At 69.3% G+C, this 55,758-nt stretch carries 51 protein-coding genes, 3 pseudogenes and 1 riboswitch (1 of these 55 only partly in view); of the genes and pseudogenes, 22 read left to right on the top strand and 32 right to left on the bottom strand.

Annotated features, from left to right (window positions below; genetic code table 11):
- From ACFWDI_RS08270 to ACFWDI_RS08255, 4 genes are all read left to right on the top strand, one after another.
- On the top strand, nt 1-285 hold the 3' end of the coding sequence (locus ACFWDI_RS08270; protein WP_385302469.1) for a hypothetical protein. 597 nt of this gene lie to the left of the window's left edge; only the last 285 of its 882 coding nucleotides appear in the window; its start codon lies off the left edge, out of view; its stop codon occupies nt 283-285.
- Nucleotides 282-836, top strand: a complete 555-nt coding sequence (locus ACFWDI_RS08265; RefSeq protein WP_385302051.1) for an aminoglycoside phosphotransferase family protein — start codon at nt 282-284, stop codon at nt 834-836. Before ACFWDI_RS08270 ends, ACFWDI_RS08265 begins: the two co-directional genes overlap by 4 nt.
- Nucleotides 837-1,378: 542 nt before the next feature.
- Nucleotides 1,379-2,167, top strand: a complete 789-nt coding sequence (locus tag ACFWDI_RS08260) for an SDR family NAD(P)-dependent oxidoreductase (RefSeq protein WP_385302049.1) — start codon at nt 1,379-1,381, stop codon at nt 2,165-2,167.
- 214 nt (nt 2,168-2,381) lie between these two features.
- Complete coding sequence (locus tag ACFWDI_RS08255; RefSeq protein ID WP_385302047.1) at nt 2,382-3,548, top strand: Gfo/Idh/MocA family protein; 1,167 nt, start codon at nt 2,382-2,384, stop codon at nt 3,546-3,548.
- Nucleotides 3,549-3,648: 100 nt separating this feature from the next.
- On the opposite strand, the pseudogene ACFWDI_RS08250 reads toward ACFWDI_RS08255, so the two are convergent.
- Nucleotides 3,649-3,833: pseudogene (locus ACFWDI_RS08250) on the bottom strand (2OG-Fe(II) oxygenase); the annotation flags it as partial.
- On the opposite strand from ACFWDI_RS08250, the gene ACFWDI_RS08245 reads away from it, so the two are divergent.
- The 4 genes from ACFWDI_RS08245 (at nt 3,789) to ACFWDI_RS08230 (ending at nt 5,902) form a co-directional block, all read left to right on the top strand.
- Nucleotides 3,789-4,052: a zinc-binding dehydrogenase gene (locus ACFWDI_RS08245; RefSeq protein ID WP_385302441.1), complete on the top strand. Its 264-nt coding sequence runs from the start codon at nt 3,789-3,791 to the stop codon at nt 4,050-4,052. The pseudogene ACFWDI_RS08250 and the gene ACFWDI_RS08245 sit on opposite strands and share 45 nt — an antisense overlap.
- 89 nt (nt 4,053-4,141) lie before the next feature.
- Nucleotides 4,142-4,915, top strand: a complete 774-nt coding sequence (locus ACFWDI_RS08240; RefSeq protein ID WP_385302045.1) for an SDR family NAD(P)-dependent oxidoreductase — start codon at nt 4,142-4,144, stop codon at nt 4,913-4,915.
- A 301-nt stretch (nt 4,916-5,216) separates the two neighbouring features.
- Nucleotides 5,217-5,378 carry a hypothetical protein gene (locus ACFWDI_RS08235; RefSeq protein WP_385302044.1) on the top strand — a complete coding sequence of 54 codons (162 nt, stop codon included), beginning with the start codon at nt 5,217-5,219 and terminating at the stop codon, nt 5,376-5,378.
- A gap of 119 nt (nt 5,379-5,497) precedes the next feature.
- Nucleotides 5,498-5,902 (top strand): hypothetical protein, encoded by a 405-nt coding sequence (locus ACFWDI_RS08230; protein ID WP_385302042.1) that lies wholly within the window; start codon nt 5,498-5,500, stop codon nt 5,900-5,902.
- A gap of 142 nt (nt 5,903-6,044) precedes the next feature.
- On the opposite strand, the gene ACFWDI_RS08225 is transcribed toward ACFWDI_RS08230, so the two are convergent.
- From ACFWDI_RS08225 to ACFWDI_RS08205, 5 genes and pseudogenes are all read right to left on the bottom strand, one after another.
- On the bottom strand, nt 6,045-6,503 hold the full coding sequence (locus ACFWDI_RS08225) for an ATP-binding protein (RefSeq protein WP_385302040.1): 459 nt from the start codon (nt 6,501-6,503) through the stop codon (nt 6,045-6,047).
- Nucleotides 6,504-6,515: 12 nt separating this feature from the next.
- Nucleotides 6,516-6,770, bottom strand: a pseudogene (locus ACFWDI_RS08220) (hypothetical protein); the annotation flags it as partial.
- A 264-nt stretch (nt 6,771-7,034) separates the two neighbouring features.
- Entirely contained in the window at nt 7,035-7,490 is a 456-nt protein-coding gene (locus tag ACFWDI_RS08215) for a hypothetical protein (protein WP_385302039.1), read from the bottom strand.
- 14 nt (nt 7,491-7,504) lie between these two features.
- Entirely contained in the window at nt 7,505-7,888 is a 384-nt protein-coding gene (locus ACFWDI_RS08210; RefSeq protein ID WP_385302037.1) for a hypothetical protein, read from the bottom strand.
- A gap of 56 nt (nt 7,889-7,944) precedes the next feature.
- On the bottom strand, nt 7,945-8,190 hold the full coding sequence (locus ACFWDI_RS08205; RefSeq protein WP_385302034.1) for a transposase: 246 nt from the start codon (nt 8,188-8,190) through the stop codon (nt 7,945-7,947).
- 277 nt (nt 8,191-8,467) lie between these two features.
- On the opposite strand from ACFWDI_RS08205, the pseudogene ACFWDI_RS08200 reads away from it, so the two are divergent.
- Together ACFWDI_RS08200 and ACFWDI_RS08195 are read left to right on the top strand one after the other, a co-directional pair.
- Nucleotides 8,468-9,429: pseudogene (locus tag ACFWDI_RS08200) on the top strand (MerR family transcriptional regulator).
- Nucleotides 9,430-9,814: 385 nt separating this feature from the next.
- On the top strand, nt 9,815-10,360 hold the full coding sequence (locus tag ACFWDI_RS08195) for a hypothetical protein (RefSeq protein WP_385302033.1): 546 nt from the start codon (nt 9,815-9,817) through the stop codon (nt 10,358-10,360).
- Nucleotides 10,361-10,515: 155 nt separating this feature from the next.
- Here ACFWDI_RS08195 and ACFWDI_RS08190 read toward each other — a convergent pair whose 3' ends face one another.
- Nucleotides 10,516-12,177, bottom strand: coding sequence for a protein kinase (locus tag ACFWDI_RS08190; RefSeq protein ID WP_385302031.1), 1,662 nt, complete (start codon nt 12,175-12,177; stop codon nt 10,516-10,518).
- 220 nt (nt 12,178-12,397) lie between these two features.
- The gene (locus ACFWDI_RS08185; protein ID WP_385302029.1) at nt 12,398-13,240 is read right to left on the bottom strand and encodes a hypothetical protein; all 843 of its coding nucleotides are present in this window, start codon (nt 13,238-13,240) and stop codon (nt 12,398-12,400) included.
- A 69-nt stretch (nt 13,241-13,309) separates the two neighbouring features.
- On the opposite strand from ACFWDI_RS08185, the gene ACFWDI_RS08180 reads away from it, so the two are divergent.
- From ACFWDI_RS08180 to ACFWDI_RS08140, 9 genes are all read left to right on the top strand, one after another.
- Complete coding sequence (locus tag ACFWDI_RS08180) at nt 13,310-13,441, top strand: hypothetical protein (RefSeq protein WP_385302027.1); 132 nt, start codon at nt 13,310-13,312, stop codon at nt 13,439-13,441.
- 154 nt (nt 13,442-13,595) lie between these two features.
- Nucleotides 13,596-14,291, top strand: a complete 696-nt coding sequence (locus ACFWDI_RS08175) for a L,D-transpeptidase (RefSeq protein ID WP_385302025.1) — start codon at nt 13,596-13,598, stop codon at nt 14,289-14,291.
- A 309-nt stretch (nt 14,292-14,600) separates the two neighbouring features.
- A complete protein-coding gene (locus tag ACFWDI_RS08170) occupies nt 14,601-15,392 on the top strand; it encodes an oxidoreductase (protein ID WP_385302023.1) in 792 nt (263 codons plus the stop codon).
- 742 nt (nt 15,393-16,134) lie between these two features.
- Nucleotides 16,135-17,133: a 3-oxoacyl-ACP synthase III family protein gene (locus ACFWDI_RS08165; RefSeq protein WP_385302021.1), complete on the top strand. Its 999-nt coding sequence runs from the start codon at nt 16,135-16,137 to the stop codon at nt 17,131-17,133.
- A 2-nt stretch (nt 17,134-17,135) separates the two neighbouring features.
- Nucleotides 17,136-18,083 carry a hypothetical protein gene (locus ACFWDI_RS08160; protein WP_385302019.1) on the top strand — a complete coding sequence of 316 codons (948 nt, stop codon included), beginning with the start codon at nt 17,136-17,138 and terminating at the stop codon, nt 18,081-18,083.
- Nucleotides 18,083-20,050 (top strand): fatty acid CoA ligase family protein, encoded by a 1,968-nt coding sequence (locus tag ACFWDI_RS08155; RefSeq protein ID WP_385302017.1) that lies wholly within the window; start codon nt 18,083-18,085, stop codon nt 20,048-20,050. Before ACFWDI_RS08160 ends, ACFWDI_RS08155 begins: the two co-directional genes overlap by 1 nt.
- Nucleotides 20,047-21,081, top strand: coding sequence for an NAD-dependent epimerase/dehydratase family protein (locus ACFWDI_RS08150; protein ID WP_385302014.1), 1,035 nt, complete (start codon nt 20,047-20,049; stop codon nt 21,079-21,081). Before ACFWDI_RS08155 ends, ACFWDI_RS08150 begins: the two co-directional genes overlap by 4 nt.
- A 2-nt stretch (nt 21,082-21,083) precedes the next feature.
- Nucleotides 21,084-24,272 (top strand): non-ribosomal peptide synthetase, encoded by a 3,189-nt coding sequence (locus ACFWDI_RS08145; RefSeq protein ID WP_385302011.1) that lies wholly within the window; start codon nt 21,084-21,086, stop codon nt 24,270-24,272.
- Nucleotides 24,269-24,949, top strand: coding sequence for a formyltransferase family protein (locus ACFWDI_RS08140; protein ID WP_385302008.1), 681 nt, complete (start codon nt 24,269-24,271; stop codon nt 24,947-24,949). Before ACFWDI_RS08145 ends, ACFWDI_RS08140 begins: the two co-directional genes overlap by 4 nt.
- 135 nt (nt 24,950-25,084) lie before the next feature.
- On the opposite strand, the gene ACFWDI_RS08135 is transcribed toward ACFWDI_RS08140, so the two are convergent.
- On the bottom strand, nt 25,085-26,260 hold the full coding sequence (locus ACFWDI_RS08135; RefSeq protein WP_385302006.1) for a serine hydrolase domain-containing protein: 1,176 nt from the start codon (nt 26,258-26,260) through the stop codon (nt 25,085-25,087).
- A 249-nt stretch (nt 26,261-26,509) separates the two neighbouring features.
- Between ACFWDI_RS08135 and ACFWDI_RS08130 the strand changes: the two genes are divergently transcribed.
- Nucleotides 26,510-26,968: a DUF5709 domain-containing protein gene (locus ACFWDI_RS08130; RefSeq protein WP_385302004.1), complete on the top strand. Its 459-nt coding sequence runs from the start codon at nt 26,510-26,512 to the stop codon at nt 26,966-26,968.
- Nucleotides 26,969-27,036: 68 nt separating this feature from the next.
- Here the strand turns inward: ACFWDI_RS08130 and rpmG are convergent, their stop codons facing one another.
- From rpmG to ACFWDI_RS08090, 8 genes are read right to left on the bottom strand one after another with little or no spacing between them, the layout of a single operon-like run.
- Complete coding sequence (gene rpmG / locus ACFWDI_RS08125) at nt 27,037-27,201, bottom strand: 50S ribosomal protein L33 (RefSeq protein ID WP_385302002.1); 165 nt, start codon at nt 27,199-27,201, stop codon at nt 27,037-27,039.
- Between the two features lie 58 nt (nt 27,202-27,259).
- The gene (locus tag ACFWDI_RS08120) at nt 27,260-27,508 is read right to left on the bottom strand and encodes a DUF6177 family protein (protein WP_385302001.1); all 249 of its coding nucleotides are present in this window, start codon (nt 27,506-27,508) and stop codon (nt 27,260-27,262) included.
- On the bottom strand, nt 27,508-28,590 hold the full coding sequence (gene hypE, locus ACFWDI_RS08115) for a hydrogenase expression/formation protein HypE (protein WP_385302439.1): 1,083 nt from the start codon (nt 28,588-28,590) through the stop codon (nt 27,508-27,510). The genes ACFWDI_RS08120 and hypE overlap by 1 nt, the downstream gene beginning before the upstream one ends.
- Nucleotides 28,591-28,621: 31 nt before the next feature.
- Nucleotides 28,622-29,746 carry a hydrogenase formation protein HypD gene (gene hypD, locus ACFWDI_RS08110; RefSeq protein WP_385302000.1) on the bottom strand — a complete coding sequence of 375 codons (1,125 nt, stop codon included), beginning with the start codon at nt 29,744-29,746 and terminating at the stop codon, nt 28,622-28,624.
- Complete coding sequence (locus ACFWDI_RS08105) at nt 29,746-30,066, bottom strand: HypC/HybG/HupF family hydrogenase formation chaperone (RefSeq protein WP_385301999.1); 321 nt, start codon at nt 30,064-30,066, stop codon at nt 29,746-29,748. The genes hypD and ACFWDI_RS08105 overlap by 1 nt, the downstream gene beginning before the upstream one ends.
- Before the next feature lie 53 nt (nt 30,067-30,119).
- Nucleotides 30,120-32,522, bottom strand: a complete 2,403-nt coding sequence (gene hypF, locus ACFWDI_RS08100; protein WP_385301997.1) for a carbamoyltransferase HypF — start codon at nt 32,520-32,522, stop codon at nt 30,120-30,122.
- Nucleotides 32,519-33,283, bottom strand: a complete 765-nt coding sequence (gene hypB, locus ACFWDI_RS08095) for a hydrogenase nickel incorporation protein HypB (protein WP_385301996.1) — start codon at nt 33,281-33,283, stop codon at nt 32,519-32,521. Before hypB ends, hypF begins: the two co-directional genes overlap by 4 nt.
- 3 nt (nt 33,284-33,286) lie before the next feature.
- Nucleotides 33,287-33,682, bottom strand: a complete 396-nt coding sequence (locus ACFWDI_RS08090; protein WP_385301995.1) for a hydrogenase maturation nickel metallochaperone HypA — start codon at nt 33,680-33,682, stop codon at nt 33,287-33,289.
- A gap of 651 nt (nt 33,683-34,333) precedes the next feature.
- Nucleotides 34,334-34,522, top strand: a riboswitch (cyclic di-AMP (ydaO/yuaA leader).
- A gap of 4 nt (nt 34,523-34,526) precedes the next feature.
- Here ACFWDI_RS08090 and ACFWDI_RS08085 point away from each other — a divergent pair.
- Complete coding sequence (locus tag ACFWDI_RS08085) at nt 34,527-35,333, top strand: transglycosylase SLT domain-containing protein (RefSeq protein ID WP_385301994.1); 807 nt, start codon at nt 34,527-34,529, stop codon at nt 35,331-35,333.
- Between the two features lie 148 nt (nt 35,334-35,481).
- Here the strand turns inward: ACFWDI_RS08085 and ACFWDI_RS08080 are convergent, their stop codons facing one another.
- The 8 genes from ACFWDI_RS08080 to ACFWDI_RS08045 all read right to left on the bottom strand — a co-directional run bounded on the left by ACFWDI_RS08080 (nt 35,482) and on the right by ACFWDI_RS08045 (nt 44,231).
- On the bottom strand, nt 35,482-36,030 hold the full coding sequence (locus tag ACFWDI_RS08080; RefSeq protein WP_385301991.1) for a hydrogenase maturation protease: 549 nt from the start codon (nt 36,028-36,030) through the stop codon (nt 35,482-35,484).
- On the bottom strand, nt 36,027-37,466 hold the full coding sequence (locus tag ACFWDI_RS08075) for a hypothetical protein (RefSeq protein WP_385301990.1): 1,440 nt from the start codon (nt 37,464-37,466) through the stop codon (nt 36,027-36,029). The genes ACFWDI_RS08080 and ACFWDI_RS08075 overlap by 4 nt, the downstream gene beginning before the upstream one ends.
- Nucleotides 37,463-38,161 carry a DUF6084 family protein gene (locus ACFWDI_RS08070; protein ID WP_385301988.1) on the bottom strand — a complete coding sequence of 233 codons (699 nt, stop codon included), beginning with the start codon at nt 38,159-38,161 and terminating at the stop codon, nt 37,463-37,465. The genes ACFWDI_RS08075 and ACFWDI_RS08070 overlap by 4 nt, the downstream gene beginning before the upstream one ends.
- On the bottom strand, nt 38,158-38,769 hold the full coding sequence (locus ACFWDI_RS08065; protein ID WP_385302438.1) for a DUF5947 family protein: 612 nt from the start codon (nt 38,767-38,769) through the stop codon (nt 38,158-38,160). The genes ACFWDI_RS08070 and ACFWDI_RS08065 overlap by 4 nt, the downstream gene beginning before the upstream one ends.
- 53 nt (nt 38,770-38,822) lie before the next feature.
- Nucleotides 38,823-39,437, bottom strand: coding sequence for a hypothetical protein (locus tag ACFWDI_RS08060; protein ID WP_385301987.1), 615 nt, complete (start codon nt 39,435-39,437; stop codon nt 38,823-38,825).
- The gene (locus ACFWDI_RS08055; protein WP_385301985.1) at nt 39,434-41,218 is read right to left on the bottom strand and encodes a nickel-dependent hydrogenase large subunit; all 1,785 of its coding nucleotides are present in this window, start codon (nt 41,216-41,218) and stop codon (nt 39,434-39,436) included. Before ACFWDI_RS08055 ends, ACFWDI_RS08060 begins: the two co-directional genes overlap by 4 nt.
- 79 nt (nt 41,219-41,297) lie before the next feature.
- Nucleotides 41,298-42,386: a hydrogenase expression protein HypE gene (locus ACFWDI_RS08050; RefSeq protein ID WP_385301983.1), complete on the bottom strand. Its 1,089-nt coding sequence runs from the start codon at nt 42,384-42,386 to the stop codon at nt 41,298-41,300.
- 60 nt (nt 42,387-42,446) lie between these two features.
- Nucleotides 42,447-44,231 carry an enoyl-CoA hydratase-related protein gene (locus ACFWDI_RS08045; RefSeq protein ID WP_385301981.1) on the bottom strand — a complete coding sequence of 595 codons (1,785 nt, stop codon included), beginning with the start codon at nt 44,229-44,231 and terminating at the stop codon, nt 42,447-42,449.
- A gap of 230 nt (nt 44,232-44,461) precedes the next feature.
- On the opposite strand from ACFWDI_RS08045, the gene ACFWDI_RS08040 reads away from it, so the two are divergent.
- Nucleotides 44,462-44,830, top strand: coding sequence for a low affinity iron permease family protein (locus ACFWDI_RS08040; protein WP_385301979.1), 369 nt, complete (start codon nt 44,462-44,464; stop codon nt 44,828-44,830).
- Nucleotides 44,831-45,083: 253 nt separating this feature from the next.
- Here ACFWDI_RS08040 and ACFWDI_RS08035 read toward each other — a convergent pair whose 3' ends face one another.
- From ACFWDI_RS08035 to ACFWDI_RS08005, 7 genes are all read right to left on the bottom strand, one after another.
- Nucleotides 45,084-45,593, bottom strand: coding sequence for a hypothetical protein (locus ACFWDI_RS08035; protein ID WP_385301977.1), 510 nt, complete (start codon nt 45,591-45,593; stop codon nt 45,084-45,086).
- A gap of 300 nt (nt 45,594-45,893) precedes the next feature.
- Nucleotides 45,894-46,487 (bottom strand): sarcosine oxidase subunit gamma, encoded by a 594-nt coding sequence (locus tag ACFWDI_RS08030; RefSeq protein WP_385301976.1) that lies wholly within the window; start codon nt 46,485-46,487, stop codon nt 45,894-45,896.
- Nucleotides 46,480-49,728, bottom strand: a complete 3,249-nt coding sequence (locus tag ACFWDI_RS08025) for a sarcosine oxidase subunit alpha family protein (RefSeq protein WP_385301973.1) — start codon at nt 49,726-49,728, stop codon at nt 46,480-46,482. Before ACFWDI_RS08025 ends, ACFWDI_RS08030 begins: the two co-directional genes overlap by 8 nt.
- 12 nt (nt 49,729-49,740) lie before the next feature.
- Nucleotides 49,741-50,973, bottom strand: coding sequence for a sarcosine oxidase subunit beta family protein (locus ACFWDI_RS08020; RefSeq protein WP_385301970.1), 1,233 nt, complete (start codon nt 50,971-50,973; stop codon nt 49,741-49,743).
- On the bottom strand, nt 50,970-52,247 hold the full coding sequence (glyA, locus tag ACFWDI_RS08015) for a serine hydroxymethyltransferase (RefSeq protein WP_385301967.1): 1,278 nt from the start codon (nt 52,245-52,247) through the stop codon (nt 50,970-50,972). Before glyA ends, ACFWDI_RS08020 begins: the two co-directional genes overlap by 4 nt.
- Nucleotides 52,244-53,095, bottom strand: coding sequence for a bifunctional methylenetetrahydrofolate dehydrogenase/methenyltetrahydrofolate cyclohydrolase (locus ACFWDI_RS08010; protein ID WP_327327847.1), 852 nt, complete (start codon nt 53,093-53,095; stop codon nt 52,244-52,246). The genes glyA and ACFWDI_RS08010 overlap by 4 nt, the downstream gene beginning before the upstream one ends.
- Nucleotides 53,096-53,122: 27 nt before the next feature.
- Nucleotides 53,123-55,561, bottom strand: a complete 2,439-nt coding sequence (locus ACFWDI_RS08005) for an FAD-dependent oxidoreductase (protein ID WP_385301965.1) — start codon at nt 55,559-55,561, stop codon at nt 53,123-53,125.
- Nucleotides 55,562-55,758: the final 197 nt, after the last annotated feature.

Genomic DNA, 55,758 nt, shown 5'->3' with positions numbered 1-55,758 from the left:
GGGCGGGCAGGGCGCCGCTTCTTCACTGCGGTCCAAGGGCATGACGATGCTTTCAAGCGGTCCCGAGCGATCTCCCGCACCAAGTTGGCGGCATTGATGATGGCCAAGGGAGACCCGCGGCAAGCTGCGAAGGTCGGGCACGACGTTCTGGACGAGGTTGGCCGGCTGACCTCGAAGCGAGCGGTGGACGACTTACGACAGCTCGGCCAGTTCGCGGCAGCGCACCCCAAGGTGAGCGACGCCGTACGCCTGCAGGAACGCATCCGCGCTACCGTCCGGGCATGACGACCTCGGCAGCCGCGCCCGCACGCCTCGCTCTGGAACAGGCATGTTCCGCCGTCGGTTTTGACGCCGGCGATGCTGAGGCCGTATGGCTTGCCGAGAACCAGATATGGCGCCTACGGGGGCAAGGCGTGATCGTGCGGATCGCACGGCCGGGCCAACTCGCATCGGCCAGCCGCGAAGTACGTATCGCGCGCTGGCTCGCTGACAGCGACGTTCCGGCCGTGCGCCTAGTCGACGTGCAGCAGCCCGTCGAGGCCGACGGGCGCCCGGTCACCCTCTGGCAGGAGCTGCCGCCGCACCAGCACGGAACGTCGACGGACGTGGCGGGACTGCTGCTGCGGCTCCACGCCCTGCCCAAGCCTGACATCGACCTCGGGCCCCTCAACCCCTTCGTCCGGATCGCGGAACGGCTGGACGCAGCAACGACGCTCTGCGAAGACCATCGGTGGTGGCTCCGTGGGCTGCACCGAGACCTCGCGGAAGCCTGGTCAGAGCGGCCGGCCGGCCTGCCAGAATGCGCCGTCCATGGAGACGCGTGGGGCGTTCACTAGGCAAGCGGGTTGTCGGAGATAGAGGTGTCGAATCTGCCAATGCACCTCCGGTCTGTAGGGTCCGCAGCTTGATGCGCATTGGTTCCTGCGGAAATGCTCGAATCCGTCGTTCGTGCGCAGCGCGCTGTCGGCGGTTGTTGCGCAATGGGGCCTCAGGGCATTCCTCCCGCGGTGACTCTAAGTGATTACCCGCGACGTGAGGCTCAGCTCCTAGGTCGGAGGTCGGTGGGCAGGAGGCGCGCCGCTGCAGATGATGGGAGATGTGACTTCTCGTCGTTTCGATCTGGACTCCTTCCTGGAGTTGCCGCTCACCGCTCGCACAGCAACCAGCGGGCCAACTGTCCGCCCCGTCTGGTTCTCCGACGGCGGCCGCCAGTGGGTCATCACCGCCTACGGCCTGGCCTTCGGCGGCCTGCTCATCCTCGGCGGCCGCCTGGGCGACCTGCTGGGCCGCAAGCGGGCGGGCGGGACGGGAGTTCCGGCGAAGCCTGTAGCTACGTATGCCCGCGACCACGCATCCCGGCAGCCGTGGCCTCCCTGCCATGCCGGGCAACGAAAGGAGAAGCAAGTCCAACCGTCTGCAGTCCAAGATCATCGTGGTTACCGGAGGCTCCTCCGGTATGGGCGCGGCCTGTGCGAGGCGCGCCGCGTCCGAGGGGGCAACGGTGCTCATCGGGGCGCGTGACGAGGAGCGTGGCGAGGCGACCGCGGCGGAGATCGTCCGGGAGGGTGGCAAGGCCCTGTTCGTTCCGACGGATGTGACGGTCGAGGAGGAGGTTGCCCATCTGGTCGATGTCGCGGTCAAGGAGTTCGGTGGCCTGCATGGCGCCTTCAACAACGCGGGCGGCGGCAACAGCCAGGGAGCGCTCGGGGACATCGACGCGTCCTTCTGGGACAGTGTCATCGCCCTCAACCTGACCAGCGTTTTCTACAGCCTCAAGCACGAGATTCCGGCGATCGTGGCCAGCGGTGGCGGTTCCATCGTCAACAACGCCTCCGTTGTCGGTGTGGTGGGTGACCCGGGGGCTCCGGCCTACGCGGCTGCCAAGCACGGTGTCGTGGGCCTCACCCGTTCGACGGCGCTCGACGCGGCCAGGTCCGGCGTGCGGGTGAACGCCCTGGTGACGGGGCTGGTGAACACGCCGCTGTGGCGCAGCTTTGTCGACGGCAATCCGGAAGCCGCGCAGGCCCTCCTCGACAAGCAGCCGACCGCCCGGGCCGCCGATGAGGCGGAGATCGCTGCGTTCGCCGCCTTCCTGCTCAGTGACGAGAGCCCGTTCATCACCGGCGCGGCTCTCGCCATCGACGGCGCGCTGACCGCCGGCTATTGAGCTGTCATCGGTCGGCCAATCGGTCCGGCGGCCCCGAGCGGGGGCGTCGCACGCATGTCGGCTGTGTACGACGTTCCGGTCAACTGCGGCGTCCCTCGCCGCGCAGGGCTTGCCCGGTCGGCGCACACACCAGGCTGACGACGTTCTGCGTCAGCGCCTCGGAGCGTTGTTGCCGCCGATGCATACGACGTGAGCTGTACCGAGCAGCTTCGGTATGGAGAGAAGAGAGATTGTGGAGGGTGTGATGACGGTGGAGCGGGACAAGACGATCGGCGTGGGCATTGTCGGCGGCAGCACCGGCGGATGGGCCGCACTCGGCCATGTCCCCGCGCTGCGGGCGCTACCCGGGTACGACCTGCGTGCGGTCAGCACGTCGCGACAGGAGTCCGCCGAGGCCGCCGCCAAGGAGTTCGGCGCGGACGCGGCGTACGACAACCATGCGGACCTCATCGCCGACCCCGCCGTCGATCTGGTGGTGGTCGCGGTGAAGCTCGCCCACCACAGGGAGATCATCTCCGCGGCACTGTCCGCGGGGAAGACGGTCTACAGCGAATGGCCCCTGGGCGTCGCCCTCGCGGAGGCCGGGGATCTCACCGCGATGGCCGCACACGCCGGAGTGCGGACGGCCGTCGGGCTGCAGGCGCGCTTCGCCCCCGAGGTCCGCTACGCCCGTGACCTGGTCGCCCAGGGGTACGTGGGCAGGGTGCTCGGCAGCACGCTGGTCGGCTCCGGCGTCGCGTGGGGCCCGACCACGGACCGGGGCAACCTGTACTGGTACGACGACGCCAACGGCGCCACCACCCTGACCGTACCCACCGTGCACGCGCTGGAGGCCGTCCACCATGTGCTCGGCGGGTTCGCCGACCTCGACGCCCGCCTGGTCCGCGGACGCACCGAGGTGACGCTGTCGGACGACGGCAGCACGGCGCCGGTCAGCGCGCCCGACCAGGTGATGATCGCCGGCACCCTGGACTCGGGCGCCGCCGCGTCGATCCACTACCGCGGCGGAGCCTCCCGCGGCGACAACCTGCGCTGGGAGATCAACGGCACCGAGGGCGACCTGGTTGTGACCTCCGCGGTCGGCAGCCTGCAGGTTGCGCCCCTCCTGCTGGAAGGGGGCCGGGGCGACGACCCGCGGGTGGCCGAACTCGCCGTGCCGGACGCGTACTTCGCCGGAGTGGGGCGGGAGCTGACCGGCCCGGCGCACAACGTGGCGCAGCTCTACGCACAGCTCGCCCGGGACCTCGCCGACGGCACGCACGAGGTGCCCGACTTCGCGTACGCGCTCACTCGGCACCGCCTCGTCGACGCCGTCGAGAAGGCGTCGGCGACCGGGGTGCGCCAGAGCCTGGCCGGCCCTGTGGGCCCGGAGGGAGACTGACACGAAGGCTGTCGCGGTCCGCTGCCAGGGCGCGCGAACACGCCACGGGCATACGGGCATACGGGCCGACGGACGACGTGAGGCGTGTCGCCCCGGGCGAGGCCGCGTCGTGGAAGACGAGTCCGAGCGTCCGGCGCCGTCCGGAGCGGACGGTGCTCACGCCGTGCCGCATCGGGCCGTTGGACCAGCCGCGCCGGGAGACGACCGGCCGGTCGCGGGTGGTGAAGACCGTCCGTTCCCCTGGGGCGCCGCGCGGGAGGAGCCATTCCGCCACTGAACCTGTGGGACCAGCCTGACGGGCTTCGCCTGGTCCGGATCCGGGGTGACGCCTCCCACGAGTCGACCGACCAATGGCGGCAGCGTGCATCCCAGGTGATGCAATGGATCAGCGACGGCACACTCGATGTCCTGATCGACCGGAGGTATCCCTTGAACGATGCCGCCCAGGCGCACCGCGACCTCGAATCCCAGGAGACCGTGGGCAAGCTGCTACTCATTTCGTGACATGACGGCCGGTGATCGTCGTCCACGGCCTAGGCCGTCACCGGCATCGCGCTCCTCACCTCCCGCACTGACACAAAGGAAGCTCTCACATGACCACCACCCCTACCCCCCGTCAGCGTCTCGCCGGCCGCCGCGCCCTAGTCACCGGCTCCACCTCGGGCATCGGCCGGGCCGTCGCCGAAGCCCTCGCCCACGAGGGCGCGACCGTCGTCGTCTCTGGCCGCAACGAGGCCGAAGGCGCCGCAGTCGTCGACGCCATCACCGCAGCCGGCGGAGCCGCCCACTTCATCGCCGCCGACCTCGCCGAGGGAACCGCCGCCGTCGAGCAGCTCGCCCAAGCGGCAGCGCAGGCCGCCCAGGGCCCCATCGACCTGCTCGTCAACAATGCCGCGCAGCTGATCCCCGCCCAATCCCTCCTCGACGTCGACGAGACCCTCCTTGACCGCGCGCTCGCCGTCAACGTCAAGGCCCCCGCTCTCCTGACCAAGGCGGTCGTTCCGGGCATGCTCGAAATCGGCGGCGCAATCGTCAACATGGGCTCGATCAACGGTTCGGTCGGCATGGCCGTGGCATCCCTCTACGGAGCCACCAAGGCGGCCATCCACTCGCTCACCGCCTCCTGGGCCGCCGAACTCGCCGGCAAGAACATCCGCGTCAACGCCATCGCCCCCGGCCCCACCATGACCCCCGCCAACGCCGCCGCCCACGACATGCTGCGCCAGCTGACCACCGGGCAGCCCGACGGACGCCCCGGCACCGGCGAAGAAGTCGCCGCCGCCGTGGTCTTCCTCGCCAGCGACGAGGCAGCACACATCCACGGCGTCATCCTCCCCGTCGACGGCGGCTACCTCGCCGCCCGCTGACACACTCACCGCACGCCACGGCGGTGCGGAGAAGCAACCCGCCGCAGGAAGACGAACCACCCCCGCACCGCCCTGGAGTTCCAACCCGGCGGACCGCACCACTCGTGTCGGAAACGGCCGGGCGCTCCGAAACGACCGAGGCCGTCCGCTCCAGCAGGTCCGCTCTTGAGGACCCAAAAGTAAAACCTCTACCGGCCGCAGCCCGGGTATCCGCCCCGGCCGCCGTGGGCGGGTGCCACGATGGAGTCACGCGGCACCCAGCGTGCACGGAACCGCGACCGCTCGACGAGGAGGCGCACCGATGAGCGCACAGCCCATTCACCACTCCCCGGGCCCGGTGCCGGCGATCCCCAAGACGATCGACGCCGTCGCCCTGGCCCTCAGCGGAGCCGAGCGAATGGCGTTCTACGCCGAGCTGGGCGGGTCCGACGCCGCCGAGCTGGAGGCCACCGCCGAGCGATAGTGGACCGACGCGATGCTCGATCAGGTCCCCGGCCGCGCCGAGCGGCTTGCCAACGCCCGCGCCGGCAGGAACCTCGTTCCCCTCAGCGCACTCACCGAACGTGCCCAGGCCGTCGCCGGGTGAACCAGCCCGGGTGGGTGCTGTTCTGCGAGGAAGGGCCAGCCGACATCGACGCCATGCCGCAGCAACTGCGCCGAGCCGTACTGAACTTCCTCAGCGCCCTTGCTATCGAGGTCGGCTCCGCCGTCGACGCGGGCAAAACACCGCCCGGCCACCAGCTCGACGAGCTGGGAACGCGGTACAGCATCGTCGTGCAGGGCGAGCCCGTCATCGCGGAGTACGTCACGACCCGCGCACCCGGGCGCTGTGTACGTGCCCACCCTGGTGTGGATCGCCTGACCGGCGCCCGAACGCTTGAGACGACGACCAGGAGCAGGAGTTCGTCGTCAGTCCGGAGCGGCTGGAGTGGCTGCAAGAGCTCCAGCGGCGGGTGGGCGAGCTCGCGCGGGACATTCCGAAGGTGAGAGAGAAGAAGCGCCGCGACGGTGGGGGTTCGGCGACGCGCCGCGTCGACCGGGCTACCGGCCGCGCCGCTGAGTGCTTGGGTACGGCGCAGCCTGCCCCGTAGCCTCAGGCCGGGAGACGGCGCGGCACGGATGAGCACCGTCACTGCTGTGTCCCCGTGGCGGTTGGGTCGTCAAGGCCACTGCTACTCCCCATTCTTACACTCCATCGATCGCAGAAGCGTCCTGAGCTGGAATGACCGCCAGAGACAGAAACCAAACCGGGGATAACGGTCGGTCCGAACAGAATGACGGACTCGCCGGCGTGGAGCCAGCGCAGAGCGGCCAGGTCCCGGATCTGGGCGGCGGGGAGCTTGGAGGAGGCGGTGAAGTCGAGCTCCTCCAACGTCACCTGTCGCTCGAACTTGGCTCGGTGCAGGCGGCGTTGGAAGGCGACGGTCTCCCAGCGGGTGATCTCGTCCTGACACAGGACCTGGAGGAAGTCCAGGTGCCCGAGCTCTCCGCCGCGGGCCTGGGCCAGGCGCGCGTCGAGGGTCTCCAGCATCTCGGACAGCCGGAGCACCTTCAGTGACTCGCGCAGGGCGGTGTCCATCATGCTCATCGCACGGTCTCCTCAGCGTCGTCGTGGCCTTGATCCTGGTGGAGTTCGCCCGTGGTCTGGGGTGGGGATGTCGGTGGGGAACAGGCCCTCGGGTCCGTGGAGGAAGGCTGCGGCGCCGGCGTCGCCGGTCTCCGGCTCGGGGTCGGTCTCGGTGCCGGCGATCAGGATGCCCTTGATGGTGCGGTAGGAGGGGTCGCCGACAGTCAGGGCCTTCGCGCAGGCGGCCTCCAGAGGGACGTCGCTGTACTTCCTGCGCAGTCCGAGGATGTCCCTCCCCTCGTAGCGTAGAGACCATGACTGGAGGGGAAGTTGGAAGTGTCAATCCCCTGGAATCGTAGAGACCTTCCTTACGCGATCTGGTCCTGCTGAATGCGGTCGGCGCGCGCTGTGCTGATGATCCGTTCGAACACGGCGGGTGGATGACCGGCCGCCGAGGTGTGCCTGCGGCGGGTGTTGTAGAAGTCGGTGATCCAGGTGGCGATCTTGATCCTGGCCTGGTCCCGGGTGGTGAAGTGCTGCCGGTTGGGCGGCCTACCTCCACGCCGGCGCGTAATCGAGGCGGACGGGCCCCGCCCGGCTCGCTGCTTCCAAACCCAGGGCACAACAGCACGTCCAACGCGCTGGTCCGATGCGGCGGTGCTCCAGCCAGACGGCGAAGGCGCGCAGACGCACGAACCACAACCGCACGGTGCCCGGCCCAGCGCGACCGATGGTCTTGTGCCCACTGATGGCGATGGGGTAGGGGGCATCCAGGGCTGCGAGCACGAAGGTCTTGAACTGGCGGACCGATGCCGTCGGGTAGGTGGTCCACCACAGGTTGACCGACTGACTGTGCGCGTCGGGGTGCGCCGGTGTCAGAGGCCAGACTGAGTCGTCGAAGCGGGCCGTGGTCATGGCGGTGGAGCCACGGCGGACCGTCCGGCTGCGCAGGACGACCGTGTCGCCTTGCGGCCATCCGTCGACCTCGATACGGGCGGCTTCTGCCACGGCGGTACGGGACATCATCGAAGATCCAGCCTTCCGTATACGAGGTCGTCGACGAGCTGCCTCTGCGCGCTGGTCAGGTCGTGGAGGGCCTGTTCCTGCTCGACGGTGTTGTAGTGCCCGACGATGTCGCGCAGTTGGTCCAGGGGCTGTTCGAAGCGCACCCGCCACACGTCGGGGTCCATGTGTAGGCGCAGGGCTGCTATCCGGTCGCGCAGTGCGATCTGCACGGGGAGTTGATGGGGTAGCGCCCGCGCGTTCTCGCAGTCCAGGCAGGCCAGGAAGGACGCGTTGCACGGCTCGCCGGGGGCCGTGTGCGGTCCCGCCCGGTAGTCGGTGCAGGCGGTGGCCGCGGTGTCGTGCTGGCCTTCGAGTATCCGCCGGAGGACCTCGGGTGACACGCCTGCCTCGGTGGCTGCGACGAGTCGTTGTCAGTCATCGGACACCTCCATGGATATCAGGAACGATCACGGCGCGAGCCGTGAAAGCCCCTCCCCCGAGGCGTCTTCCAGGCGATCGCATCGATCACCTCACGGTGGTCCCGCCACCGGCCACCCCGCTTCCGCGTCCGGTACGGGAGCAAAGGCTCGATCCGCGCCCACTGCGCGTCAGTCAAAGGCACACCCGGACCAACGGCCGGAGGGTCCGGTCGGAACTGACGCCTTCCTTCAGGCCGTCGGCCCCGTGCGAAGTCGCCGCGCATCCCGCACGAGTGCATACGTAGCACTGAGGAAGATCACAGCTCCAGCCCCGATCCAGAGAGCCGATGCCCCGGAGCGGTACTCGCGAACGGCCAGGATGAGCAGCAAGATGCTGACAAGGACGCCGAAGGCCGAGATCAGAATGCCGATGCGGTGAGTCACACGGACATCATCAACGACAACCTTGCTCAGCGGGAGTGATCCAAACGAATCGACCTGGATCAGCTGCTGGCGTTGGTCGGCCTATGGGGCGTCGCCGTGGACCGTGTCAAATGAGCTGTGGGAGCGGATCGAGCCGCTGCCGAGGACAACGACACGCTCTACTCGATCGGCGATCCGGCCCGGCGGACGGGTCTCACGGTCAAGACCGTTCGGTTCTACGCCGACTGCGGGATCGTGCCGCCGACTGACCGCAGCCGGGCCGGCTACCGCCTCTACGACATCGACGCCGTCGCACGACTGGACCTCGTGCGGACCCTGCGCGACCTGGGACTGGACCTTCCCACGATCCGGAAGGTCGTGGACCGGGAGCTCCCGCTTCCCGAGGTCGCCGCAGCGCACGCCGAAGCACTGGAAGTGCAGATCCGGATCCTGCGCCTGCGGCGCGCGGTGCTGACGGCGGTGGCCAAGCGCGGGTCCACCCCTGAGGAGATGGATCTCATGCACAAGCTGGCCAAGCTCTCCGAGGACGAACGCCGACTTCTGATCGGCGATTTCCTCGATACCGCCTTCGGCGGTCTGGAAGCCCATCCAGAATTCGTGGGGATCATGCGCTCGATGACCCCAGAACTGCCCGACAACCCCGAGGCCGAGCAGGTCGAAGCGTGGGTGGAGTTGGCCGAACTGTCCCAGGACCCTGATTTTCGCGCCGGCGTGCGGCGCATGGCTCAGCATCATGCGGCCGAGCGCGCCCAGGCCGACACCACGGGACTGCACCGCGACCCTGCCGCTGGCATCCGTGACCAGGTCGGCCCAGCCCTGGCGGCCGGCATCGACCCGGCCTCGCCCCAGGCGGATCCGGTCGTCGCAGTGGTCACGGCTCAGTACGCGCCCGTATTCGGCCGCCCCGACGACGTCGAGCTTCGGCGCCGGCTGTTGGCCTGGCTGGAGAGCGTGAACGACCCTCGCAGGGAGCGGTACTTTCAGCTGCTCGCAGTGATCAACGGCTGGCCGGCCCGGAAAGCCTGGCGCCGGTGTTCGACTGGTTCATCCAGGCTTTGCATGTCCGTACACAGCGATAATGGGCCGCTCGCGAGGCGGCATGGACCGGGCATGGTTGTCCTCAGGTAGGAACGCCGCCGTCATCCTGCGGGCGGCACGACACCATCCGCCCTCTCTCTGATCCGTACGCTGCCCGAGTCGCCGCGACCGTGGCCCGTCGACCTACCCTCGCCGGCTCCCGCGCCCCTCCCCTGCCGGTGCGGAATGAGCCATTGCCGGTCCGCCCTCGGTACCTCGACCTGATGGCGCTCACGGACCGCCCGCGGCTCGTTACACAGGGTGTACGCCCATGCCGGAGGCAATGACGGCGGCTCCCGGAGAGCGGAGGGTTCCGGCCGGGAGGGCTGCCGACGGGGCCCAGTGGGTGCAGACGGGGCGCCGCGCGGTCTCCTAGCCTCCCTCGCCATGCGCCTCACACACCTGAGACGGATCGCCCTCGCCGCGGTCCTCGCCATCGCCGTCGCCCTCCTCGGACTGGCCCAGCCGGCCGCTGCCGACACACCCGACCTGACCTTCACCGTCGATCAGCCAGTCGCGGCCCCGGGCTCCACCGTGAACCTGACGATGACGCTCACCAACAACCAGGCCACCGACGTCGCGTTCGTCTATCAGTCGATTCAGCCGACCTGGGCCACATCACAACGCAGCGATCTGAAGTACTCGTTCACTTCGTGCGCCTCCGAGGGCGCCACGTGTACCGGCACCGGCACGACCGGGCTCGGAGTGAACTACGCCCTCCCCCTCGCCCCCGGCGCCAGCCGCACCGTCACTCTCACGTTCCAGATCGCTCCCGACTCCGGCTGCAACGGCAGCATCTCGTTCTACTCGTACCTCTACTACGAGTACAACGGACACCAGAGCGCCAAGGACGGCATCCACAACACCCCTGTCACCCAGGTGGACTGCCCTCCCGCTCCGCAACCGGGCTCCTCGAACGCAGACCGCTCCTGACCCCAAGTGGCCGGCGAGCAGGGCAGGCGACCCCGACAGAAACACACCGGGGTCGCCTGCCCTGCCCCCTCCCCGTGCGGCCGCAGCGCGGGACAACCAGCGCGGCCCCAGCCGATAGCCCTGGGGCGAGCTTGCCGCAGAGGTCCGGTCAGCGCTCAGCAACGGAAAGCGGGGCCGTTCTGTTTGGTGAGGTTGTCGTTGGACATCCACCCCGATGTGTTGGTGCCGGCGATCCGCATGTACGTCCAGGTGTGGCCGTGGGAGTTGACGACGTAGCAGTGGTACCGGACCTTTGCTCCTGATGTGGTCTGTGCCACGTCGGAGCATGTCGCGTACGGCCCGGTCTTGAGGTGGTAACTGCCCGTCATATAGCCGTAGGTACCGGGATGCGGGTCCTGGTGGCCCCATCCGTTGCAACTCGTCGACACGGAACTGGATGTCGCTGTCGGGCTCGCGGGCGACGACGGGACCCCACCGCCGCTGGAGCCTGGTGTCGTCGGGCCGGCGGAGTCGCTCGTGCTCCCGCGGCCGGACGGCTTCGCAGGGTTCGAGGACGCGCGAGAGGTGGACGGGGACGGGGACGACGACGGTCCGGGGGGCAGTGAGTCGACCTTCCCGCCGGCTTCCCCGCCCGCCATGGTGGCCTGGTCCTTCGGAGTGCCGCTCGAGAGGCCTGCGTGGTTCCGCGGCTCGTCGCTGTTCGAACCGCCCGGTCCCACCAGGGCGTACGCCATCCCTCCTCCGGCCAGCACAACGGCGGCGACCGCCGCCGCGACGGTGGTCCGGCCGCGGCCGCGCGAGGGGAGGGGCGCGGTCCGTGGACCGTTGCCACCGGCATGGGACACCAACGGCGCTCCCTGCCCCGCGAGTTGCGGGCCTGCGGGCGGCTGGTATCCGGCGTCCCCGGGCGGCGGGGCCGGTTGGCTCGAGGGCACCTGGTCCGCTCCTGTCACCGACGGCGGCGCCGGCTGACGGAACGGCACATCGCCTGCTGCGGCTGCGGGCGGCGTGCTGCCCATGGTGTTCCCGGCGGCGACCGCCTCAAGCATCCGGCGCGCCTGGTCGGCCGCCGGGCGGGCCGCCGGGTCCTTGGCCATCAGCGCCTGGAGCACCGGCGCCAGCGAACCGGACTGCCGGGGTGCCGGCAGCTGTTCCGTAACGATCGCGTTGAGCGTGGACCAGACGGATGTACGGCGGAACGGCGACCCGCCTTCCACAGCCGCGTAGAGCGTCATGCCCAGTGACCAGATGTCCGAGGCGGGACCGGGCTTCTGACCCATGGCACGCTCGGGCGGCAGGAAGTCGAGCGACCCGACGAGCACCCCGTCCTGGGTCAGCTTGGTCATCGAGGCGTCGTCGGGTGCCTCCATGGTGGCGATGCCGAAGTCGGTGAGCACCACCCGCCCACTGCGGTCGAGGAGCACATTGCCGGGCTTGACGTCCCGGTGCAGCACCCCGACCTTGTGCGCGGCGTCGAGCGCGGCCATCACCTTGGCGCCGATGGCCGCGGCCTCGCGCGGGTCCATCGCCCCGCGCTCCGCCAGGACATCGTCGAGCGAGGGCCCGTCGACCAGCTCCATGACGATGACCGGCAGGCCCTGCTGCTCGGTCACATCGTGCACGGTGATGACACCGCTGTGCCGGATACGGGCGGCGGCCCGCGCCTCCCGTTGCATCCGGGCGCGAAGGTCCGCCAGTTCGGGTCCGGACACGTCGTTGTACGCACGCAGGACCTTGACCGCGACCTCCCGGCCCAACACCTCGTCCAGCGCGCGACAGACGACGCCCATGCCGCCCCGGCCCAACTGCCAGGTCACCCCGGTAACGCCCGCCTATGACCGTGCCGAACAGCTCCCCGCCGTTCGTATCCCCGTCGTCACCCTCGCTCCGTTCCGTTCCGTCACGCGTCGTTGGTCCGTCTTTCACTTCCACGACCTGGCGGCACCACAGTAGGCGGTGGGCCCAAGGGCGAACGTGTGAGGCGGCGTTGTCGACGTGGGGCGGGCTCCGGGCGCAGGGAGCATCAAGTGAGCCGGGTCAGCCGGTGCGCACCACCGTGACGGTGAAGCGTTCGACCTCGGCGATGTGCCCGCCGGCGGAGGCGACAACCGTGAGCAACGGGTCGCGGGCGCCGGAGAAGGTCACCGACTGCTTCCAGGGCTGGCCGTTGCCGCCCGCCGAGGTGCAGCACGAGGTGCCCAACGGCGCCGCGGACGACGGCTGGCGTACCTGCACGCGGATGCTCTCGTCCACGCCGGTGATCCGTCCGCCGATCAGCATCGGGGAACGTACGAGCGCCCCGTAGGCGGGCATGGTCAGGGAGAACGTCGTGTCGTCGGTACCCACGACCTCCCACGGGGCGTCCGGACCGGTGCCGTACCGCACGAGGTGGACAATCGCCGCGGTGCCGCCCTCGGACCCGCGCAGTGCGACGCCGATGCGGGCGTGCGAACCCTTGACGGTATGCGCGGAGATTCGGCCGATGTCCCGGAAGCCGAGGTAGCCCTGGGTGAAGGACAGTGCGGTCCGGTCCGGGTCGAGATGCCAGGGCTGGTGTCCCCCGGAGTGATAGTCACGCTGCCACGCCTGGGCCTCGGCGAGCGTGGCGAACGGCCAGATCGGCTGGAGGCGCCCGGAGCCGAGCGCAGGCGCGCTGCCGCCGGGTGCGGGCGTGGTCGGCGCTTGCGTGTCCGGCGATGTGGTCGCCGACGGGGTCGAGGGAACGGGCGTGGTGGGCGACTGCGACGGCGAGGACGTCCCCGGTGCGGCGGAAGGCGATGCCGACGCGTCCGGGGGTCCGCCAGAACTCCCGCAGGCGGTGAGCATCAGGCCGGTCACGGCTGTTGCGGCGAAGAGTCGGAATGGGAGCCAGATGTTCATAGGTGCCCCAAAAAACGTGTGCCGACCGCCGGTACGGTCTGTGCGCCTATCGTGCCACCAGTCCGGTTCGTGTCACAGACCCCGGCCGGGTCGTGTCCCCGCAGGCCGAGCGCCCGTCGGCTGCTGCTGGGCGATGACTCGCCCGTGATGGTGATCGTCGGCGAGCTGGGCATTGTCGTAGCGGCACTCCCCACCACGTAGCGCCGCCCATCGCGGCCTCGGAGCCCCCGGCCCACCAGGTCGCCCGCCTGGGCAGCTGTTACGGAACCGTCTTCTTTCCCCGTGCAACTACTGGGTCCCCTCTGCCGTCTACCAGGCGGAACTCGCAACACGCCCGCATAAGGAGTCGACAGCCGTGGGGGACATACGCCGACGAGGAGTCGTCGCACTCGGGATCACCGCGCTGGTGACCCCGCTCACTCTGGCCATGGGAAGCACGACCGCTCAGGCGGCCTCGTGCACAACGCAGACCGGGGCGTACCAGAAGCAGGTCGAGACGTTCCTCGGCCGCCCGGTGGACGGAAAGCAGTCGGCCGCCGACTGCAAGGCGATCCAGGCATTCCAGACGAAGCACTCGATCAGCCCGAACGCCGGACTGGCGGGACCCATCACCTGGGGCGTCATGGATCTCATGAACAAGCAGGAAGCCGTCGGGAAGAACCCGAACAAGTCCGGCAAGTGCCCCACAAACAAGGGCCGCGTCGCCTGCGTCGACCTGACACTCCAGCTCAGCTGGATCCAGGACGGCGGGAAGCTGGTGTACGGACCGGTCGCGGTGCGTACCGGCCGCGACGGCTACGAGACGCGGACCGGCCTGAAGAAGATCTACTGGCGCGACATCGACCACGTGTCCACCCTCTACAACGTGCCGATGCCGTACAGCCAGTTCTTCGACGGCGGCCAGGCCTTCCACTCCGTGGGCATCAGCGTCTGGGCACCGCCCGGCTCGCACGGGTGCGTGAACATGACCAAGAGCGACGCCGCCAAGTACTGGAGCCTGCTTCGTAACGGCGACGACGTCTTCATCTACGGCCGCAAGCCCGGAACCTGAGACACCTCACGATCCGGCAGTGCCCGTTCAAGCGCCCGGAGGGGGCCGGAACCAGGTTCCGGCCCCCTCCGGGCGTAATTGTCATGTGACACACAGACGGTGCCCGGCAGTGCCGGTGAAGCCGCAGCAGCCGGCCCCCGCCCAAGGCCGGCGACAACGGGTGCCGACCTGTAGGCGGCGCACGGTCGACTCCTCCCCCGACGAGCTCGTGGCGATGGGCATCTGCGCTGATACAAGGCGTGATACTGACTCCATGCGCCCGATTTGGGTGGATTTCATGCTGGGTTCACGACGCAGGAGTGCATGCCGATGGATCTGAACCTGACCGACAAGGTCGCCGTCGTCACTGGTGCCAGCAAGGGCATCGGCTTGGCCGTCGCCGAGGCGCTCGGCCGTGAAGGCGCGCGGGTTGTCGCCGGCAGCCGTACTGAGACCCCACAGCTTGCTGCGCTGCGCGAGAGGTACGACGTCGCCTTCACCCCCGTCGATCTGGCCACCGCCGACGGTGCGGGCCTGCTGGTCCAGGCTGCAGCGGACCGACACGGCAGGATCGACCTGCTGGTCAACAACCTCGGCGCGACCCGCCCCCGTTCCGGCTTCCTGGACGTCGCTGACGCCGAGTGGGAACGGGTCTTCGATCTGACGTTCTTCAGTGCGGTCCGCGCCAGCCGTGCCTCGCTGCCACATCTACTCGCCGACGGCGGCGGGGCAATCGTCAACATCAGTTCCCTCAACGCCCGGCTGCCCTTCCCCATGGTGGTGGATTACTCAGCGGCCAAAGCCGCGTTGAGCAACCTCACCAAGGCTTTGTCAGAGGAGTTCGCCCCGCGCGGCGTACGCGTCAACGCCATCGCTCCGGGGCCGGTCCGGACCCCGTTCTGGACCGACCCAGGCGGCTTCGCCGACACCTTCGCCGCCGGCGCGGGCAGTACGGCCGAGGAGGCCCTGGAGGAGGTGCCCCGACGGATGGGCATCTCCACCGGACGGATCACCGAGCCCCAGGAGGTGGCCGACCTCGCTGTCTTCCTGGCCTCCCCCCGCGCCGGCAACATCACCGGCGCCGAATTCGTCATCGACGGCGGCCAGATCAAGACCACCTGACCGCTGACGAATCCTGTCCGGCTGATGCTGCCCCATGCCACTCCGGCCCGAGGTGTGCGGTGGTCAGCGGAATGCGGTATCCGTTCCTGTTGCCTCCACCGCGTCCAACTCGACCGGCCGGGACTGGAGATGCGTGTCGCGGTTTTCCGGTCGCAGGCGGGCACCCGTACGTGGACGTGCCAATACGCTCACAGGCCCGTACCCCCGGGTGCCACTGTTCATCTGCGCGGCAGCGGTCGGCACAGAGCATCACATTCGTATGATCGAGATCCGGACAGACATAGCGCGGATTGTGCACAACCATCGCTCTCGAAAACCGGGGTCTCCTCTCCGCATCCGGCAGGCGCGGCGAGGCGAGCCCCGCAGCTCCGGCGTGATTCCGCCGAGGAAGGTCCCATCCTTCCAGCGCGCTCCGGTATTCCGCGCCGAACTCGCCGGCATCCTGCCGCAATATCGGCAGCCGCTTTTCGGCCATCACGCTTGGCAACACCCCTGTAACCACAGAGTGGTGATCATCACAGGCTCGTGGCGTCAGACCCCCCTGAGCAGTGCGCTAACGTCATTGGGCGGCGCACCGAAGTCGGGGATTTCATGAACCATGACCAGGCCGACTCGGCGATGAAGCCGGAATCAATTGAGGCTTTCACCCCGTCAGCGCGCCGCGTGAACAAGGAATCACCAGGAGAGGTTTATGAATAAGAGTCGATTAGAGTCCATCGGGACATATCTCCCCTCGGCTGTTATGAGTACTCCGGAGCTCCTCACCCGCATGGAGAAATCCCCGGAATTCGACCTCTTCAAGATCACTGGAATGGCCGAGCGCCGCGTCGCGGACGACACTGCCGACCTCCCCGAGGACTGCCTCACGATGGCAGTCTCGGCAGCCCGCGACTGCCTGGATCGCTCCCGCTACGCCCCGGCCGAGATCGACGTCGTGATTTCCTGCTCCATCAGCCGCACGACGGACGGACGGCGCCACCAGTTCGAGCCGTCATTCGCCCACCGCATCGCCAAGGAGATCGGCGCCAACTCCGCCATTCACTTCGATGTCTCCAACGCCTGCGCGGGCATGATGACCGGCGTCTACCTGCTGGACCGGATGATCCGCTCCGGTGAAGTGCGCAACGGACTGGTGCTCAGTGGGGAGCACATCACCCCGATCGCCTTCACTGCCGCGCGCGAGATGGAGGACAGCCGGGACCCCCAGTTCGCGTCCCTCTCCGTGGGCGACTCGGCCGTCGCCGTGATGGTCGATCGCGCCACCGACGAAGCGGACGTGATCCACGACATCGAGCTGATGACCTGCTCGGAGTACTCGCATCTGTGCCTGGGCATGCCCAGTGACGACACCGGCGATCTGGCCATGTACACGAACAACAAAGAGATGCACGCCCAGGACAGGCTCTCGCTGTGGCCGACGTTCCACCGCGACAAGCTGGCCGAAGACGGTCGTCAATTCGCCGACGAGGGATACGACTTCGTCGTCCAGCATCAGGTCGGCAGCCGGTTCATCGACTTCATGAACCACGTGGGCGAGAACATCTTCGACACACCGATGCCGCAGACGCTCTCGGTCGTCGAGAAGTTCGCCAACACCGCGACCACCTCCCACTACCTGGTACTCCACCAGGCACTGGCGGAAAGCCGAATACCCAAGGGGTCCAAGATCCTCCTGGTACCCGCCGCCTCGGGTGTGGTGACCGGTTTCCTGTCCGCGACCGTCTCCTCCCTGGAGGTATGACCATGGCCACCGTCATCACCTCCACCGCCCTCAGCCCGGCCGACGACACCGGTAGCGCCATCGGGTACGCGGCATCGGCCGGCAGCGCCTGTCTGGAACAAGCCGGGCTCACCGCCGCGGACGTCGACGTCCTGATCAACGTCGGTGTCTACCGCGACTCCAACATCTCCGAACCGTCCGTCGCCGCGCTCATCCAAAAGCGCATCGGTATCAACCTGGACTACCTGCACGCCCCCGACAGGCGGGCCGCGTTCTCGTTCGACCTCATGAACGGCGCCTGCGGCGTGCTCAACGCCGTCCAGGCGGCCAGTGCCCTGCTGGCAACCGGGAGCGCCCGCCGGGTGTTGGTGGTCTCCGCCGACACGCATCCCTCAATGGACCCGTCGAAGGCGGGTACTGCCGAGTTCCCGTACGCGAGCACCGGCGCGGCGCTGCTACTGGAACGCACCGACGACGCCCGTGGCTTCGGCCGGGTGCACCACCGATCGGCGCCGGGGGCACACGGCGTCAACGGGTATCTGCCGCTGCACGAGGCCGGCTCCGAGGGGCGTAACACCATCGTCGTCGACCGCGACGGCGGCGTCCTGGAGCTGATGCTCGACCTGGCCGTCGACTCCGTACTCGGCTGCCTCGCGGCCGAGGAGGGCACCGACGCCGAGGGAGCGACAGCGGTACTCGACCGCACGCTCCTGATCACATCCCAGCCGTCGCCCGACTTCCCCGCCCAGCTCGCCAAGCGCCTGGGCGTGGCATCCGATGCCGCCGTCACCGTCGAAGGGGTGCAGGGCGACCCGCACACCTCGGCACTCGCCTACGGCTGGCGACAGGCACAGGACGCGGGCAGGCTCGCGGGCTTCGACCGGATCCTCTTCCTCGCCGTTGGCGCCGGGCTGAGTTCGGCAGCCTCCCTCTACCACCTGGCCGGCGGCAGCGACGGAGCGGCGCGCTGATGCCTGGCACCACAACCGGACTGCGCCAGGACGCGTTCCTGACCGAACTGCTTGCCTGGCACGCCGTCCGCACGCCCGACAAGCCGGCCGTCATCCATCCGGACGGCGACCGGATGGAGTCGGCCGGCCGACCTGCCTACGCCTCGGTCGGCTACGCCGAATTCGCCGCCCGCGTCACCGCCTGCGCCGCCGCACTGGAAGAGCACGGCATCCGCCGCGGCACCCGTACAGCCCTGCTGGTGACTCCGGGCGTCGACCTGCTGACGCTGGTCTTCGCTCTGCTGCACGTCGGCGCGGTTCCGGTGGTGGTCGATCCCGGCATGGGGTTGAACCGCATGCTGGACTGCCTTCACCGGGTGGGTGTCCAGGCATTCATCGGCGTACCGGCCGCACACATCCTGCGGCGGCTGCGCCCGCGTGCCTTTGCCGGAGTGCGGAGCCTGATCAAGGTGGGCGGCGGGAGCGGCACCGCGCTGGAGGAGCTGACCGCCCTCGGTGCGGGCCTGCCGCAGCTGCCTCCGCTCAAGTCCGGGCCCGACGACCTCGCACTGATCGGCTACACCACCGGCAGTACCGGCCCGGCCAAGCCGGTCGAGCTGACCGTCGGCATGCTGCGGGGCATGGCGTACGGCGTCGAAAAGGGCCACTTCACCGTCGACATGACAAGCACCCTGGTCACCCTGCCCCTGATGGGCGTGTTCGACCTCGCGGCGGGCCGCACGGCCGTGGTGCCGAAGATGAACATGGGCCGGGTCGGCGCCGCCGACCCGGCGCTGCTGACCGACGCGATCCAACGCTTCTCCGTGAACGCCATGTTCGCCTCCCCCGCGCTGCTGGGTCCGCTCTCGGCCCATCTGGCGGCGACCGGCGCCCACGTGCCGTCGCTGCACATGATCGTCTCCGGTGGCGCACCGGTGAGCCCCGAGCTGATGGGCGCGCTGCGCGCCGTACTGCCCGACGAGGCACGTGTGTTCAGCACCTACGGGGCGACCGAGGCGCTGCCGATAGCACTGGTGGAGAGCAGAGAAGCGCTGGCCGGGCCGGCCGCCGGCCCGGCTGAGGGCCTGGGTGTCTGTGTCGGCCGACCCGCACCCGGCACAACGGTGCGCACCATCGCGGTCAGCGACGGGCCGGTCCCCCGATGGACCCGCAAACTGCCGGTGGCAGCCGGTGAGATGGGCGAAATCGTGGTCAGCGGTGAGGCGGTCAGCCCGCGCTACTTCCAAACGCCCCAGGCCGACGCCGAGCACAAGATCCAGGACGGCGAGCGTCGTTGGCATCGCACCGGTGATGTCGGGTGGATCGACGGTGAGGGAAGGATCTGGTTCTGCGGGCGCAAGAGCCACCGGGTCCGCGCCGCCGACGGCGACCTGCACACGGTGCGCTGCGAGAGCGTCTTCAACACCCACCCGCAGGTGAAGCGCACGGCGCTGGTGGGCTTCGGCCCCTACGGCGAGCAGCGGCCGGTGCTGTGCGTGGAGCTGGCACCGGGCACCGACCGTAGGCAATGGCCCCGGATCGAGGGCGAGTTGCTCGAACTGGGCGCGCGCAGCCCCATGACCAAGGCGATCGCGGACTTCCTGCCGCACCCCGCGTTTCCCGTCGACGTCCGCCACAACGCCAAGATCCGCCGGGAGCTGCTGGCCGGATGGGCCGACGACCAGCTCACCGGAAGTCGTCGCCCAACGGCGGCCGACCGGGCGCTGCGCACCGTCCCGCTGCTCGGGTGGGTGTACCTGGCGGCCTGGCCGCTGCTGCCCCTGGACCATGTGGCGCTGACCGCTCTGTGGTGGGTCGACGCCTTCCTGAGCGTTGTCGTCCACGCGGTCCAGATACCGTCCGCGCTGCACGCGGAGCAGGAACTCGCCACCGGGCGCAAACCATGGGCGACAGCCGCGCTCACGATGCTCTTCGGAGCCACGTGGTGGCGGACACAGCTCCGCAAGGGGAAGGGCGCTTCCGTATGAAGGTGCTGGTGACGGGCGCATCCGGGTTCCTCGGCAGCCATATCGTCGACGCCTGTGTACGGGCCGGCGACCAGGTGCGGGTGCTGGTGCGCGAAGAGAGCGACCTGAGCTATCTGCGCACCGTCGCAGGTATCGAGTTCGCGTACGGCGACCTGCGCGACGCCGCCTCGGTACGCCGGGCGATGGTCGGGATCGATGCGGTGCACCACAGCGCGGCGCGGGTCACCGACAGGGGCACCCGCGGCCAGTTCTGGGACGAGAACGTCTCGGGCACGGAGCGCCTCATGTCGGCCGCCCAGGAAGCCGGGGCACGACGCTTCGTCTTCATCAGCAGCCCCAGCGCGCTGATGAGCATCCAGGGCGGCGACCGGCTCGACATCGACGAGAGCGAGCCCTTCCCCGCACGCCACCTCAACCTCTACTCGGAGACCAAGGCCGCCGCGGAGCGCCTGGTGCTGGCCGCGGACCGCGCGGACTTCACCACCGTCGCGCTGCGCCCGCGCGCCGTGTGGGGCCCGCGCGACCACTCCGGTTTCATGCCGCGGCTGCTCGCGAAGATGATGACGGGCAGCCTGCCCGACCTCTCCGGGGGCAGGCCGGTGTACGCCTCGCTGTGCTACTGCGAGAACGCCGCCGATGCCTGTGTGCGGGCGGCGCGTGCCGACGGCGTTGGCGGCAGGGCGTACTTCATAGCCGACGGACAGCCGGTGGAGATCTGGAGCACGCTCGCCGGCCTCGCCGAACGGTTCGGCGGCAGGCCTCCGACCAAGCGCGTCTCCCACAGCCTCCTGCGCACAATCGCCTTCACGGCGGACATGGTCTGGAAACTGCCGCCGCTGGCCAAGCATTCCTCGCCTCCGCTCTCCCGCTACTCGCTGGCCCTGCTGACCCGTTCGGCGACGTATGACATATCGGCGGCGCGGCGGGATCTGGCGCCGCCGCGGGTGGGCCACGAAGCCGGGATGGCTCAACTGGAGGCTTGGATCAACAGCATCGGCGGCGTCAATGAGTTCATCCGGAAGGTGAAATAGCCATGACTGCGCAGCATGCCGCCACGGGCATTGGTCCTGGGGCCGGTACTGGGAGCAGCACCGCCTTCCGCCGGCCCGTCTCACCGACCGAGTGGTCCTATCTGGCCGCAGCCCGTCTGGGTGAGCTACTGGTGCTCCAGCTGGTGGTCGAGGGCACCGGGCCGATCGACGCCCTGGCCCTGAGCCGCGCCGTGGCGCAGGCCTCGGCGTCGTGCCCGGGCTCGCGCCTGGTACGGCGCGGCAGGATGTGGGTCGACAGCGGACTGCCGGCCCGCATCGTGGTCGCGGATGGACGGGCCTTCGACCGCAGTACGCTCACCGGCCTGCCGGAGCTCACCGGCCGGCTGGCCGAGGCGGAAGGCCGCTCCGGCTGCGAGGTTCTGCTCCTCACCGGCGAACCCAGCACCGTGGTGTTCCGCGCCTCCCACGCCGTGATGGACCTCAAGGGCACGGCGATCTGGGCCGCCGAGGTCTTCCGCGCTCTGCGTGGTGAACCGCTGCACGGCGCCGCCGGTTCCCCGGCCGACTACCAGTTGCTGGACACGCTCGGCCGCCCCGGGCAGCGGCCCCGCCTCGGCCTCGACCAGCGCTCGCCGCTGGCCGGCCGGCCGGGCAGCGGCTCGGTGTGGCGGCGGCGTAAGGTTCCGGGCCGACACGCGGCGCTGGCCGCGAAGGTGGCGGCGGCGGTTGCCGGGGCCGTCGATGGTCCCGCGGCTCGGATCATGGTCCCGGTGGATCTGCGGCGGCACGTCCCGACCGTGTCGTCGACGGCCAACCTGGCGCTGCCCGTGTTCCTCGACGTCCCGGCCGGCCAAAGCACGGATGCGGTGCACCGGCGGTTGCTCAACGCTCTGGCCGACCGCCGGGAACTGGCAGCCGGGGCGGAGACGGCGCTCGCCCGGCTGCCACTTCCCGCAGCCGCAGCAGTGATCGGGGCTTCGCGCGCCGCCACGTACGCCCGGCACCGTTATCTGGCGTCGGCAATCGTGTCCAACGCCGGCCGACTGGCGCTCGATGAATTCAGCACTGGCGAGTTCACGGCGGCGACCGTGTACGCCCTGCCGGTGCATGCCCCTCTGGTTCCTGTCAGCATCGCACTGCTCGAACTGCCCGAGCACACCGAACTGGTGATCTCAGCCCGCGGGGCCGCGGACGTCGGCGAGCGCTGCGAGTCGCTGCTGGACCGGATCGAGACCGCGCTGGGCACGGCCGTGCCGGTCTCGTGCGCGCCGTCGGCGGCACCGCCTCGCGAGCCCTGCGCCGCCGACCGGCTGCTCGCACCCGGACCTGAGGGGCTTCCGCCGCTGGACACCACAGTGGTGCAGCTGTTCCGGGCGCAGGCCGCCCGGCGGCCCGAGGCACCCGCAGTGATCGGCGGCAGCCATTCGTGGTCGTACGGGGATCTGGACCGCCGCTCGGACTCCGTCGCGGCCGAGCTGCTCGCCCGGGGAGTCAAGCGCGGCGAGGTGGTCGGTGTGCTGGCCGACCGCTCGGCGCTCGGCCTGGCCGGGGTCTGGGGTGTCCTCAAGGCGGGCGCCGCGTTCTTGCCCATGGACATCCGCAATCCGGCGCAGCGCGTGAAGGAGCTGCTGCACGACGCTCAGGCCCGCTTCTGTCTGACGGACGCGGCCTCGGCCGACACGGCGGAGGGGGCCGACTGCACAACGATCCTCCTCGAGGATGTCGGCAGCGACCACACCACGCTCGACGGGCAGGCGCACAGCGTCCTGGCCGCTGCCGCTCCGGACCCGGACGATCTGGCGTATGTGATCTACACGTCCGGTTCCACCGGCAAGCCCAAGGGCGTCCAGATCGAGCACCGGAGCCTCGCCAACGTGGTCGGCTGGATAGCCCCGTTCCTTCGGTGCGACGAGCAGACCCGGCTCGCGTACTCCTTCTCGCCCGGCTTCGACCTGTCGATGATGCAGATCTTCCCGCCGCTGCTGCACGGTGGCGCCGTCGTACCGGTGCCCGGCGAACTCGACCCCGTCAAACTGCGTGAGATGTTCTCGGGGCTGCAAGCCAACACCCTGGCGCTGACCCCGACCCACCTCGAGCTCGCCGCCCGGCTCGGCCTCCGACCGGCCGGCATCCGCGCGCTCCATCTCGGCGGCGAGAACCTCACCACGGCCAGCAGCCAGTGGGCACGCATGTCGTTCGGGCCCGACTGTCTGATCGTCAATATCTACGGCCCCACCGAGGCGACGGTGGCCTGTACGGTCGCCGTCGTCGGCGACGACGCCACACGCGCCTCCACGCCGATCGGAGTGCCGGTGCACCGCACCTCTGTGGCCGTGCTGGACGAACAGCGGAACGAAGTCCGGGACGGCGAGTTGGGCGAGCTCTATGTAACGGGTGTTCAACTGGCCCGCGGCTACCTCGGCCGCCCCGACCTGACGGCCGACCGCTTCGTCTACCTCCCGGACGGCCGGCGCGCCTACCGGACCGGCGACCTGGTGCAGCAACTGCCGGACGGGCAGCTCGAGTACGCGGGCCGGATCGACACGCAGGTCAAGATCCGGGGTCACCGGGTCGAGCCGGCCGAGGTCGAGGCGGCGCTCACCGCGCTGCCGGACATCGCACAGGCCGCCGTGGTCGCCCGCCGCAGGCACCACACCGGCCCGCAGGCGCTGTGCGCCTATGTGGTCCCCGCCGAGGGGGCGGCGCCCGTCGACGAGGCAGCCGTACGGGCGGAGTTGGAGCGTACGCTGCCGTCCCACCTGGTGCCCTCGGTGGTGTGTGCGGTGCCCGGGCTGCCGGAGACGGCCAGCGGCAAGACCGACCGCAACGCGCTGCCGAATCCTTTCGACGAAGCAGCCGAAGCAGACGAAGCAGCCCAAGCAGCGGCAGCGCCCGGGAAGCCGGCCGCCTCGGGAGCGCCCGCCGCGAACCCCACGGGCACAAGGCCCCCCGGGACCCTACGTGCTCCGGGACTCGGCACTGCGGCGGTGACCGCCGGGATCTGGTCCCGCATCCTGCACTGCGATGCCACTCGCCTCGATGCCTCCTCCGACTTCCATGCGCTGGGCGGCGACTCTCTCGCCGTCCTGGAGATGCTGGCCGCGCTCGGCGACGAACTGCTGGGACAGTCCATGGAACAGCAGTTCCTGACCCAGCTCGGTTCCCTGAGCGAGAATCTGACGCTCGGCCGGGTCGTCGAGACCGTCGACGCGCTGCGGAGCACGTCGTGATCTTCGTCGGCGAGGGCGCGCTGCTCTGGCGCGCCGTACAGCACACTCTGGACAGCGGCCTGGCCGTGGACCTGGTCTGCGGCCCTGCCGCCGCACGGACGGCTCGGCCCGACGTGCCCTTCCTCGCCGCCACGGACGCCAACACCGTCGCTGCCGAACTGGCCGCCGCCAGCACGGACGGCCTCGTCTGGTCGGTCAACAACCGGATGATCTTCCGCGCTCCGGTCCTCTCCACCGGGCTGCGCATCCTGAACGTCCACCACGGCCCGCTACCTGGCTATCGGGGGCTGCCCGAGGTGGCTCTGGTGTACGCGATGCTGCGCGGCGAGCGGGAGTTCTCCGCCACACTCCACCAGGTGGACGCGGGCATCGACACGGGCCGTACGCTGGCCGCCGAGCCCTATCCGATCGGCCCGAACGATCCGTACCACGTGGTGCTGCGCCGCGGCTTACAAACCTGCCACCACCTCTTCGAGCGCTGCCTGCCGCTCGCCGCAGCCGACCCTGAGTGGATCGGCGAGCCCACCCCACCCATGAGGGCCGACGGCGGCGGCTACTTCGGCCGCGAGGCACTGATCCGTCTGCCCGAGCACCGCAGTAACCCGAATTTCGGGCGCGCCACCGACCTGGGTTTCCTGGCCGGCTACCTCCCGGAGCTCGCCGCAGCGCTGGCATGAAGCCAGGGAGCCATCCGCACCGGCCGCGGGCAGCGGCTGGGTCCGGGCAGGCGGCGAGTCCCCGGCCCAGGACGCGCACCCCCTGCTCGGCTTCCCCGACGGCCGGCTGGAGGGAGCGGGCGCGGTGAGTACTCCTCAGCCGCCGCTCAAGGGAGTGTCGGGGGCGACATGGTTGGCGACCGAGATCAAGAGCTCGGTACTGAAATTCTTGGCGGTGTTGCTGTCGATCCCCTGTGTCGCGACCGTCGCGATCGCGATCTTCTTGGAAGGCAGATAGGCGACCGTTCCTTGATAGCCGGCGAATGAAGGATTCTGCAGGAGCCAGGTGTTCTGCACGGCCAGCCCAAGGGCATAGGAGACCGTCGGCGACAGCTTGGAAACGGGTGTGATCTGTACTTTGTGCGACTCGGGCGTCAGCAGCTTCCCCTCACCCAGTGCCATCACCGACTTCCCCATATCCTCCAACGTTCCCGTCATGACCGCTCCCGGGGCCAGCGTCCATGACGGATTCCAGTAGGTGGAGTCCTCGAATACGCCCCGTTCGTTGTCGAAGGCATGGAGTACCGGGGCGGTGATCTCCGCCGTTGACGGGTTTTCGGTCTGGGTCAATCCGAGGGGCTTCAGGATGTTATTCCGCATCACTTCCGCCAGGGGCTTCTTCTCCACTTTCGAGATGATGTCACCAAGGATCACCCAATTGGCATGCGAGTACACAAAACCCGTTCCCGGGGTTTTCTCGAGCGGCTTGGAGACGGAGATCTTCACCAGTTCTTCCGCCGTCCATTGCCGGAACGGATTCTTGTAGAGCTCGGCCAAGAACTCACGATCCCGGACGTAGTCCGAGTATCCAGAGGTGGTGGAGGCCAGCATCTTCACTGTGATCTCGTCCGCGTGCGGAAGGTCGGGGCGCCACCGGGAAATCCTGTCGTCAAGCTTGACCTTGCCCTCGTCGACGAGCATGAGAATTTCCGTCGTCAAATAGGGAATCGCAACCGAGCCAATTCGGAAGTGCATGTCCGTCGAAACAGGAACGCCCGTCATCGACTCCCCTGAAGCGACATTCGAAATTCTCTTGCCGTCGACCCATACCCCTGCCATGGCTGCACTGAGTTTGTACTTCTTCAGGGATTCTTCGACCTGCTTCTTGGTGAAGTCTGCGGTGTCTGCCGGAATGCACGTGGCGCCTTGAGAGATCTGGTCGGACGGACACGCCTTCGCAGCGCTCGCGGCCTCACTGTCGACACAACCCGCCAGCGAAGCGCCCAAAAGCAATTGCAGACACGTGAGGGCAACTGGTTTGGGTGTGCGCACCGTGGAGCCTCCATGCAAGGTCGAAGGACGCCGACTCCGCAATCCCCACGTGTCGCCGTTGAGGGCCTCGTTTCGCATGCTAACCGTCGGCGTCAGCCGGCGCGCTTCAGAGGATTTCCAGGAGCTCCTCAGAACCGCACCGCACCTCTGAGCCGACATGGGGCTTGCGAAACGGCTCGCCACAGGGCGCCCGGCACCGCAGCCTGGCGGAAACTGAAAGCAGGGAGCAGGGAGCCGTGAGGAGGAGACATGACCGAGAGCACCATGGGCGACGAGGTCTACCAGCCGGACGGGTCCGAGGTGCAGGACGATGCCGGGCTGCTGGACGCCGAGGACACACTCGAGGATCCCGCGCTGCAGATCCTCTCGGACGGGTACTCCCCGCCGGAGCGGCCGTGGGCCGTGGACCGGGTGGGCACCACCGCGGCGGAGCAGCGCCGGGGCGAGAGCCTTGAGGAGCGGCTGGCCGAGGAGGCACCGGACGTCACTGTTCCCACGGGCGATGGGCTGGGGGACGCCTCGGACACCGACGGCGAGCTGATCGACGACGAGGTCGGGGCGGACCGCGCCGGGCGGCTTGTGGCCCCTGACGAGGGGGCCCACTCCGACCTGGAGAAGGAGCTGGTCGCTACCGACGTCGGCATTGACGGCGCCGCCTCTGCGGAGGAGGCGGCGATGCATGTGATCCCGGAATCCGAGCAGCTCTGATCTGCGCAAGGCTCCGCTGGGCGCTCGACCGAGCGCCCACCGCGGGGCGTCCGCCAGAGGCTCCGGCGTCAGCGTTCCTCACGGAACAGAACGTGCCGGCCGACGGTGGCGTCGTACTTGCGCAGGAGCAGGCGGTCGGGGTCGTTGCGCCGGCTCTTGCGGGTGACATAGGTGTGACCGGTCCCGGCAGTCGACCGCAGGGTGATGACCGGTCGGGTATCGCTTCGTGCCATGGGGTGCCTCCCGGCGATTCCACTGAACCCCATCCCATAAATGGGATGGTTTTCGTTTTCATCGATGTACTGATGGCAGTAACGAACCAAGACTCCGCCGCATTCCCGGACGCCGCCCCGCTTCGGTGAGCTCCGACGGAAGGCTCACGGGTTCGCCGGTGCCCCAGCCGGCGGGCGGCCCGCCGGTGAGCTGCAACCAGGCTGCCTCCGGAGAGCGGCCGGGCAGCCGACGAGGCGCCGGCACGACACCGGTGCCTGGCCCGGTGGTGTGAACGTGGATGTGTGATGTGTTCCGCGACGACGGCATCAGCAGATTCGTGGCAACTGCTCTCCGATCGGCAGGTCCACCACCCGCGTGCCGCCAAGTCCGGTACGCGCCACCACCATTCCGGGGTGCGCCTCCACAGCTTCGCCGATCACAGTGGCCTCGGCGCCCAGAGGGTGCGAGCGCATCGCTTCCAGGACCGGCTCCGCGTGCTCGCGCGGAACGAACGCCACGAGCTTGCCCTCGTTGGCGACATACATCGGGTCCAGCCCCAGGATGGCACAGGCGTTGGCCACGGGTGGAGGGACAGGAATGGTGCGCTCCTGGATGACGACTCCGGCGCCGGAGGCTGCCGCAATCTCGTTCAGGGCAGCCGCCAGGCCTCCGCGCGTGGGATCGCGCAGCACATGCAGGTCCGGGGTGACAGCGAGCATCGTCTCCACCAGGCCACCGAGCGCCGCGCAATCGCTTTCGATCTCCACACCGAACTCGAGGCCCTCACGGACGCTCATGATCGCGACGCCATGGACGCCGATCGCGCCGCTGACGATCACAACATCACCGGGGACGACGCGCTGCGGCCGCAGATCGACGCCCGTCGGGATGATGCCGATCCCCGCGGTGTTGATGAAGATCCCGTCACCGTGGCCGGCTTCGACCACCTTGGTGTCGCCCGTCACCACTTCGACCCCCGCGGTGCGCGCGGCCGAACCGAGCGCCTGCGACACGCGCGAGACCACCGAGAGCTCGACCCCCTCCTCCAGGATGAATCCGCAGGAGAGATAGGCGGCTTGGGCGCCGCTCATGGCAAGGTCGTTGACGGTGCCGTTGACAGCCAGGTCACCGATACTGCCGCCGGGGAAGAACAGCGGCCGCACCACGAAGGAATCCGTGGAGAAGGCCAGCCGGACTCCGCCGAGCGAGAGCGCCGCGGAATCGCCCAGCTGGCCGAGCACCTCTCCCCCGAAGGCCGGCGCGAAAATGTGCTGGACGAGCTCGGCGGAGAGCACGCCGCCACCGCCGTGGCCCATCACCACCCGGCTCTGGTCCCGCAGCGGGGCTGGGCAAGTCCACGCCGTGAGGTCCGGCAGCCCCGGCCCGGCGGCCTGCGGTGAGCCGTTCAACGGCGTATCGATCGAGAGCGCTTCTGTGGTCTCAGACAACGGGGCTCGCCTCCAGCGATGCGTTCGTGATGTCCAGCCGCCGGTAGAGGTAGTACGCGGCGCACGCGCCCTCACTGGAGACCATGGTGGCGCCGAGCGGGGTCCGCGGCGTGCACAGCGTGCCGAAGGCCTCGCATTCATGAGGCTTCAGCAGACCCTGCAGGACCTCGCCGCTGCGGCACTCCGCCGGCTCCCTGGTCTGGATGCCGGTGACCGAGAAGCGGTGCTCGGCGTCGTACTCCCGGTACCGCGAGGACAGCCGCCAGCCGCTGCCGGGGATCGTTCCGATGCCGCGCCAGGCGCGATCGGTGACCTCGAAGACATCCGCGAGCATCGCTTGAGCGGCGGCGTTTCCCTCGGGGCGCACGGCACGCGGATAGGCGTTGTCCACGGTGTGCTCACCGCGTTCCAGCTGCTGTACGGTCCTGCGCACCCCCTCCAGGATGTCCAGCGGTTCGAATCCGGTCACGACGATCGGGACACGGAACCGCTCGGCCAGCTCGGGATACTCCCCGACGCCCATCACGCTGCACACATGCCCGGCCGCGAGAAAGGCCTGCACCCGGCAGCTCGGGGACTGCATGATCGCCTCGATCGCGGGAGGCACCCTGACATGGGACACCAGCAAACTGAAGTTCTGGATGCCGAGCCTGCGCGCCTGATACACCGTCATGGCATTGGGCGGCGCAGTCGTCTCGAATCCGATACCGAAGAACACCACTTCCCGGTCCGGGTTCTGCTGAGCGATCTTCAGGGCGTCGAGCGGCGAGTAGACGACCCGTACATCGCCGCCTTCGCTACGGACCTGGAACAGGTCACGGCCGGTGCCGGGCACGCGGAGCATGTCACCGAAGGAGCAGAAGATCACCTCGGGGCGGGAGGCGATCTCCAGCGCCTTGTCGATGACTTCCAGCGGGGTGACGCACACGGGACAGCCGGGTCCGTGGATCAATTCCACCTGGTCAGGGAGCAACTGGTCGATGCCGTGCCGGATGATCGTGTGCGTCTGTCCCCCGCAGACCTCCATCAGTGCCCACGGTCTGGTCACGGTGGAATGGATGTCATCGAGGAGGCGGCGCGCCAGATCCGGGTCCTGGAACTCGTCGATGTACTTCACTACTTGGCCTCCTGAGGTGTGTCGATGCCGGCGGCGGGCAACGGGGATCCGTCGGCTTGCGCCACCGGCTCCCACGGATCGCCGAACTCCTCCTGGAGCAACCCGAGCGTGGCAAAGAGCTCGAGGGTCTTCTTGGCCGACTCCTCGTCCAGGCGCTGCAGGGCGAACCCCACATGCACGATGGCGTACTCGCCGACCTGGAGGTCCGGCAGATACTCCAGGCACACCTCCTTGACGACGCCGCCGAAGTCAACGCGGGCCATACGGGTGCCGTCGCGTTCCTCGATGTCCAGGACTCTCCCGGGTACCGCCAGGCACATGTCCTTCTCCTCGCTGTGGGTGTTTCGTCGCCCGGTCTCCCCGGGGCACGTCGTCAGTCGCCGCCTGCGCGCAGGGCCACGGCGGCATGTGCGGCCACCATCAGTTGACCCAACGCCAGTCCCCCGTCGTTCGGCGGGACTTGGTGGTGGCGCAGAACGGTGAAGCGGTCCTCGAGAAGCGTCCGTGCGCACGCCGAGGAGAGCAGAGTGTTGGCGAAGACACCGCCGGTCAGGGCTACGGTGTCCAGTCCGCGCTCGTCTCGCGCCATGACGCAGATCTTGTGTACGAGATCGGCGACGGCCCGGTGGAAGCGCGCGGCGACAAGGGCCGGAGGTGTGCCCGCCCGTACGTCGTCGACGACTGCTGCCAGAACGGGTGCAGGATCAGCGGCCACCGCAGCCCGGCCATCACCCGGAGGCTGCACGGCGAACGCGTAGCCGACGACGGCCTCGGCCGCCGCCGTGAGCGCGGCCGCCTCCAGCTCAATGGCTGCCTGGGCTTCGTATCCGGACCGATGGCAGACGCCCGCGAGCGAGGAGACGGCATCGAAGAGCCGCCCCATGCTGGACGTAGGCACACAGTTCAGGTTCCGCTCCAACTGGTGTTCCAGCACCCGGAGTTCGTCGGGAGGGCAGGCGGCAATGCAGGGCAGGTCCCGGGACCAGGCGATGCCGGCTGCGCGCAGATGTGCGAGTGCCATTCGGTACGGCCGACGCACCGCGGCGTCGCCGCCCGGCAGGGAGACATGAGCGACGTGTCCGAAGCGGCTGAACCCGTCGTAGTCCGCCAGCAAGAACTCCCCGCCCCACACCGCCCCGTCGTCACCGTAGCCAGTGCCGTCGAACGCGACCCCGATCACGGGGCGGCTCCCGTCCAGTCCGTGCTCCGCCATCGCGGCGGCGACGTGGGCGTGATGGTGCTGGACCCGCACGACCGGCCGGCCGGCCGCGTGCCGGTTGGCCCACTGTCCGGAGCGATAGCCGGGATGCCGGTCGGCCGCCAACAGCTCGGGGTTCACCCCGGTGATCGACTCCAACTGCGTTTCGGCGCGCTCGAACGCCTGCTGTGTGGCGAGGTCGTCCATGTCCCCGATATGGGCCGACAGCCAGGCCCTGTGCCCTTCCGCGAGACAGAACGCGTTCTTGAGGTCGCCCCCGACAGCGAGGGCCGCCGGTACGGGTAGGGGCAGCACGACGGGCAATGGGGCGTAGCCACGAGCGCGGCGGATCATCAGCGGCTCCCCGTCGCACACCCGCACCACGGAGTCGTCGCACGGCACGTGGATCCCGCGGTCGTGCGCGAGCCAGGCGTCTGCCAGGTGCGCCAGGCGGGTCAGTGCGTCGGTGTCTTCGGTGACGATCGGCTCCCCCGCCACGTTCCCGCTGGTCATCACGAGCAGGCGCGGCCCGTCGGCATCGCCGGGCAGGCCGAGAAGCAGATGGTGCAGAGGTGTGTAGGCAAGCATCACGCCAAGATCGGGACTGCCGGGGGCGACCTCCTCCGAGGGATTCGGCAGTCCCGGCGGCACAGCGTCAGGCCGACGGCGCAGCAGGACGATGGGCCTGACGCCGCCCGTCAGCAGGCTTCGCTCCTGGGGGCCCAGGTGCACAAGGTGCTCGATGTCGGCGATGCTCCTGGCCATCAGAGCGAACGGTTTGTTCCCCCGGGCCTTGCGGTGGCGCAACGTGGCCACGGCCCGGGAGTTGGAGGCGTCGCAAGCGAGGTGGTAGCCGCCGAGGCCCTTCACGGCGAGGATCGCGCCTTGGGACAGGAGCCTGCGGGCCTCGGCGATGGGGTCCTCGGCGGATACGGGCCGAGGCGAATCTTCCGTATTCGCTTGCGCCACGAGCAGACGCAGGCGTGGGCCGCAGGCGTGGCAGGCGACCGGCTGCGCATGGAAGCGGCGGTCGGCCGGATCGGCGTACTCCCGGGCGCAGTCGGCGCACATCGGGAAGTCGGCCATGGTCGTGTGGTCCCGGTCGTACGGAAGACCGCGGACGATCGTGAAGCGGGGGCCGCAGTGCGTGCAGGTGATGAAGGGGTGGCGGTGACGCCGGTCGGCCGGATCGGCCAGTTCCGCGAGGCAGGCGGCGCAGGTCGCCATGTCCGGCGACACCAGGGTGCGCGCGGTTCCGCACGTGGTGGATGCGGCGATGGTGAACCCGTCACCCCCGGTGGTGGGGACCTCCTGATGGTCGACGGACTCCACCCGCGCGAGAGGCGGCGCGTCCGCGGAGATGCGGGCACAGAAGAGAGCGACGTCAGCGGGTGGCCCTTCGACTTCCGCGACAACGCCCTCACCGGTGTTGGTCACATGGCCGACCAGGTCGAGCCCGGTGGCGAGTGTGTACAGGAACGGCCGGAACCCGACGCCTTGAACCACGCCCCGGACAGTGACCCGCCTGCGCTGCACCGCCTCCTCCGCGACGGCGGCGGCCGACTGCGGACCGCTCACGAGCCGGACTGCGCCATGGCGCCGGAGGCCGCCGTATGGGTATGCGTACCGTGTTCGTGCTGATGGAGATGCTCCTGACGGGCCATGACGGGCGCGTGGACCGGCCCGCCGTCCGCCGCCGCCGTCGCCCGGTCCAGCAACGCGCCGACGCCGTCGCCCCGACGCGCGGACGTCAGCAGCACTTCCACCCCCGGGTTGACCTGCGCGACGTTCGCCCGAAACGCCGCCTCGTCGAACTCGACCGCCTCTGCGATGTCGGTCTTGGTCACCACCACCAGGTGCGCCAGACCGAAGGCGGTGGGGTACTTCAGCGGCTTGTCCTCCCCCTCCGTCACGGAGGCGAGCACGACCCGCAAGGACTCACCGAGGTCGTACGAGGCCGGACAGACCAGGTTGCCGACGTTCTCCACGAACAGCAGCCGGGTGTCCTCGGACAGCCATCCGTCCAGGTGCCGGCTCAGCATCCCGGCCTCCAGATGGCACAGACCGTCGGTCAGCACCTGCTTGACCGGGACTCCTGAACGAGCCAGGCGCACAGCGTCGTTCTCGGTGGCGAGGTCGGCGGTCAGGGCCGCGACCCGTACGCCCCGCTCCCGTGCCAGCAGCAGCTCGCCCTCCAGCAGAGCGGTCTTCCCACTGCCGGGGCTGGACAGCAGATTGACGATCGTGGTGCCGCGGGCGGCAAGTTCGGCGCGCAGCGTGTGCGCGGTCGCATCGTTCTTGGCGAGGACCGCCTGTTGGAGATCGACCACACGGCACATGCTTCAGCACTCCTCGAAAATGGGTTCACGGGCCCGTTCGTGCTCCTGGCCGTCCTCCCAGTGCACGCTGACGATCTGCAGTTCGCGGCCCGAGAGCAGCTCGGCGGTCGCCTCTCCGCACACCGGACAGCACAGCTGCGGCGGCATTCCGACCGCCCATTCATCCGCGCACGGTTCGCAGCGGGCACGACCCGGCACGGAGTCCGCGACCAGCTCGGCACCTTCCAGAACGGTCCCGGCACAGGCCAGTTCGAAGCAGAAGGAGAGAGCGTCGGGGACCACTCCGGCCAACTCGCCGACCTGGAGGCGTACGGACGTCACCGCGGTGACGCCGCCTGCTTCGGCCGCCGCCTGCTCCACCTGGCCGACGACAGCCAACGCGATGGACATCTCGTGCATCGCTCTCCGTCCTGGCACTGGCCGACCGCCGTCGAACGCTCTGGGCCCGGTGGGCGTCGCCCGCCCGCGCAAGCTGAGCGCTGGGGCCGTTCGGCACCATTACAGGCCGGGACCCGGCGGCGGGGAGCCCGGCACGCCGACGCCACCCGGCCGCGTACACCGTTCGGGGCAGCGGCGGAAGCCGTACCGGTCTCGGGGTGCACGTCGCCACAGCACAGCCCGGCCGGGAGGGTGGCTCCAATTACCACCTAAACGGACAGAACATACCCATAGGGCATTAATGCATGCATAGGTTGAATGTAGGGATTGAATACGCACTCCGGGAGCGCGGTTCCGCTTCGAAGTGTCCGGAATGGGCGTTTGCTCGACATTGCTCCCGACATCCATTTTGCGGGAAATCACGCGACTTGTCGTGCATTTTCGCGGCGCCGTGGGGCAGACCGTCCCGCATCGACGCTCGTGATATGGGTCACGTCCGTGACGCTGCGCGAAGGGCGCCGGCCTGGCTCAGTCCCGTGCCCCAAAAGGAAAGTTGAGTTCCCCGCCCTCGGTGGATCACGGGATTTTCCGCGGCAGAATCCGCCGCGTGGATTGCAGTGGTGAATTCAGGGCTTGTTCCATCCAGCCCTTTTCGCTTACGGTCACCGCAATCCGGACGGAACGCCGAATCCTGCCGCCGTCCGGCAAAACCCACCCACTTACGTACGGCAGGAGCGGGGGACCCAGGTAAGCCGCCGATCCGGAATCCGGAACGGCTCGGGGTGAAGTCGCATTCCTACTGCGGCCGGGCATCTCCAGCCCGAACCCGACAGCTGACCTCGCAGGCGACGGAGAGGAACTCGCCATGCCCGCAAAGGGTAAGCATCGCCGTCCCAAGTCCAGCCCGATCACTCGGGGTTTCGTCGCTGCGGGTGCGGGAGGTGCCGCACTCGTCCTGCCGGTGATCGGCGCGACCACTGCCGGCGCGGCGCAGCCGACGGCGCATCCCTTCACAGCTGAAAAGGCTGTGGCGCCGACCGTCGCGAGCACCACGCCCGTAGCCGCGAAGAAGGCCCTGCCCACCACCTATTCCGTCGTTGTGGGCGACTCCCTTTCCAAGATCGCACGGGCGCACTCCCTGAGCGGCGGCTGGATGCAGCTGTACAAGGACAACCGGCGGGCAATCGGTAGCAACCCTTCGCTGATTCACGCGGGTCTCAAGCTGTCGGTCGGCAAAAAGGCCAAGGTGACCCCCAACACGTCTGCTCCGGACGAGCGGGCCAGCCGCTCCGCGCAGAGGAGCACGCTGGCCACCAATGGCGCCGCCACCACCGCGAAGCCCGCGACCTATTCGAACAACCTCGACGGCTGGATCAGGGAGTCGCTCGACGTCATGGCCAAGCACGGCATCCCCGGCTCGTACAACGGCATCCACCGGAACATCATGCGCGAGTCCTCGGGCAACCCGCTGGCCATCAACAACTGGGACTCCAACGCCGTGAAGGGAACCCCGTCCAAGGGGCTCCTCCAGGTCATCGACCCGACGTTCCGTGCCTATCACGTGCCCGGCACGTCGATGAACAGCTACGACCCGGTCGCCAACATCACCGCCGCGTGCAACTACGCCGCCGCCAAGTACGGCTCGATCGACAATGTGAACGGCGCCTACTGACGCCCGGTCACCTCAGTCGCGTCACATCCTGCGGATGCGCAGATAGCGCATGAGGTCCGGCAGGGCCAGCCGGACGACGGCGGCCAGCGCAGTCGCGGCAGTAGCGGCGGCCGCGCCACCGATGATCGTCTTCTTCATGCTCTTCTCCTCACTTCGCAGCCTCGCCGACCGCAGCCGGTGGCGCGGACGGTTCCTGCTCGCCGTCCCGCAGCAAGCCCATGATCAGCCGTACGGCCTCCGGCACCGCGGCGGCCACGGCCGGACTGAGACCGATGCCTTCCTCCACACCGGCGGGTTCGCATCCCACTACCAGGATGCGCCGCGGCGGCCGCGCGCCGGTGCCGGCGCAGAGGGTCTCCAGGAGAGCCAGGACCGCGTCGGGGGACATCCGGTGACCGTCCAGCAGCGCGTTCCGGGGCTCGATGCCGCCCGCGCCGTCGGCTTCGATCAGATACACCGTGCCGGGTTCGCCGCCGCGCGCCGTGGCATCGACCAGGACGAGCGTGTCGTAGCCGTCGAGAAGCTGATACGCCAGGTGTACGCCCCGTACGCCGATGTCCACGACCTCGGCGTGCTCCGGCAGCTGTTCCGCGGCCAGCCTGCGCACGGTCTCGACGCCGAAGCCGTCGTCGCCGAGGAAGATGTTTCCGACCCCGGCGACCAGAATCCGGTCGTTGTTCCGCTCAGGACGTGTCATGCGTCCTCCAGGGGGGCGACCTCGTCGGGCTGGAAGTACAGGAAGCGGCCCTGCTCGCGGCGGATGTCGGCTCCTGGATCGCCCTCGACGGTCACTGCCAGATGCACTGCCCCGTCCACGTCGTGCAGCACCGCCTCGACCCTGGCGCTGCGGCCGTGCAGGAACAGGTCCTGTGCGTCGGTGCGCCGCAGGCCCGGGCGCAGCAGCACGCGGCTCCCGGCCCCCAGCGACCGGCCGTCCACGACGACCCGGTCGCGGGCCGGGTCGAAGCCGGAGTCGCTCGCCGGGTCCCACCACGGGGTGCCCGGCGCCTCCACGCCGTATTCGTCGGTAAACCCGCGACAGGCGGGCGGCGGGGGGGCGTCCGACGCGTCGGGGCCGGTCACCTCCCGTAGCGCACGCACCGCACCGTGCAGGCGCTCAAGGACTTCAGGGGGCATCGAGTCGGCCAGGTCGATCACCGCGCCGGCCCGCTCGTCGGTGCCACGAGCCTCTCGCTTCTCCTCATCGGTGAGGGCTGCGGTGCGCAGCGCGAGGATCTCGTCGATCTCGGTGGCGTCGTAGAGAGCCCCTGGGCTCTCCGGGGCGATGGCGGGGTGGTCCTCCAGGATGATCGGGGAAGACAGCACCAGGTCCGCGCGGCCGGGTTCGCCGGCGAGGACCGGCCAGGTGTGCAGGTTGCGGCAGGACGCGATCGCGCCCTTGGCCCACTCGGGCGGATCCGTCATCGACAGGAACGACCCGGCGCTGAGGCCCATCAGCAGATGCGCGGCGACCAGCGAGCGCGGCAGCGCCGCGTCACGGTCGGCCGTGCCGTCCGGCGGGCTCCAGCTGCTGGTGTTCTCCACGACAGCGGTCAGACGCATCACCCGGTAGGGACCGTCGAGGTCACGTGCGGACAGCCGCACGGCGCCACTGATCTCCTCGCATCGGCGAATCAGCCGGCCCACCGTCCGGCCGGTCGCGTCCAGGACGGGCTCGGTCTCTTCGCGGGCAGGGCGGGTGAAGGGAACGGTGACACCGTCTCCTGCCAGCTCCTCCACGTCTGCGAGCACCTCGACACGCTCCTCGACGCCCTCGTCCCAGGGCACCAGGACGCGGTCCTCGAGGTGGAGTTCGCGCACCGTCTCGAACCCGCCGTCCTGCCGGGCCTGTTGCACGGTCCTGCGCCGGGCGTGCAGGAAGCGCACCTCGACCGCCAGCGTCGCGCCCGCCTTCGGTTCCATCAGACATTCGGTGTGCTGGAAGTCGTGCTCCTGGCACTCGGAGCCCCAGGCGGGCGGCACGAGCACTCCGAACTGCCAGCGCAGCCGGTTCTTGGCCGCCGAAGCACGGTACGGGTAGAGCACATAGCCCTCGAAGAGGACCGCGTCGGCCACCTGTCGGGCGACGGCGAACCGGGCTTCCGTCGCCGGTGCGAAGGCAGTTGTCGTCAACGTGCCGTCCTTCCGGTAGCGCGTGGCAGCAGCGCTCGGTCCAGGGCGTGGACCGGCTGGGGGTCCGGCGTGCCGGCCTCGGCCAGCAGGGCCCGGACGGCCGCCTCCCAGGAGGGATGTGCCCGCCGCGAACGGAAGGCGAGCAGCGCGTCCATGGTGTCGCGCGGCAGCCGGATCCAGCCGCAGCCGGGGAAGTGCTGCTCGACCATCTCCTGCCACACCTTTACCGGCATCCGGAAGGCCGCCTCCCGGTCCCACGGCACGGGTTCGACGCGGAAGCCGCCTGCTCCGGTGAATGCCGTTCCGGAGAACAGCATGAGCAGCGGCACCTCGCCCGCCTCGAGGGCGTTGAAATACCGGGTGGCGGCGACGTCCATGTCGTACGTGCAGGGGACGGCGAGGTCGGTTTCCGTCTCTCCCGTGAAGCTGGGAACCATGTGCGAGACCTGGGCGAACTGAACCGGCTGAAGCGTGCTGCCCCAGCGTGAGCGCTCTCCGAAGAGGTCGGCCAGCCCATCGGCCTCCGCGGGAGCGTAGCCGCGCCGCGCGGGTTCGATACGGATCTGGCAGCGCAGGGCCAGGGCGTGCACGCGGGCGTTGTCGGACGCGGTGATGCGCAGCCTGAAGACGAGTGTCGGACCGGCGGCGTACCGGTCGGCCCGTACGCCCGTACACGTGAAGGCGAACTCCGTCATGGCCGGTCCGCCCCCTGCACCACTTGGGCGCGGCCGCCGACATGGGCGAAGAAGGCCTCCAGATCGGCCCGGGCCTCGGCTCCGCCGTCAAAGCCCTGCCACAACAGGCGCATGCGGCCCACCAGTTCGTAACAGATGTCGATCGGGACGAGGTAGCACTCGGCCCGGCCTTCCACCCGGCGCAACAGGAGCGCCTCCACATCGGGTTCGAGGAGCGCGGCCAGTCGACTGCCGCCCAGCACGGTCTGCCATGCCGACGGGTCGAGTTCACTCTCGGTCGCGCCGGCGGGACTCGGGTAGAGCGCGACCAGGCGGTCGAGCGCCGCGTTACGGAAGAAGAAGGCGACGCCGACCGGGATCTGCAGAACTTCCCACGCGCTGTCGTCCAGGCGGTGGTCCGGGTCGGCCAGATAGCGGTCCGGCACCGCCCGGAAGCGGCCGCCCGCGGCACCGGGCCGCTCGAACAGGAGGGAACACGGGACGCAGGCGCAGGCAAGTGCGCGTTTCTCCGTGTCCACCAGGTGGCGGTGGCTGTTGTCGGCCACCGCCACTCCGCACAGTTCGCAGCGCTCCTGCCGGGGTGGCCGCTCGGTCAGAAACCGTCGCAGGCCGCGCAGTTCACCGGCAGGCCCAGGAGGCTGTGGCCGGAGCTGGGGCGCGCTCACCGCGTCTTCGCCACGGCCGGTCCGGGCGCCGTACGGGACGTGGGAGCCTTCCCGATCTGGAGCAGCGCCGGCTCCCGGGCGGTGGCGCCCGCCTCCACTTCCACAGCCGTCACCTCAGGCGCGAAGCAGGTGAGGGCGTCCTCGACCGCCTGCTGTGCCGACGCAGCTGTGCCGGCGCAGCCGCAGCCCGCACCACCGGCAGACCGCAGGCGCAGCGTTGCGGAGGAGTCGTCGAAGCCCGCTACCTCCCAGGCATGGTCACCGGCCGCGTCCAGAGCACGAGCGATGCGCGTGGCGGTGTCCTCGGGGTGCAGGTCGTGCAGGACCAGCAGGCTCGAGACCAGTTCGTCTCCGAGCAGGCCGGCCAGGGGGCTGCCCGGGGATTTGCCGGCGGCGGGGGCATCGAGCAGCCGGACGATCCGGGCCAGACCGGCGCCGTAGAAGTCCATCAGGACCCTGACCAGCTCCTCGGCCCCGGCACACGCCGATTCGTCGCCGGTGGCGGCCAGTCGGTCGAGGACTTCTTCCACGCGCCGTCCTGCCTGCTCCGCGTTCATGACCCGGTGGGCAGCATCGGCCGGCGGGGCGGCGGTGGGGGCTGCCGCGCTCATCCGGAAAGGCCGCTCAGGCCGGTGGGTACGTGCATCGACTTCACGGTCTTTCCGCCGCCGACGTACATGTGAACGCCGCAGGGCAGGCAGGGGTCGAAGCTGCGCACCGCGCGCATGATGTCGATGCCCTTGAAGTTCTCCGGGGAGTTCTCCTCGAAGATCGGCGTGTTCTGCACGGCGTCCTCGTACGGGCCGGGCGTGCCGTAGGAGTCGCGCGTGCTGGCGTTCCACGGAGTCGGCGGGTACGGGTGGTAGTTGGCGATCTTCCCGTCCCGGATGACCATGTGGTGGGAGAGGACACCGCGTACGGCCTCGGTGAAGCCGCAGCCGATGGACTGGTCCGGCACCTCGAACTTCTCCCAGGTCTGGGTGCGGCCGGCACGCACTTCGTTCAGCCCCTTCTCGGCGCAGTGCAGGGCGATGGCCGCGGCGTAGGCCTGGAAGTAGGTGCGGGCACGGTTTCGTTCCAGCGCGTTGCTCCAGCGCGGGATCTTCCACTCGAAGGTGGTCTCGGGCTTGGTCATCGTGCGCGGCAGGTTGATGACGACGCTGTTGCCGGTGGCCTTGACATAGCCGACGTCGACGAGCCCGGACAGCGCCGTGGACCACAGGCGGGCGAGGGGGCCCCCGCCGGTGTCCAGCGGCAGGTAGTCCTTGCCGTCGAACCAGCGGGGGGACATCACCCAGCTGTACTTGTCGTTGAAGTCCCGCTTCTGAGGGGCCGGGATGGTGTGCTGGTTCCACGGGTGGCGCGGGTCGACGGGGTTGCCGAGCGGGTCGTGGGTGACGAACTGCTCCTGGCCCTGCCAGTCGTCGTAGTACGAGCTGCCCAGCAGGATGCGGATGCCGAGGTTGATCTCGGTGAGGTCGTTGGTGACGAGCTTGCCGTCGACGATGACGCCGGGGGTGACGAACATCTTCCGTCCCCAGTCGGTCATATTGGCGTAGGTGAAGTCGCAGTACTCGGGGTCGTTGAGGGCGCCCCAGCAGCCGAGCAGCACCCGTCGGCGGCCGACTTCCTCGTACCCGGGCAGAGCCTCGTAGAAGAAGTCGAACAGGTCGTCGTGCAGGGGGACGACTCGCTTCATGAACTCCACGTAGCGCATGAGGCGGCTGAGATAGTCCGTGAAGAGCTGAACGGAGGCAATCGTGCCGACTCCACCGGGGTAGAGCGTGGAGGGGTGCACATGGCGGCCCTCCATGAGGCAGAACATCTCCCGGGTGTAGCGGCTCACCTGGAGGGCTTCCCGGTAGAACTCGCCTTCGATGGGGTTGAGTGACCGCATGATGTCGGCGATGGTGCGGTAGCCGTGGTCCCCGGCGTGCGGCGCCTCGGTGCGCTCGGCGAGCTCGAGGACGCCGGGGTTGGTCTCGCGGACCATCTTTTCGCAGTAGTCGACCCCGACCAGGTTCTCCTGGAAGATGTTGTGGTCGAACATGTACTCGGCGGACTCGCCGAGGTTGATGATCCACTCAGCAAGGTGCGGAGGCTTCACCCCGTAGGCCATGTTCTGCGTGTACACCGAACACGTGGCGTGATTGTCGCCGCAGATCCCGCAGATACGGCTGGTGATGAAGTGCGCGTCCCGGGGGTCCTTGCCGCGCATGAAGACGCTGTAGCCACGGAAGACCGACGAGGTGCTGTAGCACTCCGCGACCCGCTTCTGCTTGAAGTCGATCTTTGTGTGGATGCCGAGGCTGCCCACGATCCGGGTGATCGGATCCCAGGCCATTTCCACCAGGCCACTGCCGTCGCCGGCCGCCTTCGTCGTCGGTGCCATCGTGAGTGCCGTGCCCTTCTTCAAGCTGGAGGTGGGTCGCGCGGTGAGGCGTGAGCAGGTACTTCGGTTCAGCGGGGGTTCACCAGGGCGGCCGGTAGCCGGTGGTCAGCTGCTGTCCCGTGTGGCGCCACTTCGGCTCCTTGTCCACGGTCCTGGCCGTGATGGTCCGCAGCTTGCGGATCACCGCGCCGTACGCTCCGCTGGCGGTGCTGGACACCTTCGCGCCGGGCGGTTCGTCCATGAACGGCATGAACTTGTCCGGGAACCCCGGCATGGTGCAGGCGATGCAGATGCCTCCGACGTTCGGACAGCCGCCGATTCCGTTCATCCAGCCCCGCTTGGGCACGTTGCACTTGACGACCGGGCCCCAGCAGCCGAGCTTGACGAGGCACTTGGGCGAGTCGTAGGTGTCGGCGAACTGTCCCTGTTCGTAGTAGCCCGCGCGATCGCACCCCTCGTGCACGGTGGCGCCGAACAACCACGTCGGTCGGAGCTTGTCGTCCAGCGGGATCATCGGAGCGGCGCCCGCAGCCTGGTAGAGCAGGTAGGTCAGGGTCTCCGAGAAGTTGTCGGGCTGGATCGGACAGCCGGGCACGCACACGATCGGGATGCCGGCCTTGGACGTCCAGTCCCAGCCCAGGTAGTCCGGCACACCCATCGCACCGGTCGGGTTGCCCGCCATGGCGTGGATTCCGCCATAGGTGGCACACGTTCCGATCGCGACAACAGCCAGCGCCTTGGGCGCGAGTCGGTCGATCCATTCACTGGTGGTGATCGGCTGGCCGGTTTCGGGATCGTCGCCGAAGCCGCACCAGTAGCCTTCCTGCTTGATCGACTCGTTGGGGACGGACCCCTCGATCACCAGGACGAAGGGGTCGATCTCACCGCGCTCGCCCTTGAAGAACCATTCGATGAACGTGTCCGCGCCCCCGACCGGCCCACATTCGAAGTCGATCAGGGGCCAGTGCACAGCGATCTTGGGCAGGCCGGGCAGCACGCCGAGCACGATCTCCTCGATACTCGGCTGCATCGCCGCCGTCAGGGCTACCGAGTCACCGTCGCAGCTCAGCCCGGCATTGATCCAGAGGATATGGATCGGGGGCGCGTCGTCGGCGGGTGCCCCGGCGGCGTCCGCGTCCTGGGCCGCGGTCGACGTGGCTGCATTCATCAGCGTGCCTCCTTGGGGAGGTATGTCATGAAATTCGGCATTTTGACCTCAGCCTTCTTGTTAACAGACATCCGGTGCTGAAGCCGAGTTTTCGGCGTCCGGTCCGGTGACACGGACCTGGGACCGGAGCTGATCCGTCACGCGTGCTGCGGACACCGGAACCTCCAGATGCGGCGGTGTTCGCAGCGGCTTCTCCTTGCGGACGAACGCGCGGCGCAAAGCGTGGTAGGGGGCGGCCGGGTCGGAGAAAGTCCGCTGCATATGGGCCAGCTCCTCCTCCCGGAAGGCGGCGAGCGGCTTGAGACTCTCCTGGCGGTCCCGCTCGGCCTTCTTCGCAGCGATCCGCGGCTGCACCGCGGGGAGGGAAGCGAGGTGCCCGGCGAGCCGGGCGACCTCTGCGGTGAAGTCCTGCGGGGTGCACTCGACCAGTCGCTCGACGAGGCCCAGTCGCTGCGCGGCCGGCCCGCTCACAGGCAGGGCCTGACGCATCAGACGCCCTGCCACCGCCGAACCGACTCGGCGAGGCAGCGTGTACGTCCAGTACTCCGAGCCGTACAGGCCCATCAGCCGGTAGTGCGGATTCAGCACGGTGCCCGATCTGCACCACACCTCGTCCGCTGCCAGTGCGAGCATCACCCCGCCCGCGGCGGCATGTCCGCCGACGGCAGCGACCACCAGCCGGTCCGTGGTCATCAGGACGGCCTCGACCAGGTCGTCGATGGCGTTGATGTTGGCCCAGGACTCCGCACCGGGGTCTTCGGCCGCCTCGATGACGTTGAGATGGATGCCGTTGGAGAAGACCCGGCTGCCGCCGAGCACCAGCACTGACGTGGGACGCGAGCAGGCCTCCTGATAGGCCGCCAGCAGACGACGGCACTGGGTGGTGCTCATCGCGCCGCCGGCGAACGAGAACGAGAGGAAGCCGACGTTGCGCTCCTCCCGGTAGCTGATGTCGGTCCAGGTAGGGCGATGCGCGTCCAGACGCAAGGGCGCGGGGCTCTCCGGCAAGGAGGGCAGCCGGCCGGCAAGCGCCTCAACGGCAGGCAGCTTGAACGTGGGGGGCTGCCCGGGCCCGCGCCGGGCCCGCAGCTCGGGAATCCACACGGCGCCGTCCGTCGTCGCACGGCAGACAGCTCCGGCTCGTGTGGCCAGAAGTTCGCCTGGATGCCCGCACAGCTCGTCCTCGGGGTGGCCCCCGTGCAAGTACCACTCGCCGCCCAGCAGTTCGTCGAGCACTCCGGGCTGCGAGTCCGCGGCCCGCAGCTTGCGGACGATCGTTTCGGTGGACTCCGACGCCCAGTCGATCCGCCGGACGCTCTGATCGAGATACGGCCGGGCTCGGCCGGTTCCTCCACTGGCTTGGCCGGTCTGCGCGCGAGGGGCGTACATCCCGGTGGCGAACCGTTCCACCGCCAGCATCACAGCGGTCACCGCCGCGTCGGACACCTCGCCGCGGTACAGGTCGCTCTTGGCCACCGGCGGCATCGGGCAGGCGGCAGCGGCCCACACGTCACCCGCGTCCATCTCCGCGTTGGCCTGCAGGACAGTCACACCCCAGTCGCCGACGTCCTCGTGCATCGCCCAGTCGAGGGACGAAGGCCCGCGGTCCCCGACGGGGCCGGGGTGGACGACGAGACACGTGTACGCGGACCACACCTCGCGTGGGATCGCCGTCTTCAGTATCGGCGCGACGACGAGCTGCGGCTCATGACGGCGTACGGCATCCGCCAAGGACTCTCCGTGCAGGGCGAGTTCCACCGACACGGTGTGACCGTGATCCCTCAGTTCGGCGTGGAGTCGCTGTGTGAGGCTGTTGAACGCAGTGGCGACGAGCAGGATGTGCATGACAGGCCTCCCAGCGGTCACGTCTACCGGCAGCGTCTCCCCGGCCGCCTGTGATCGTCGAACAAACGGAACCGGCCATGGCGACGCCGAGCCACGGGGTCACCCAAAAGCGGACATGGCGACGGCCACCTGGCGGTTCGGGCCTTCTCGGCCTTCCCCCATGAAAGGCGCGCGCCGACACCGGTTGTGGCAGGCCTGCATGTCCTCGCGTGGTCGGGTAGGCAAGTCGTATGACTCTTCAGCATCCCGCCGATCGCGGTGGCGACAAGCGCACATGGTTCGCCCGGTTGGCGGAGCACGCCTCGAATTTCACCAGCTCGCCGGCCTTTTTCGGAGTGTGCTTGGCCTTGGTGGCCCTCGTCGTCACTGCCCATGCCATGAAACTTCCGGACGAGTGGCTGCTGCTCGCCGGAGAATCGATGACCGCCGTCACTCTGCTGCTTCTGGCCCTGCTCAAGAACTCGGAACGGAGAGCCGAGCACGCGATCCAGCGCAAGCTCGACGCCATCGCTGCCGCGCTGCTGGAGATGCAGGAGAAGAAGCCCGGCCAGGCACTCGAAAACCTCAGGAACGCCATTCGTATGGAAGAGGAGACCTGAGGGACGGACTGGGTACGCCTGCGGCCGGCGACGCCGACGTGAGCCTTCCCTGCACAACGGGCCATCGCCGAAGAGGGGCAGGCGCATCACGTGTCTCCGCCTGCCACCTCACCCGATCCAGTTGTTGTCCCGGCATCCGCAGCGGTGTGACCTCACGGCCGGTGGCCGCCGGGGATGTCGCCCGGCGAGCACCACCGCCCGGTGCTCGCCGAACGCCTCATTCCCGATACGCAACAGGCACGCTGACTGCCGGTCAGGACTCCTCGAAGTAAGCGTCCAGGACAGCGTCGAGTTCCGCCGCCCACTCCTTGAGAAGGCTCCTGGCCGGGGCCTCGACCTCGGCGTCGAACCAACGGCGCGTCGTCAAGTGGACCGTGACGGTGAATCGGCGCCCAAATCGGGCGGACTTCACCTCGACGGCGCCGATCTCGTCCCACCGGAACTCGGCTTCCTCATCGTCAAGCCGGAACCGGACCCCGTCGCGGTCCGCCCTGACCGAACCGCGGCGGTCTCTGACCTCGAAGACGGGGCCGCTCACTTCCTCCCCCGTCTCGCTGACGGCACCCTCCTCGTCGGGGGCGGGTACCTCCTCACGGACGGCCTCGTCAGACCTTCGCTCCTCGGTCTGGTCCGGGACTGGCTCTTCTGCCTCCTCCACCTCTCCCGTCCCGGCAGAGCGGGGGGCCGTGAGGCCAGGGATGTACGCCGGGTCTGTTCCGACGGCGTACTCGAGCGGAATGTTTGGATCTACGCGCTGCTCCACGACGGGCAGTATGGCCGATGAACCTGTGGGCAACCAGTGAACCCTGAGACGAGGGGGCACTACTGGCTTCGGCCATGACCGAAACGGCGGCCTTCGGTTCGCGGTACAACTCTCATGACCGGTGCCGGCCGGCCGGAGCACCATCGACTTCGATGATCTCCAGCCGACCGGGCGGATACCGCTGCAGCCATTCGCGCTCACGTGCGTCGAACTGCCGGCAGAGCAGGAACTCCCGCTCGCGCCCCGGCCACGCATGCAGCCGAGGCCACGGCCTTTCCGGACGGCAAGCAAGCAGCTCCGTCAGACGTACTCCGATGCGGCGTCCAGCAGCCAGTCCGCCAGGTAGCCGGCGAAGGACGAACGGACCAGCAACCAGAAACCGGCCCGGGGTTCGTCCCGTGCGACCAGCACTACCTGCGCGCGGGCCAAGGTGGTCTGGGCGCAGCGTCCGGGGCCGAAAGCACGTGGGTGCAGGTCCAGCGGGCAGCCGTGGGCCAGCAGATCGCGGGCGCGGGGGCCCGTGACGAGCAGGGTGGTGCGCTGGGCCGAGACATCGGTGACCGATGCCGGTTCGTCGCCGGCAGCCGCCCTGATCTGGTCCTCCAGGCCCGACTGGCTGCCGGGCGGCCCGACGACAAGCCATTCGTCGGGGCCGAGCCAGATGGCGGCGCGGCCACCGGCGTGTACGACGGTGTCGGGTTCGATGGGCAGTTGGAGACCCAGAGCAAGCCCGACGGCGTCAGCAGCCTGGCCCTTGGGGTCGAGCCGGACGTTGACCTGGGCCAGGAAGGGCAGTTCGGCCAGGCGGACGGCTCCTCCGGAGGCGCGGGTGGCCGCGGTGAGGCGCCCGGCGGCATGCGCCAAGGGGCTGTGGCGGGTTGCGGTGTCAGCCATCGCGGCGGGCTCCCTCGGGGTCGTAGAGGACGGGGCTCGCGACGGTCACCGGGATCAGACGGTCGCCCACGGGCGCGTACAACCGCTCGCCGATGCGCTCCCGGCCTCCCTTGATCAGGGCGAGTGCGAAGGTCCGGCCGAGCGCCGCGCTGTGGTAGCTGGAGGTGACATGGCCGAGCATCCGCACCGGCGGCTCGGGAAGCACGCTGTCGGCGACCAGCTGGGTGCCCTCGGGGAGGAAGGAGTCCGGGTCCTCGGGGAGCAGGCCGACGAGGTGCTTGCGGTCGCCACGTACGGTGTCGGCGCGTGCGTGGGAGCGCTTGCCGACAAAATCGGGCTTCTTCTTGGACACCGCCCAGCTCATGCCGAGGTCCTGCGGGGTGACCGTGCCGTCGGTGTCCTGGCCGATGATCGGATAGCCCTTCTCGGCGCGCAGCACGTGCATGGTCTCGGTGCCGTACGGGGTGATGCCGAACGGGCTCCCGGCCGCGTACAGCGCTTCCCACAGCGCGCGGGCGTCCCACGGCGACACGTTGATCTCGTAGGCCAGTTCGCCGGAGAAGCTGATGCGGCAGATGCGGGCCGGGACTTCGGCGACGGTCGTGTCGCGCCACGCCATGAAGGGGAAGTCGTCGTTCGCGACGGCCAGTTCGGGGGCGAGGCCGGCCAGCAGCTCGCGGGAGCGGGGGCCGACGAGGGCGACGGTGGCCCACTGCTCGGTGACGGAGGTGCAGTGGACGCGTAGTTCGGGCCACTCGGTCTGCAGCCATTCCTCCATCCAGTCCAGGACGGCGGCCGCATTGCCCGTCGTGGTGGTGACAAGGAAACGATCCGCGGCGAGGCGGATGACGGTGCCGTCGTCGAAGACCATGCCGTCGACGCGGCACATGACGCCGTAGCGGATCATGCCGACTTTGAGGGTGCTCATCATGTTGGTGTAGAGCCGGTCGAGAAGAACGGCGGCGTCCGGCCCCTGCACGTCGATCTTGCCGAGGGTGGAGGCGTCCATGAAGGCGACGCCCTCGCGGGCAGCGCGGCACTCACGGAGCACGGCGGCCTTCATGTCCTCGCCGTCCTGGGGGTAGTACCAGGGCCGCTTCCACTGACCGACGTTCTCGAAGAGGGCACCATGCTCGACGTGCCAGTCGTGCAGGGCGGTCACGCGCACAGGGTCATGGAGCGCGCCGCGGTCGCGGCCCGCGAGGGTGGCGAAGGAGACGGGGGTGTAGGGAGGGCGGAACGTCGTCGTGCCGAGGGCCGATATGTCCACGCCCAGGAGCTGGGCGACGGTGCCGCTGGCGAGGACGCCGGACGTCTTGCCCTGGTCGTTGGCGGTACCGGCGGTGGTGTAGCGCTTGGTGTGCTCGACGGAGCGCATACCGGCGCCCGTCGCGCGGGCCAGGTCGTCGACGGTGACATCACGCTGAAGGTCGACGAAGCGTGGCGCGCCGACGGCGCCGGGGACGACGAAGACCTGCATGGACGGGGACTGCGGTTCGCCGGCCGCAACCGGGAGCTCGGGGGCACCGACCTCATAACCCTCGGCCTCGATCGCGCGGGCGCCCGCAGCAGAGCCCTGAGCGAGCACGCCGGGCAGATCGAAGACGCCGGCAACGGAGCCCGCGGCCTCGACCGCCTGAGGGCATGAGTCGGGGACGAAGGTGCCGAGCGTCTCGTCGTAACGCAGCTTTCCGCCCGCCTGGCTGAACAGATGCGCGACGGGGTTCCACCCACCGGAGACCAGCAGCAGGTCGGCAGCGAACTCGCGCCCCGCCGGCTCTCCGTACGGGGCAACGGTCACCGCGGCGAGGCGTGCGTCGCCCTCGGTACCCGTCACGGCATGCCCGACCAGCACCTCGATCCCGGCCTCCTGGGCGCGGCGCGCCCACTCCCCCGGTTCGGGTCGGGTGTCTACGACCGCCGCGATGTCCACGCCCGCCGCCGCCAGGTCGAGCGCGGCCGCGTAGGCGCTGTCGTTGGTGGTGAAGACGACGGCGCGACGGCCCGGCAGGACGCCGTAGCGGTTGGCGTACGTACGGGCCGAGCCCGCCAGCATGACGCCGGGCCGGTCGTTGTCGGCGAAGGCCAGCGAGCGCTCATGGGCTCCGGTGGCCAGGACGACGCGGCGGGCGCGGATGCGCCAGACACGCTCGCGGGAGACATGCTCGGGGGCTTCGCCGCCGAGGTGGTTGGTGCGGCGTTCGACGGCGAGGACGTGATTGTCGTCGTAGTAGCCGAAGACGGTGGTGCGGCGCAGCACACGGACCTCGGGCTCGGCACCGAGCCGCGCGCCCATCTCGGCTGCCCAGTCCAGGAGTTGGCCTGTTCCGAGGAGACTGCCGCCCAGCTCGGGCTGGTCGTCGGCGAGGATGACACGCGCCCCGCTGCCGGCGGCGGCGGCCGCGGCCGCGAGTCCGGCCGGTCCCGCGCCGACGACGAGCAGGTCGCAGTGGGCGTGGACGGCGTCGTAGCGTGCGGGATCGGGCTCGGTGGCAAGCCGTCCCTGCCCGGGGAGGCTGCCGGCGACGAGCCCGTCGTACAGCTCCACGGCCGTCGCGGGCAGCATGGGCTCGGGGAACGGCTCCTCGATCTGGACGACCGCGTTGGGCTCCTCGACGCCGGCGGAGAAGATGCCGCGCGGGCGGCCGAGCTTGATGCTGGTGCCGGCCTGGATGATCCCGTTGGCGAGCAGGGCGGAGGCGAGGGTGTCGCCGCGGAAGCCTTCGTATGTCGTGCCGTCGAAGGCGAACGTGAGCGGTTCGTCCCGGGCTACCCGACCGCCCGTGGTGAGGCGGAGGGGCTGAGTACCGGTGCCCGTGCCTGTGGCCTCGGGTGCCTGAGGTTTCGTCGCCGGGTGCGCGCCGGTGGCCAAGGAGTTCTCCCCCGCCCCGCCCCTTGCCGTAACCGGGGCTCCGCCCCGGACCCCGCTCCTCAAACTACGGAGGGGCTCACATTCCGCCGGACGGGCTGGACTCGGCTTCGGCTCGCCCGTCCTGTACACCGTCAGGATCTCGTTCGTCGCCGTATTGCGCACGGCGTTGAACCAGCGACGGCATCCGGCCGCATGGCTCCAGCGCTCCGCGAACGGACCCCTGGGGTTGTCGCGGAAGAAGACGTAGCGGGCCCACTCCTGGTCGGTCAGGGCGGCGGGGTCCTCGGGATAGGGCACGTGCGCCTGGCCGCCGTAGTGGAATTCGGCCTCGTCGCGGGGCCCGCACCAGGGGCATGGGATGAGCAGCATCGATTCGGCTCCCTAGTGGGCCACCGCGGCCGCGCCGTGCTCGTCGACGAGCGCGCCGGTGGTGAATCGGTCGAGCGAGAAGGGGGCGTTGAGGTGGTGGGGGGTGTCGTGGGCGATGGTGTGGGCGTAGACCCAGCCGACGCCCGGGGTGGCTTTGAAACCGCCGGTTCCCCAGCCGCAGTTGAGGTAGAGGTTGTCGACAGGGCTGAGCCCGACGATCGGCGAGGCGTCGGGGCTGACGTCGACGATGCCGCCCCAGGTACGCAGTACATGGGCACGGGCGAAGACCGGGAAGAGTTCCAGGGCGGCGGACATCTGATGCTCGATGATGTGGAAGGCGCCGCGCTGGGTGTAGGCGTTGTACGCGTCGATGCCCGCGCCCATCACCAGTTCGCCCTTGTGTGCCTGGCTGACGTACACATGCACCGCATTGGACATCACGACCGTGGGGTGCACCGGCTCAAGGAGCTCGGAGACCAGCGCCTGCAGCGGGTGGCTCTGCAGCGGCAGCTCGAAGCCCGCCATGGCTGCCAGTACCGAGGTGTGACCGGCCGAGCAGAGCGCCACCTTGCCGGCGGCGATCGGGCCGAGCGTGGTCTGCACGCCGACGACCCGCCCGCCCTGGATGTCGATGCCGGTGACTTCGCAGTTCTGGATGATGTCGATGCCCGCGGCGTCGGCGGAGCGCGCCAGCCCCCAGGCGACGTGATCGTGCTTGGCGATACCGGCCCGCGGCTGGTAGGTGCCGCCCATCACCGGATACCGCACCTCGGGTGAGATGTTGACGATGGGGCAGACGTCCTTGACCTGCTGCGGGTCCAGCCATTCGGCGTCGACGCCGTTGAGCCGGTTGGCCTCGACACGGCGCACGCTGTCGCGGACATCCTGCAGGCTGTGGGCGAGGTTCAGCACACCGCGCTGGGAGAAGAGGATCGGGTAGTCCAGTTCGTCCGCCAGCCCCTCCCACAGCTTGAGGGCGTGCTCGTATATTCCGGCGCTCTCGTCCCACAGATAGTTGGAACGGATGATGGTGGTGTTGCGGGCCATGTTGCCGCCCGCGAGCCAGCCCTTCTCCAGCACGGCCACATTGGTGATGCCGTGGTTCTTCGCCAGGTAGTGGGCGGTCGCGAGACCGTGTCCGCCGCCGCCCACGATCACCACGTCGTACGACCGCTTCGGCTCGGGCGTGCGCCACAGCCAGTCGGGGTGCTCGGGGAGGTCGGCGCCCGGGGTGCGAGGGCTCATCGGGCGTCTCCTGAAAGGTGCGGGTACAGCGGGTGCTTGGCAGCCAGCGCCCGCGTACGGGCGCGGAGCGCGGCGACATCGGGCGCGGGCTGGAGGGCGAGCGCGATCACATCGGCGACCTCGGTGAAGTCCTCTTCGGTGAAGCCGCGGGTGGCCAGAGCGGGAGTGCCGATGCGCAGCCCCGAAGTGACCATGGGCGGGCGGGGATCGAAGGGGACGGCGTTGCGGTTGACGGTGATACCGATGTCGTGGAGCAGGTCTTCCGCCTGCTTCCCGTCCAGTTCCGACTCCCTGAGGTCCACCAGGACCAGATGGACATCGGTGCCGCCGGTGAGGACACTGACTCCGGCCGCGGTCGCGTCCGGCTGCGTGAGCCGTTCGGCGAGGATGCGGGCGCCGGCCAGGGTGCGGGCCTGCCGCTCGGCGAACTCCGGCGACGCGGCGACCTTGAACGACACCGCCTTCGCTGCGATGACGTGCTCCAGCGGGCCGCCCTGCATTCCGGGAAACACCGCCGAGTTGATCTTCTTGGCGATGTCGGCCTCATTGGTGAGGATGACGCCGCCGCGCGGGCCGCCGAGCGTCTTGTGGGTGGTCGTGGTGGTGACATGGGCGTGCGGTACGGGACTGGGGTGCAGTCCGGCGGCCACGAGGCCCGCGAAGTGGGCCATGTCGACCATCAGATAGGCGCCCACCTCGTCGGCGATCCGCCGGAAGGCCTCGAAGTCCAGTTGTCGGGGATACGCCGACCAGCCCGCGATGATCATCTTGGGGCTGTGCTCCTTGGCGAGCCGCTCCACCTCGTCCATGTCGACCAGGTTGTCGGTCTCGTCCACGTGGTAGGGCACGACATTGAGCATCTTGCCGCTGTAGTTGATGCGCATGCCGTGGGTGAGGTGACCGCCGTGCGCGAGGTCGAGGCCGAGGATGGTGTCACCGGGCTTCAGCAGGGCGAAGTAGACGGCGGTGTTCGCCTGCGCGCCCGAGTGCGGCTGCACATTGGCGAATCCGGCGCCGAAGAGGGACTTGATCCGCTCGATGGCCAGCCGCTCGGTCACGTCGACGTGTTCACAGCCGCCGTAGTAGCGGCGACCCGGGTAGCCCTCGGCGTACTTGTTCGTCAGGACCGAACCCTGGGCCTCCATGACCGCCGAGGGTGCGAAGTTCTCCGACGCGATCATTTCGAGGGTGGACTGCTGGCGGTCCAGCTCCGCGGAGACGGCGGCGTGGACCTCCGGGTCCAGCTCGGCGAGCGGCGCGTTCAGCGTGTTCATGCGGCGTTCCTCTCGGCAGCCTCAACGACATTGGCGAGCAGCATCGCCCGCGTCATGGGTCCTACGCCGCCGGGCATGGGCGCGACCCAGCCGGCGACCGTGGCGGCATCGGGGTGCACGTCCCCGATCAGCCCTTCGTCGGTGCGGGTGATACCGACGTCGAGGACGACGGCACCGGGCCGAAGCATCTCGGGGGTGATCAGTCCGGGCGATCCGGCGGCCGCGATGACGATGTCCGCCTCGCGTACGTGCCAGGCCAGACCCTTGGTCCCGGTGTGGCACAGGGTCACGGTGGCGTTCTCGGACCTGCGGGTGAGCAGCAGCCCGATCGGCCGTCCGACCGTGATGCCTCGCCCGATGACGCACACCCGCGCTCCGGCGAGGGGGACGTCATGGCGACGCAGCAGTTCCACGATGCCGCGCGGGGTGCAGGGCAGCGGGGCCTCGATGCCGAGAGCGAGGCGTCCGAGGCTGACGGGGTGCAGGCCGTCGGCGTCCTTGGCCGGGTCCATGCGCTCCAGTACCGCGTTGGCGTCCAGGCCCCGCGGCAGCGGCAGTTGGACGATGTAGCCGGTGCAGGCGGGGTCGGCGTTGAGCTCGTCGATGACGGCCTCCACCTGCTCCTGCGTCGCGTCCGCGGGCAGTTCGCGCCGGATGGAGGCGATCCCGGCCTGTTCGCAGTCGCGGTGCTTACCGGCGACGTACGCGTGACTGCCGGGGTCGTCGCCGACCAGTACGGTGCCGAGGCCCGGCGTGATTCCCCGCGCGGCCAGCTTGGCGACGCGCTCGGCGAGTTCGGTGCGGATCGCAGCCGCGGTACGGCGTCCGTCGAGGACCTTTGCGCTCACGGTGCTCCTCTTCTTACGGATGGGGGCTCAGCCGCGCAGGCGGGACATGGAGGGGTCGAACAGCGGCTCGTCGGCGACGACCGCTTCGACGCGCTGGTCGAAGTAGCCGATGTGCAGGGTGCGGCCGGTCGTGGCGAGCTCGGCGGGCAGCCACGCATAGGCGATGCCCTTGCCGATCGTGTAGCCGTACGCGGCGCTGGTGACATAGCCGACGGGGCGGTCGCCGTCGTACACCGGCTCCTTCCCCATGACCACGGCCTGTGGGTCGTCGATGGTCAGACAGGTCAGGCGGCGCCGCACATCGGCCTTGCGCCGCTCCAGCGCGGCCTTGCCGATGAAGTCGTCCTTGTCGAGCTTGACGGCGAAGCCGACGCCCGCCTCGTAGGGGTCGTGCTCATAGGTCATGTCGGTGCCGAAGGAGCGGTAGCCCTTCTCGAGACGCAGACTGTTGAAGGCGCCACGCCCGGCGGCGATGCCGCCGAGGGGCTGGGCGGCCTGCCACAGGGTGTCCCAGAGTTTCTGGCCCATGTCGGCGGTGGTGTACAGCTCCCAGCCGCGTTCGCCGACGTACGACAGGCGCATGGCGGTGACGGGGACGGAACCGATGTGGGCGCGCTTGGCGCGGAAGTACTTCAGACCGTCGTTGGAGAAGTCCGAGTCGGCGAGCGGCTGGAGCACCTCGCGGGCCAGCGGGCCCCACAGGCCGACGCAGCAGGTGCCGGCGGTGATGTCGCGTACCTGGACCGACCCGTCCGCCGGCAGGTGCCGGCCAAACCAGTCGAGGTCCAGGTTGCCGTTGGCGCCGACCTGGAAGTGGTCGCGGCCGAGACGGGCGACGGTGATGTCGCTGCGGATGCCGCCGTCTTCGTCGAGGAGCAGGGTGTACGTCACCGAGCCGACCGACTTGTCGACGTTGCCGGTGGACAGCCGCTGGAGGAACGCGGCGGCGCCACGGCCGGTGACTTCCAGGCGCTTGAGCGCGGTCATGTCGTACATCGCGACGGTCTCGCGCGTGGTCTGGGCCTCTGCGCCGACGATGGGCGACCAGTAGCGCGCTGCCCAGTCGTTGGGAGTGGGGATGGAACGCCCGGCTGCCAGGTGCTCGTTCGCTTCGTACCACTGGGGCCGCTCCCAGCCGGTGGCCTCCAGGAAGACGGCGCCGAGTTCCTGCTGGCGGGCGTAGAAGGGGCTGGTGCGCAGGGGGCGTGGCGCGCCGGCCGGCTGGAGGGGGTGGAGGATGTCGTAGACCTCGACGAAGTTCTGGCAGTCGCGGGCCAGGACGTACTCCGGGGAGAGCTGATGCGGCTCGAAGCGGTTGACGTCGCACTCGTGCAGATCGAAGGACGAGCAGTGGCCGTCCACGAGCCATTCGGCCACCGCGCGGGCCACGCCGGCCGAGTGGGTGACCCACACGGCCTCGGCGACCCAGAAGCCCTTGACCTCAGGTGATTCGCCCAGCAGCGGCAGGCCGTCGGTGGTGAAGGAGAAGAGACCGTTGATGCCCTCTTCGATCTTGGCGTCGCGGGTCGCGGGCAGCAGTGCCTGTGTCTCGGCCCAGGCGTCGGCGAAGTCGTCCTCGGTGAACTTCATGACCGAGGGCATCTGCTCGGCCTCGTCCACCGAGGCGATGTCCTCCGGGTCGACCGGCATGGGCCGGTGGCCGTAGTAGCCGATGCCGATGCGGTCGAAGCGGTCGCGGTAGTACAGATCCGCGTCCTGGTGGCGCAGGATCGGCCGGACGGCCTCCTCGGCCTGGCCTTCCAGTGCGGGAACGGGGCCGGTCCAGGCGAGCTGGTGGGCGAGCGGGGTGAGGGGCAGGTTCATGCCGACCATGCGGGCGATCTTCGGGCCCCAGATGCCCGCACAGCACACGACGATGTCGGCGGGGATCTCGCCCTGGTCGGTGACGACTGCGCTGACCTCGCCCTCGCTGTGTACGACGTCGAGGACTTCGTGGCGGGCGAGGAAGCGTACGCCGCGCTCGATGGCCCGCCGGATCTGGGCCTCGACGGCGAGCACCGCCTTGGCCAGGCCGTCGGTGGGGACCAGGAGGCCGCCGAGGACGCGCCCGGGGTCCACCAGCGGGTGCAGTTCGATGCACTCCTCGGGGCTCAGCAGCCGGGACTCGATGCCCCAGGCGGTGACCCAGCCGTGGCGGCGGTGCAGCTCGATCAGGCGTTCCGGGGTGGTGGCCACCTCGAGTCCGCCCACCTGCAGGAAGCAGGGCTCTCCGTCGACGTCGAGGCTGCAGAACTTCTCGACGGTGTAGCGGGCCAGCTCGGTCATGGTCTTCGAGGAGTTCGTCTGGAAGACCAGCCCCGGCGCATGGGACGACGACCCGCCGGTGGCGGGGAGGGGCCCCTGGTCGACGACCGTGATGTCGGTCCAGCCCGCGAAGGACAGTTCGTCCGCGAGCGCCGCTCCCACGACGCCCGCTCCGATGATGACCACTCGGGGTCCCGCCATCGCCGCACCTCCGCCTTTGAGCAGTTAAGTTGCTGTCAGCGCAACATGCTTCAGGTTGCGCAACTCACGATGCCGGTCGCCGAGGGCGGGTGTCAAGGGGCGTTCACGGCCGTAACCGGGGCAAAAAACAGCCGTGCCCGGCGGGCTGTCACGGCAGCCCCCCCGGCCCCGTCAAAGCACCCCGCCCCACCAGTGGA

The sequence above is a fragment of the Streptomyces sp. NPDC060064 genome (assembly GCF_042736455.1).
Classification (GTDB): domain Bacteria; phylum Actinomycetota; class Actinomycetes; order Streptomycetales; family Streptomycetaceae; genus Streptomyces.
This window is presented reverse-complemented; position numbering and strand designations above follow the sequence as displayed.

What these genes read in the sequence shown, in the direction of transcription:
- ACFWDI_RS08055 (WP_385301985.1), bottom strand. Translation starts at nt 41,218, where the DNA reads ATGGCACCGACGACGAAGGCGGCCGGCGACGGCAGTGGCCTGGTGGAA.
- hypB (WP_385301996.1), bottom strand. Translation starts at nt 33,283, where the DNA reads ATGTGCCGTGTGGTCGATCTCCAACAGGCGGTCCTCGCCAAGAACGAT.
- ACFWDI_RS08160 (WP_385302019.1), top strand. Translation starts at nt 17,136, where the DNA reads ATGGCCACCGTCATCACCTCCACCGCCCTCAGCCCGGCCGACGACACC.
- ACFWDI_RS08255 (WP_385302047.1), top strand. Translation starts at nt 2,382, where the DNA reads ATGGAGAGAAGAGAGATTGTGGAGGGTGTGATGACGGTGGAGCGGGAC.
- ACFWDI_RS08030 (WP_385301976.1), bottom strand. Translation starts at nt 46,487, where the DNA reads ATGGCTGACACCGCAACCCGCCACAGCCCCTTGGCGCATGCCGCCGGG.
- ACFWDI_RS08235 (WP_385302044.1), top strand. Translation starts at nt 5,217, where the DNA reads ATGAGCGCACAGCCCATTCACCACTCCCCGGGCCCGGTGCCGGCGATC.
- ACFWDI_RS08155 (WP_385302017.1), top strand. Translation starts at nt 18,083, where the DNA reads ATGCCTGGCACCACAACCGGACTGCGCCAGGACGCGTTCCTGACCGAA.
- ACFWDI_RS08020 (WP_385301970.1), bottom strand. Translation starts at nt 50,973, where the DNA reads ATGAGCCCTCGCACCCCGGGCGCCGACCTCCCCGAGCACCCCGACTGG.
- ACFWDI_RS08005 (WP_385301965.1), bottom strand. Translation starts at nt 55,561, where the DNA reads ATGGCGGGACCCCGAGTGGTCATCATCGGAGCGGGCGTCGTGGGAGCG.
- ACFWDI_RS08090 (WP_385301995.1), bottom strand. Translation starts at nt 33,682, where the DNA reads ATGCACGAGATGTCCATCGCGTTGGCTGTCGTCGGCCAGGTGGAGCAG.
- ACFWDI_RS08120 (WP_385302001.1), bottom strand. Translation starts at nt 27,508, where the DNA reads ATGCCGTCGTCGCGGAACACATCACACATCCACGTTCACACCACCGGG.
- ACFWDI_RS08045 (WP_385301981.1), bottom strand. Translation starts at nt 44,231, where the DNA reads ATGCACATCCTGCTCGTCGCCACTGCGTTCAACAGCCTCACACAGCGA.
- ACFWDI_RS08130 (WP_385302004.1), top strand. Translation starts at nt 26,510, where the DNA reads ATGACCGAGAGCACCATGGGCGACGAGGTCTACCAGCCGGACGGGTCC.
- ACFWDI_RS08165 (WP_385302021.1), top strand. Translation starts at nt 16,135, where the DNA reads ATGAGTACTCCGGAGCTCCTCACCCGCATGGAGAAATCCCCGGAATTC.
- ACFWDI_RS08225 (WP_385302040.1), bottom strand. Translation starts at nt 6,503, where the DNA reads ATGAGCATGATGGACACCGCCCTGCGCGAGTCACTGAAGGTGCTCCGG.
- rpmG (WP_385302002.1), bottom strand. Translation starts at nt 27,201, where the DNA reads ATGGCACGAAGCGATACCCGACCGGTCATCACCCTGCGGTCGACTGCC.
- ACFWDI_RS08240 (WP_385302045.1), top strand. Translation starts at nt 4,142, where the DNA reads ATGACCACCACCCCTACCCCCCGTCAGCGTCTCGCCGGCCGCCGCGCC.
- ACFWDI_RS08145 (WP_385302011.1), top strand. Translation starts at nt 21,084, where the DNA reads ATGACTGCGCAGCATGCCGCCACGGGCATTGGTCCTGGGGCCGGTACT.
- ACFWDI_RS08050 (WP_385301983.1), bottom strand. Translation starts at nt 42,386, where the DNA reads ATGAATGCAGCCACGTCGACCGCGGCCCAGGACGCGGACGCCGCCGGG.
- ACFWDI_RS08040 (WP_385301979.1), top strand. Translation starts at nt 44,462, where the DNA reads ATGACTCTTCAGCATCCCGCCGATCGCGGTGGCGACAAGCGCACATGG.
- ACFWDI_RS08170 (WP_385302023.1), top strand. Translation starts at nt 14,601, where the DNA reads ATGGATCTGAACCTGACCGACAAGGTCGCCGTCGTCACTGGTGCCAGC.
- ACFWDI_RS08105 (WP_385301999.1), bottom strand. Translation starts at nt 30,066, where the DNA reads ATGTGCCTGGCGGTACCCGGGAGAGTCCTGGACATCGAGGAACGCGAC.
- ACFWDI_RS08185 (WP_385302029.1), bottom strand. Translation starts at nt 13,240, where the DNA reads ATGAACATCTGGCTCCCATTCCGACTCTTCGCCGCAACAGCCGTGACC.
- ACFWDI_RS08205 (WP_385302034.1), bottom strand. Translation starts at nt 8,190, where the DNA reads ATGCGCGGCGACTTCGCACGGGGCCGACGGCCTGAAGGAAGGCGTCAG.
- ACFWDI_RS08260 (WP_385302049.1), top strand. Translation starts at nt 1,379, where the DNA reads ATGCCGGGCAACGAAAGGAGAAGCAAGTCCAACCGTCTGCAGTCCAAG.
- ACFWDI_RS08025 (WP_385301973.1), bottom strand. Translation starts at nt 49,728, where the DNA reads ATGCTGCTCATCCCATGCCCCTGGTGCGGGCCCCGCGACGAGGCCGAA.
- ACFWDI_RS08085 (WP_385301994.1), top strand. Translation starts at nt 34,527, where the DNA reads ATGCCCGCAAAGGGTAAGCATCGCCGTCCCAAGTCCAGCCCGATCACT.
- ACFWDI_RS08070 (WP_385301988.1), bottom strand. Translation starts at nt 38,161, where the DNA reads ATGACGGAGTTCGCCTTCACGTGTACGGGCGTACGGGCCGACCGGTAC.
- ACFWDI_RS08080 (WP_385301991.1), bottom strand. Translation starts at nt 36,030, where the DNA reads ATGACACGTCCTGAGCGGAACAACGACCGGATTCTGGTCGCCGGGGTC.
- glyA (WP_385301967.1), bottom strand. Translation starts at nt 52,247, where the DNA reads ATGAACACGCTGAACGCGCCGCTCGCCGAGCTGGACCCGGAGGTCCAC.
- ACFWDI_RS08060 (WP_385301987.1), bottom strand. Translation starts at nt 39,437, where the DNA reads ATGAGCGCGGCAGCCCCCACCGCCGCCCCGCCGGCCGATGCTGCCCAC.
- ACFWDI_RS08150 (WP_385302014.1), top strand. Translation starts at nt 20,047, where the DNA reads ATGAAGGTGCTGGTGACGGGCGCATCCGGGTTCCTCGGCAGCCATATC.
- ACFWDI_RS08195 (WP_385302033.1), top strand. Translation starts at nt 9,815, where the DNA reads ATGCGCCTCACACACCTGAGACGGATCGCCCTCGCCGCGGTCCTCGCC.
- ACFWDI_RS08265 (WP_385302051.1), top strand. Translation starts at nt 282, where the DNA reads ATGACGACCTCGGCAGCCGCGCCCGCACGCCTCGCTCTGGAACAGGCA.